Source organism: Streptomyces sp. NPDC007917, assembly GCF_042959105.1.
Taxonomy (GTDB): domain Bacteria; phylum Actinomycetota; class Actinomycetes; order Streptomycetales; family Streptomycetaceae; genus Streptomyces.
The window spans coordinates 112,775-158,852 of record NZ_JBIBKK010000022.1 but is presented as its reverse complement, the minus strand read 5'-3'; the positions used below and the strand labels follow the sequence as shown (position 1 = coordinate 158,852).

Sequence of the window (46,078 nt, the reverse complement as noted above, 5' to 3'; positions counted from 1 at the left end):
CCCGCCCGCGCCGTGGTGTACGCCGCCCCCTAGCGGGGCCTCTGGGGGGGGTGTTGGGGGGGGGGCGCGCGCGGGGCCCCGGCCCGCCCCCCCCCACCACGAACGCGCGCGCGGTCAGGAGGCGCGCCGCACCAGCAGGCCGCCCAGCGCGGTGCGCCGGTGCAGCACCGCGCGCCCGGCGCGGACCGTGGTGATCAGGCCCGCGCCGCGCAGCGCGGCGGTGTGGGCGGAGGCGGTGGCGTTGCTGACGCCCAGCCGCCGGGCGAGCCCGCTGGTGGTGTGTTCCTCGGCGAGCAGCAGCAGGATGTCCAGGCGGGTCCGGCCGAGCACCGCGGCCAGCGCGTCGTCGCCGCCCGTGCCGCCCGCCCCGGCCGGGGGCAGCGGCAGACCCGGGCCTGCCGGGTAGGTGACGTACAGCGGGTGGCCGGGCAGGTCTGCGAGGAGGGGGTGGCCCGTCCAGTGGAAGGTGGGCTGGAGCACCAGGCCACGGCCGCGCAGCGCGATCTCCCGCTCCCCGGGCCCGTTCAGCTCCCAGACCTCCCCGCGCAGCGGGGCGCCGGGGACCAGCTCGGTGAGCGCGGCGGCGGTGCCGTGTTCGGCCACGGCGAGGGCATGGCGGGTGAACTCTCCGTGGTGCAGGTCGCGCACCAGGGGCCAGACGGGGGCCAGGACCGCTTCGAAGGCCGTGTGCTGCGCGCGGCGCAGCAGCCGCCAGGCGTCGGCGCCGCCCCGGTGCAGATCGCGGATCCACAGCGGGGCGGGGGCCGGGTGTCCGGCGTAGACGCGCTCGATTTCGGAGCGGACCAGGGCGGGGCGGGCGGCCCGCACGGTGTCCAGCCCCTCCTTCAGGTCGTCGCTGAACACGTCGATGAAGGCGGGGGCCCGGCCCGCGGGGACCAGGTCGCGCAGCGGCCCGACGGCGGCGGGCAGGGACCGCAGCAGCCGCCGTCGCCAGCGGCCGTAGAGCGGTGCGTCGCCGGGGAGGCACATCCGCGTCAGGGCCACGTTCAGCTCCTGGAGCGGGGCCGGCCGGGGCGCGAACCGGACCCGGGCGAAGTCGGCGGCAGTGAAGCGGATGCGGATCATTACTCCCCCGGGCGGCGGCGCGCCAGCGTTTCGGGCAGGGCCTGAACCATCGCCCGCGCTCCCCGCCGGGAGCCAGCATCCAGGTTATGGCCTCTTCATTCGTTCACGATGCCGCCGGGGTGTCCCGGCGGACCGTCACCACGTCGGCCCTGCCGGCCGCGCTGCTCGCGGGCGGTGGCGGCCTCGCGCGGGCACGGGCCGCGGCTGCGGCCACCGTACGGCTGCCGGCGCCGACCGGCCCGCACCCGGTCGGGGTGACCACGCTGTATCTCGTCGATCGCTCCCGGCGCGACCCGTGGGAGCCGGGGATTCCGGTGCGGGAGGTGATGGCCACGGTCCGCTATCCGGCCCGCACCGTCCGGGGATATCCGCTCGCGCCACAACTGTCCCAGGGTGTTGCGGAGTTGTTCGCGGTGATCGCCCCCGCCACGCACCCCGGACTGCCCCGGGCCGGGGTGGACTGGGCGGCCACCATGACGCACGCGCACCCGGGCGCGCCCGCGCGGCCCGCCCCGCACCCGGTGCTGCTCTACAGCCCGGGCGGCGGCGATCCGCGCGGCCTGGGCACGGTGGTCGCCGAGGAGTTGGCGAGTCACGGCTGTGTGGTGGTGACGGTCGACCACCCGGGCGACGCCTGCGCGGTCGAGTTCCCGTGCGCGATGACGGGACGGGACATGGTCCGCCCGACCGTCTTCCGCGGGGATCCGCGCACGGGCCCGGCGACCTTCCGCACCATGATCGCCACCCGGATCGCAGACCTCCGTTTCGTCCTGGACCAGGTGGAGGCGGTGGCGAGCGGGCGGAATCCGGACGCGGCGCGCCGCCCGCTGCCGGAAGGCATCGGCCGCGCGCTGGATCTGAGCCGGGTGGGGGTGTACGGCCACTCGGCGGGCGGCACGGCCGCGGCCGAGGCGCTGTACGAGGACCGCCGTATCGCCGCCGCGGTCAATCTGGAGGGCTATCTCAACCATCCGGCGGAAGCGCCGGGCCGGGAAGGGGAGTTGTTCCCGGTCGCCCGGTACGGGGTGGACCGGCCGTTGCTCCTGCTGGACACCGATGGTTTCGGCGCCCGGGACGAGGACATGCGGCGCTCCTGGTCGGCCGCGCTCGCCCACCCCGGCGGGCACATCGGGCGCAGGCGGCTGGGCGACGCCGCGCACTGGGTGTTCACCGACTACGCCGCGGTCGCGCCCCAGTTGCAGACGGCCGGGCTGATGACCGCCGAGGCCCGGGGCGCGCTGGTGGGCGCGGTGGACCCGGCGCGCTCCGTGCCCGCCGTGCGGGGCCTCGTACGGGGGTTCTTCGCCCGGCGGCTGCCCGCACGCTGATCCGTTCTACGCCGCCCTGCTGCGCAGCGCCTCGAGGGCCTTGTCCGCGTGGACGCTCATCCGGAACTCGCTCTTGACGATCTCCAGCACCCGCCGGTCGGTGTCGATCACAAAGGTGACCCGCTTGGTCGGGACGGCCGATATGCCGCGCTTGACCCCGAACCGCTCCCGTACGGTCCCCTCCGGATCGGACAGCAGCGGATAGCCGAAGGAGTGGGTCCGGGCGAACTCCGCCTGCTTGTCCACCGAGTCCGCGCTCACCCCGACCGGCTGGGCGCCCAGCGCCTTGAACTCCCCCGCGATGTCCCGGAAGTGACAGGCCTCCTTCGTGCAGCCCGGTGTGAAGGCCGCGGGATAGAAGAACAGCACCACAGGGCCGTTCTCGAGCAGTCCGCTCAGCGTGCGGGCGGTGCCGCTCTCGTCCGGCAGTTCGAAGTCCTCGACGACATCACCGATATCCATGGATGGAGGCTACTCGGCGGCCGGAAGGTTACTCGCCCAGGGCGGCCCGCAGGGCGGCGGTGCGCCGTTGGTCGATGCGGATGCGTTGGAGTGCGAACCCGCGCAGGGGCGGGCGGCGTTCGGCGGTCAGCGATTCGCGCAGCCGGTCGGCGGTGGCCGCGGGGAGGCTGCCGCCGCCGAGGTCGCGCAGCAGGTCGAGCGCCGTCCCGGGGTGATCGACGGAGTCGACGGCCAGGAGCAGCGCATCCGTCAGCTCCTCGCGGTCGACCACCCCCTCGGGCCCCACAGCCCCGGGGATGGCCAGCAGGGCGCGCGCGGCGGGCAGGAGGGTGGCCAGGGACTTCAGCAGCGGCGCGATCCGCTCGGCCAGGGGCGCGGCGGCCGCGCCCAGCCGGCCGGTCAGGCGAGCGGCCGAGGCCCGGGTCTGGGCGTCCCGGCTCGCCAGTCCCCGGGAGATGGCCGGGACCAGCTCGTCGGGCGCCGACGCGCCGGCGATCGCCAGGATGGCCCACGCGGCCGACAGGCAGTCGCGCGGGACCCAGCCGACGCGCTCCCCCTCCTCGGGCGCCAGCAGCTCGCGCAGGCGGGGCAGCAGCGGCTCGCCGGCGGGGCCGAGCCGCCCGGCCCGGCCCACCGCGGCGCGCCGGCTGTAGAGGATGTCGTCGAGTCCGGGGCGGATCGCCTCGAGCAGCTGCTCGGTGTCGCCGGTGAGCCGGTGCAGGGCCTCGGCGGTGGGCATGCGGTCGTAGACGGAGGCCCCTTCGGCGGCCTCGCGCAGCCGGTCCGCCGCCTCGGCGGCGGCCTCGGTGCCGGCCGCGACGGCGGCCACCGCGCCCGGGGCGTGCTGGCGCTCCTTGGTCAGCAGGGAGTACAGCTCCGGGAGGGCGGGGGCCGCCTGCGGTCCCCAGGAGGCCAGCAGGGTGCACAGGTGCCGGGGCGCGCCGTAGTTGCGGCGGTCCGGATTGCGGATCAGGTCGCGGGCGGCGTCCAGGAGCCGGGGGTCGAAGGGCACCGACGGCTCGTCGCGGAGCCTCCAGGGCGAGATGCCGACGGCGGTCTCCAGGGCCTCCTTGCGGCGCGGCAGATCGCGGGCCAGCAGCGGCACGGCCCTGGGGTCGCCGAGGCCGACGAGCGCTGCGAGGGCGTTGTCGGCCACGTCGTCGGCGTCCTCGGCGTCGAACTTGTCCTCCGCCTCGGCGACCCGCTCGCCCGAGGCGTGGGTCAGCAGCGCGTCGGCGGCGGGCCTGCCCTCTTCCCCCAGGCGCCGCAGCTGTCCGATGGCCGTCCCGGCCACGACCAGGTCCTGATGCGCCACCAGGGACGCCATGCGAGGGGCCAGCAGCGCCGGGGCGGTGCGGAACTCGGCGCACAGCGGCTCGATGGCGGCCAGCGCCCGGCGGCCGCGCAGGTCGGCGCCGGGACCCTCGGCGGCCAGGACCGCGTCCAGCAGGCGGAGGGCCACGGGGAGCTCGCCGCGGTCGGCGAGCAGCTGGAGCAGAAGCTCGAAGGACTGGTCGTCGGGGTCGGTGTCCTTCCAGTCGCCGGAGTTCACGTCGAACCACCGCTCGACCGGCTCGATTTCGCTACCCTGCACGGCCCAGGCGATGGCCGCGGCCTCCAGCTCGTCCGTCCAGGAGGCCCCGTCGCGCACCAGGTTGAGGGCGGCGACGAGCCGGATCTCGGGGTCGCGGTCGGGGCCGAGTTCACCCGCGGCGATCTCCGCCGCGACGTCCGGGTCGGCGATACGGCAGGCCGACAGCAGGGCGGAGCGCAGCGTGGGGTCGGGCTCCTCCGCCCAGCGGGCCCGTATCGCCTCGGCGGACTCCCGCGACCGGCCGGACAGCAGGACGATACGGATCAGCCAGCGCCTGATGTCCTCGTCGTCGTGGGCGAGGAGGGGCAGCAGCAGCGGCACCTGCGCGGCGACGGCGGCCGTGAGCTCGCCCTGGTCGTTACGGGGCTGGTCCTCGCCGCCCGCGACGCTGTGCAGGAGCTCGAGCAGCGTCTCCTGGTGGATCCCGGCTGCGCAGGCCCGGGCCAGGTACGGGATGACCTGTACTGTCGCGCGGTACGCGGGGACGCGGGCACGCATCGCGCCCCAGAAGGAACCGAGCGCCTCCTCGCGGACATGTTCGTTGTCCCCCGAGACCAGGGCGCGCAGCGTCCCGGCCGGGTCGGCGGCGGTGCCGCGGGAGAAGCCGATGGTGGGCCAGTCCTCGTCGGCCAGGCCGGCGAGGATCGTTTCCGGGTCGTGCTGTGCCGTCATGCCTGCGATCTTGGCATGTCCCAGAGGCCCGGCCGGACCGGGCCTCCGGGACATCGGCCTCAGCCGCCGGCGACGATGGGCTCCTGGAGCTCGGTGACCCACTGGGTGCGGTCCTCGGGGCAGTGCAGGGAGACTTCGCGCGGGTATCCCGTCGAGCGGTAGCCGTTGGCGTCGATCCAGCGGGCCAGCGCCTGGGAGGTGGTCAGCACCTCGCCCTCCATGGGGCCGCGGTGCACGACGGTGGCGGCGCGCTCGACGCCGGGCAGCTGAACGATCTGGAAGTCCTCACCGGCGACCTGCGCGCCGACCGGCAGCCCGGCGTGGACGGTGATCGCCCCGCCGCCCTCGGGGGCGTCCTCGTAGTAGGCGAGCCCGGGGCCGGTCGGGGTCACGCCCGCGGCGTCCAGCAGCCCGCACAGCCGCTCGAACAGGGGGCCGATGACGGGCCCGATGTCCTGCGGTTCGAAGCTCGCCGCGGTGGCGCTCAGCTCGGCCAGGCGGAGCGGCGGCAGGCTCTTGATCACAATGTCCTCGGTGGGCATGCGTCCCTCGTTCTCGATGGTCCGGAGCCTCGCCTCGACCTGGGCCAGCCTGGCCACCGCCTCCGCGACGGCCGACTCCAGCTCAGCCCGGCGCAACCGCAGCATCCCGCGCAGCTCCTCGGTGCCGATGTCGTCGTCGAGGAGCGACGTGACCTGGTGGAGGCTGAAGCCCAGGTCCTTGAGCGCGATGACGCGGTTGAGCCGGGCGAGCTGACCGGCTTCGTAGTAGCGGTAGCCGCTGGTCGGGTCGGTGTGGGCGGGGCGCAGCAGCCCGATGGCGTCGTAGTGGCGCAGCATGCGGACCGACACCCGTCCGTGCTTGGCGAACTCTCCGATGGTGAACATGACGCCTTCCAGTGCAGGCCCTCACACAGTGAGAGGGTCAAGCGTACGGAGGCGAATGTTCTGTCGGCGCTCCACGGGAGCGGCGCCGGGGCCCGGCCATGGCTGGGCGCCGACGCCGCCGGGTCGCCGTGTCTCTCGTGGTCAGCTGCCTCCGGTGACCTTGACGTAGTCGACCACCAGCTGCTGCGGGAAGGTGGTCGAGCCGTCCGGGTCGCCGGGCCAGTAGCCGCCGACCGCGAGGTTGAGAATGAGGTAGAAGCGGTGGTCGAACACCCAGCGGTTGCCGTTCAGATCGGCGGGGGTGCGGGTCTGGTAGACATGGCCGTCCACGGACCAGGTGATCTTGTTGGGTGACCAGTCGACCGCGAAGGTGTGGAAGCCGTCGGCGAACTTCTGCCCGTTCGGCAGGGTGTAGCCGGCGCCTATGCCACCCGATCCGGAGTAGCCGGGGCCGTGGATGGTGCCGTGCACGGTGCTGGGCTCGTAGCCGACGTTCTCCATGACGTCGATCTCGCCGCAGTTGGGCCATCCGGCGCTGCCGATGTCGTTGCCGAGCATCCAGAAGGCGGGCCACATGCCCTGGCCCCGGGGCACCTTGATCCGGGCCTCCACACGTCCGTACGCGGTGGTGAACGTGCGTGCGGTGGAGAGCCGGGCCGAGGTGTACTCGCACCGGCCGTACCAGCAGTTGTAGTTGGCCGGGTTCTCCTTGCGGGCGGTGATGACGAGGTTGCCCTGGCCGTCGAGCGCGGCGTTCTTGGTGCCGTCCGTGTAGTACTGGCGCTCGTGGTTGTTGACGTTGTCGCCGGTCTCATAGCCCCATTTGGAGCCGTCGACGGCGCTGCCCGCCGGGCCGTCGAAGGTGTCGGTGAAGGTGGCGGCGACGGCCGGCGGGGCGGCGTCAGCGGCCGGGGCCGGCCAGGGGGCGGCGGCGAGGGCGGCCGCCGCGAGCAGGCCGGTCATGGCGATGCGCAGAGTTTTCCTCATGAAGCGATGGCCTTCCTGTGTGGGGGAACCGGGCGCCCGGGGCGTCCCGTGGGGAAGGGTGCGCGAAGGGAGCGCGAAGGGTGCGCGATGGGGACATCATGCCGAGCCTTGTTCAGGGCATGTCAATAGTCTGGACCATTCGCCTCAAAGAAGTTGAGGCATGTCGCCGTACGTGCGGCCGGAGGCGGACAGAAGTCGAACGGGCGACGGCCGCCGGAACGCCGCAAGCCCGGCCGCCCGGGCGCCGTCAGCCCGTCCGGAACGCCGCAAGCCCGGCCGCCCGGACGCCGTCAGATCACTCCGCCGCACCGAACAGCGCGAGCAGATCCCGCCGCCCGAACATGCGCGCCGCCTCGACGGCCGAGGGCGAGCCCGCCCGCGGATCGGCGCCACCGGCGAGCAGCACCCGAAGCACCTCGTCCTCGCCCTTGAAGGTGGCACCGGCGATGGGCGTCTGACCGCTTTCGCTGAGGCGGTTGGGGTCGGCCCCGCGGCGCAGCAGGGAGGAGACGGTCGCGGCGTGCCCGTGGTAGGCCGCGAGCATGAGGAGCGAATCGCCCTTGTCATTGGTGAGGTTGGCCGGGACCCCCGCGTCCACGTAGGCGGCGAGCGTGTCGGTGTCCCCGTGCCGGGCCAGATCGAAGACCTTGGCCGCGAGCTGCAGCACCTCCGGGTCGTGGGCCGGCTCGGTCTCGCGGTTCTGGTCACTCATGGGCGTCTCGCCTCCGGCTTCGCGTCCACACCAGTGAATACACCGATAATCCACCCATTTGCACCTTTTGCCGAGTGGGTACCTGGCGTGACCCTGGAAGGACTCATGGTGACCGTCCCCCACCAGCCAGGAGACCGTGATGATCCTGTCCATTTCCGGCGTCGTACTGCTCGGCGTCATCGTCTTCGTGTTCTTCCGCAAGGACGGCCTCAAGGCGTCACACGCCATCATCTGCGCCCTGTTCGGCTTCTACCTCGCGAGCACCGCGATCGCCCCGAGCATCAGGGCCGGTGGCGTCAGCCTGGCCAACCTCCTGGGCGGGATCAAGTTCTGACGTGCGCCGACGACCGCTCCCCCGTGTCCTCAGCGGCGGCGGCCCGCTGATCCGCGTCCGCGGGTTCGCCCGCGGGTTCGCCCGCGGGTTCGCCCGCCGCGGCAGGCCGGCCCGCGGCGGCAAGCTGGCCGGCGTCCGGGGCTTCGCCCGGGCCACCGGCGACGGCGCCGCCGATGTGCTGCAACCGCTGATCGCGCTGTGCCGCGGACTGCGCGCCATGGCCGCCGGCGGGCGGCGCAAATGGGCGCAGACCCCGAAGGAGCGCCGCGGCCCGGCGCTCTTCCTGATGGCCACCTGCGTGGTGGGCATCGCCCTCCTGCCGTACGGCCCGACGCTGTCGGCCGTGAGCCTGATGGGCGCCGCGTTCTGGGCCGGGCGCAAGGGCCCCGTGAAGGATCCGGGGCCCGGCGAGGCCGGCCGGGAGCGCCTGCGGATCCTGTACGAGGCGCTGGTGCCGTACTTCTCCGCCCCCGAGGACCCGAACCCGCTGTACGCGCACGGCGGGGAGTGGTCGCGCGCCTTCGACTCCTTCGAGTTCGACGACAGCGGGCGGCTGACCCGGCTGAGGCTGCGCTACCCCCCGTACTTCACCGACGGCGACGCGGAGTCCCGCGCCCGCGTCGAGCGGCTGCTGTACGCCAAGTCGGGGCGCGGCCGGGAGTACTCCTTCACGTGGGACGAGGAGGCCAATCACCTGACGCTGACGGTGCTGCCCGCCCTGTCCACCGCGATCGGCGCGCAGCGCTTCGTGACCACGCCCGGCGAGACGGTGCTCGGCTTCACCGACGCCTCCTCGGTGCAGCGCACCCTGCCCGTCACGGAGGCGGCCGACGACCCGGCCGAGGAGGTGCGGCGGGACGCCCCGCCGGTGGTGTGGCGCACCGGGCCGCGGTCGACGGAGCCCCATCTGCTGGCGCTCGGCCCGCCGGGGAGCGGCACCACGACCCTGCTGCGGTCCATCGCGCTGCAGGCACTGTGCCACGGTCAGGTGCTGGTGGTGGACGGCAGCGGCACCGGCGAGTACGCGTTCCTGGGCGGCCGGGCCGGGGTGCTGGGCATCGAGTGCGGGCTCGCCGGGACCCTGGCGACGCTGGAGTGGGCGGCACACGAGACGGAGCGGCGGCTGATCGCCGCGAACCGGGCCCGCCAGACGGGCCACCCGCCGCCGCAGGACATCCTCCGTCCGCTGTGGCTCGTCCTCGACCGGCCGACGGTGCTCGGCCAGCTCGCCGCGGCCGAGGGCCGCCGCGACCCGCAGGAGCTGCTGCAGGTGCCGCTGCGCCACGGGCGGGCGGCCCAGGTGCGGGTGGTGGTGGCCGACCACCTCGACGCCGCGGACGCGCTGGGCGAGGTCGTACGGTCCCACACCCGGGCCCGCGTGGTGCTGGGGCCCGCCTCCGAGGACCAGATCCGGGCCGTGCTCGGCGCCCCGCCGCACACCACGCCGACGCCCGAGATGCCCCCGGGCCGGGGCTATGTACGGCTCGGCACCGGCCCGGTGCACCGGCTGCAGGTGCCGGCCACCCCCGACCCGTACGACGAGGCGACGAGCGAGGCGCAGCGCCAGGCGGTGCTCGGACTGCTGCCGGAGCCCGAGCTGCCGCGGGAGGCGGCGGCCCCGTGCCCGGTCGAGGCCGCGGGCCCGGTCGAGGCGGGCCCGGTCGAGGCGGGCCCGGTCGAGGCCGCGGAGCGGGTCGACATGGTGAAGGCCGGGCCCGCGGCGGGCCCGGCGGACGGCTAACCCACGGCTAGCCCCTGTCCGGACGAGTGAGTCCGAAGGGCCCGGGGCTGCGGAGTGGTGTGCCCGATCAGGTGATGCGGTGTCCTCCGTCGACGTGCAGCACGGTTCCGGTGATGAAGCCGTTGTGCATCACCGACGAGAACGCCTGGGCGATGTCGTCGGGGGTGCCGACACGGCGGGCCGGGAGTCGCTCGGCCAGCTCGGCGAAGGCCGCCCGTTTGTCCATGCCGAGTTGGTCCCAGATGGGGGTGTCCACCCAGCCGGGGGAGATCACGTTCACTCGCACGGGCGCCAGTTCGATCGCCAGCCCATAGGCCAGCGACGCGAGCGCGCCGTTGGCCGCGGCCATGATCGTGTTCGACCCGTTCGGCCGGTACGCGTTGATGCCCGAGGTGTACGTGATCGAGCCGGTGACCCGGCCGCTCGCGTACTTGCCGACCAACCAGGCACCGAGCAGCTTGGTGTCCACGACGGCCCGGGCGGTCGCGGTGACGACGTCGGCGGTCCGGCCGTAGACGCCGGTGGCGTCCGCCGCGGTGACCGCGATGTGATCCACTCGCTCCACCTGGGCGAACAGTGCGGCCACGTCCTCCTCCCGCCCTATGTCGGCCGCGATGGTGCTGATCTTCTTGTGCTCGGAGCGCTCCAGTTGCGCCCGGGCCGTCGCGAGCCGGTCGGCGGATCGGCCGACGATGGTCACATCCATGCCCTCGGCGAGCAGGGTCCGGGTCAGGGCGAGGCCCATGCCGGAGCCGCCACCGATGATGATCGCGTCAGTCATGGTTCGAGGCTGCGCCGTCGGACCGGTTCCGGGGGAGGCCGCGTGGTTCCTGGGTGTGCCGCGGCCACCCAGGAGCGGGCCGGCCGATGGCAGACTCGGGGCCGTGAACGCGATGGCCAGCTTCCTTCGTATCCGGCGCGGGCAGATCGGCCCGGCCGAGGTCGGGCTGCCCACCGGGCCGGGTGCCCGGCGCACCCCCGGGCTGCGCCGCGAGGAGCTGGCGGCGCTGGCCGGCGTGAGCGTGGACTACTACATCCGGATCGAGCAGGGGCGGGAGACCGCGCCCAGCGACGCGGTACTGGGCGCGTTGGCCCGGGCCCTGCGCCTCAGCGCCGACGAGCACGCCCATCTGCTCGGCCTTGCCGACCGCGTCGCCGGGCGGACACCGCGCCGCCGGCCCGCCGACCCCCGACCGGCCGGCCGTGGCCTGCGGCTGCTGCTGGAGTCCGTCCGGCCGAGCCCGGCGTACGTACTCGACGAGGTCAACGACGTGCTGGCCGCCAATCCCGAGGGCCTTGCGTTGATGCCCGGGCTCAGCGACTGGCCGCCCGCACAGCGCAACACGATCCGGTACACCTTTCTTCACGCGGCCGCGCGAACCCTGTTCGCCGACTGGGGCCGGGTGGCCCGCAACAGCGTCGCGCACCTGCACACCGCCGAACTGGACGCGCCGGAGCGCACCGCCGCGCTGGTCGACGAACTGTCCTCGGCCAGCGGCGAGTTCGCCGCGCTGTGGCGCCGGCACGAGGTATGGGTCAAGCGCGCGGGCGAGACCGCGTTCCGGCACCCGGCGATCGGCGCGGTCACCCTCGCCAACGAGGTGCTCACCCCCGCCGGCGACGGCCAGCGCATGCTGATCTACCAGGCCCCGCCCGGGACCGCCGAGCACGATGCCCTGGTCCTGCTGGCATTCACCGCCGAGGACCTGCGAACCCCGTGAACTCAGGCCACGTAGCTGCGCGGGACCTGGGCCTCGGCCGCGGCGCCGGTCGCGACCAGCTCCGCCGCGGCGGCGAGGCAGGCGGCGGCCTTCTCCGCGACCGCGCCGCCGACGGTGAACGGAAGCCGTACGTACCCCTCGAAGGCGCCGTCGACCCCGAAGCGGGGGCCCGAGGGAACCCGTACGCCCAGCCGCTCGCCCGTCTCCGCGATCCGTGACCCGGACAGGCCGCCGGTGCGGGCCCAGAGGGTGAGCCCGCCGTGCGGCACCGCGAACTCCCAGTCGGGGAGGTGGCGGCGGACGGCGGCGACGAGCGCGTCGCGGTTCTCCCTCGCCTGCGCACGGCGCAGCTCGACCGCCTCGTCCCAGCCTCCGGTGGCCAGCAGCCAGCCCACGGCGAGCTGTTCGACGACCGGGGTGCCCATGTCCGCGTAGGCGCGGGCCGCGACGAGACTGCGGATGACGTCGGGGGCGGCGCGCACCCAGCCGATGCGCAGCCCGGCCCAGAAGGACTTGCTCGCCGAGCCGACGGTGATGACGGTACTGCCCCCGGGGTCGAGCGCGGAGACCGGGCGGGGCAGCTCCACGTCCTCGTCCAGGCGCAGTTCCGCCATGGTCTCGTCCACGACGAGCACGGTCCCGGCCGAGCGCGCCGCGTCGACGAGCTGTCTGCGCTGTTCGTCGGTGGCCAGCGAGCCCAGGGGGTTGTGGAAGTCGGCGACGACATAGGCCATGCGCGGCGCGGCGTCGCGCAGCGTCTGCCGCCAGGCCGGCAGGTCCCAGCCCGCGAGCCCGGGGGCCATGGCCACGGGGACCAGCCGGGTGCCGGCCTCCCGCAGGAGCTGGAGGATGTTCGCGTACGAGGGCGATTCGACGGCGACCCGCTCGCCATGGCGGACGAACAGCCGGCAGATGGCGGCCACCGCGCCCATGGCCCCGGTGGTCACCATGATCTGCTCGGGCATGGTCGGTATGCCGCGGGCGGTGTAGCGGTCGGCGAGGGCCTGGCGCAGCGCGGGCAGCCCGGCGGGGTAGTCGCCGTGGGTGTGGGCGTACGGCGGGAGCTCTTCCAGGGCCCCGTGCATGGCGCGGGTCAGCCAGGGCTCGGGCGCGGGCAGGGCCGCACAGCCCAGGTCGATCACCGAACGCGCGACCTCGGGCGGCAGCGGGTCGAGGCCACGGGTGGGCAGCGGGCTCCCGGCGGGCATCGCGGTCCAGCTGCCGGAACCGCGCCGCGACTCCAGGAAACCCTCCTGGCGCAGCGCCTCGTAGGCGGCGGCCACCGTGGTCCGGCTGACCCCCAGGGCCGCCGCGAGCTCGCGCTCGGCGGGCAGCCGGGCCGCGACCGGGACCCGGCCCTCGAGGACGAGCAGCCGTACGCGATCGGCGAGGGAGCGGTACGCGGGCACGCGCCGGCCGCCCGTCACCGACACGATCGCCGCGGCCTCGGCCTCCCGCGTGTGCTCCGGCCCGAGCAGGCGAGCCAACTGGGGTGCTCCCACCGCGGATGTCCACGGACTCATCGTCTGCGGTCCACCTTTCCGGAATTGGCCATGGAACTGGACTGGTCTGGGGCTACAGAGTGACATGCCACAGTCCACTGCCACCACTGGCCAGGCCACTTCAGCCTCTGGGAGCCTTTTTTGTCCGCGCCACCCGTACCGCCCGCGTCGTCCGAGCCACCCGTACCGCCCGCGCCGTCCGAGCCGCCCGCACCGTCCGCACCGTCCGCGTCATCCGAGCCGTCCGCATCATCCGCGCCGCCCGGCCCCCGGCTCACGCGTCGCCTGGTCCACCTCTACGCGGGGCTGGTGCTGTACGGCGCGAGCATGGCGCTCCAGCTGCGCGCCGGACTCGGGCTCGACCCGTGGGACGTCTTCCACCAGGGCATCGCCGGGCACACCTCGCTGTCCTTCGGCACGGTGACCATCGTGGTCGGCGCCGCCGTACTGCTGCTGTGGATCCCGCTGCGGCAGCGCCCCGGTCTGGGGACGGTGTCCAATGTGGCGGTGATCGGTGTGGTGGTGGACATCACACTATGGCTGATTCCGGAGCTTCACGCGCTGGCCCTCAGGATCCCCCTGCTGGTGTTCTCGGTGATCCTCAACGGCGCGGCGACCGGCCTCTACATCTCGGCGCACTTCGGGCCGGGGCCGCGGGACGGGCTGATGACCGGGCTGCACCGGCGCACCGGCCGCTCGGTGCGGCTGATGCGGACAACGATCGAGGTGACGGTGTTGGCGGCGGGGTTCGCGATGGGCGGGTCCGTGGGGGTCGGCACGGTGCTGTACGCGCTGACCATCGGGCCGCTCGCGCAGTACTTCCTGCGTTTCTTCGCGCTTCCCTCGCCCGCGGGCGAACGCTCGCCGGTCGTCGCGCAGGGCGAGCCGCAGACAACATCCGCAACACAGTCAACACGGACAATGCAGACAACACGAACACCGATACATGACCGGATTTAGCCCTCGCGGGTAGGGAGCGGTAGTGTACGCCCTCGGCCCACCAGGCGGACCGTTACTGCGCGCTAAAGTACCAGAAACGCTGGGTGACATCTGCTGCCAGATGTGACAAACCGGGCGCCTGTGGGTAGAACAACGGGGCGGCACGACGGGCGACGCATGTCCCAGTACGGGAATCTTCACCGCCGACCGGACGTTGACCGGATGACGACGACAGCGACACCTGTCCTGTGGGCGACAAGCCCGGGAGGCACGATTCATGAGTGAGCGAGCTCTCCGCGGCACGCGACTCGTGGTGACCAGCTACGAGACCGACCGCGGCATCGATCTGGCCCCGCGCCAGGCGGTGGAGTACGCATGCCAGAACGGACATCGATTTGAGATGCCGTTCTCGGTAGAGGCGGAGATTCCGCCGGAGTGGGAGTGCAAGGCCTGTGGCGCCGTGGCACTCCTGGTGGACGGCGACGGTCCCGAGGAGAAGAAGGCCAAGCCGGCGCGCACGCACTGGGACATGCTCATGGAGCGGCGCACCCGTGAGGAGCTTGAGGAGGTGCTGGCCGAGCGGCTGGCCGTACTGCGCTCCGGCGCCATGAACATCGCTGTGCATCCGCGCGACACCCGTAAGTCTGCCTGATCGCACAACAACCAGCGACCGACAGCGACAACATCAAGGGCCGGGGCCACTGCCGAGCAGTGGCCCCGGCCCTTGTCGACCCATCTGGCCTGACCTGGCCGGATCCGACCTGACCAGATCTGACCGGGCCGGAGCGGGAACGCGTCAGTCCCGGGGCGCCGAGTGCGGGTCCTCGTCGTCCCGTATCACCTCGCCCTGGATGACCTTGCCGTCCGGGTGGCGCATCCGGTCCTGGCCGGAGTCCGGCCCCGGCCCGAAGCCGCCGCCCATCGGCCCGGGGACATAGCCGACCCGGCGCGTGAGCATTGCCTCCGCGCGGTCCCGCAGCAGCGCGCGCGTCGGCGGGAACAGACACACCAGCGCGGCCACATCCGAGATCAGGCCGGGAATCATCAGCAGCAGCCCGCCGAGCATCGTGAAGCTGCTGCCCGTCCCCGCCGCCGGGTCCTGCGGCGCGGCGCCCGGCTGCATGGACCGGGAGAGGTTCTGCCAGGCCCGGCGGCCGGCGCGCTTGATCACGGCCGCACCGACCACCACCCCGGCGAGCAGCAGCAACAAGACCGTGAACCCGCCGGCGGCCTCCGCCACCACGGTCAGCAGCCAGATCTCCAGCACCAGCCAGGCCGCGATGCCCAGCGGCAGGAAGGTGCGGGTGCGGGAGCGCTTCGGACGGGTCGGGTCGGTCTGCTGCGACGGGCCGGTCATCATGCTCCAAGTGTGCCCGGAGCGACGGCGGGGCCGGGCCCCGGGGGCCAAAGATCTACGGCTACGAGGGGTCGCGCCCCAGCAGCTTGTTCGCCCGGGAGCTCACGCCCCAGGTCGCGACCCGCCAGAACGCCTCGGTGACGATGTCGCGGCTCATCTTGCTGTCGCCCCGCTCACGTTCGACGAACGTCACGGGGACCTCGATGACGTGGAAGCCCGCCTTGACCGCGCGCCAGGCCATGTCGATCTGGAAGCAATAGCCCTGGGAGGCGACGGCGTCCATCCCCAGGCCCTCCAGCGTCTCCTTGCGGAAGGCGCGGAAGCCGGCGGTCACATCGCGGATCGGCACGTCCAGCAGGATCCGGGAATAGGTGCTGGCGCCGCGCGACAGGTACTCCCGCCGCTTGGGCCAGTTGACGATGCGCCCGCCGGGCACCCAGCGCGAGCCGATCACCAGGTCGGCGCCCTTGAGCGCGGTCAGCAGCCGGGGCAGTTCCTCCGGCTGGTGCGAGCCGTCGGCGTCCATCTCGACCAGCACGCCGTAGCCGTGCTCGATGCCCCAGCGGAACCCGGCGAGATAGGCGGCGCCCAGGCCCTCCTTGCCCTTGCGGTGCAGCACCCGCACATGGTCGTCCTCGACCGCGATCTCGTCCGCGACCTTGCCGGTGCCGTCCGGGCTGTTGTCGTCGGCGACCAGCACATGCGCCTCGGGCACGGATTCCCGCACCCGGGCGACGATCGGCCCGATGTTCTCCGCCTCGTTGTAGGTCGGGATGATCACCAGGACCTTGCCGAGCGGGCCGTACTTCCGCCGCCCGCCCTCCCTCTCGGCCACGGCCCCGTCGCGAGGCGAATCTGCGGCGTCCGAGGTCTGGCGCGGCTCGTCGGCCTCGCGTGCGTCGCTCACCGCACCCTCTGGTTCGCTTCTCCGCCCGCGAGGCGAATCTGCGGCGTCCGAGGTGTGGCGCGGCTCGTCGGCCTCGCGTGCGTCGCTCACGGTCTACTGCCCTTTCTCGTCCATACGTCCCCGACGGCCAATCATGATCGCGGCCGCACAGGAGAGAACGCCCACCATAGCGAGCACCCACTCGGGGGTCGCACCGACGCGGTCGGCGACAGTCGTGCCATCGCGCAGCGGGACGCGCGCGGTGAGCACATCCTGCGTGAATTCTTTCGTCCGCTGCTCGATCGTGCCATCCGGTGCGACGACCGCGCTGATCCCGCTGGTGGCCGCGGTGACCACCGCGCGGCCGTGCTCGATGGCCCGCAGCCGGCTCATGGCCAGCTGCTGTTCGGGCTGGCCGGTACGGCCGTACGTGGCGTTGTTGGTCTGGACGACGATCATGCGGGCGCCCGCGTTGACCGTGTCACGGACGATTCCGTCGTACGCGACCTCGAAGCAGATCACATCGCCGAGCCGGGCCGGGCCGACCTTCAGCACCCCGGTGTGGTGGCCGGGGTAGAAGTCGCGCGGGACCCGCTTGAACCGGGTGATGACCTTGGACAGCTGCTCGCGGAAGGGGACGTACTCGCCGAAGGGCACCGGGTGCTGCTTGGTGTAGGAGGCGCCGGGGCCGGTCTTGGGGTCCCAGACGATGCCCTGGTTCAGCACATAGCCCTGCTTGGTGGGGTGGTCGACCAGGGCGCCGACGAGGACGGGCACATTGATCGCCTTCACGGCCTCGTCGATCCGCGCGTACGCCTCCCGGTACTGGAAGGGGTCGAGATCGGAGGCGTTTTCCGGCCAGATCACCAGATCGGGCTTTTTGATCCGGCCTGCCTTGACGTCCTTGGCCAGCTCGATCGTGGCGTTGACGTGGTTGTTGAGGATCTTCATGGGGCGGCCCAGGAAGTCCATACCGGGCTTCTGGACGTTGCCCTGGACGATCGCGATGTCCACGGCGTCGTCGGCGGCCGTGGGGATCGGCACGGCGAACCCGGCCGCTGTCACGGCCGCGGCCACGGCGACCGACCCGCCGGCCACCAGCGCCGCGCGCGGCCTCGGGGCGCCGCCGCGCATCCCGTACAGGGCCAGGGCCGCGGCGGCCAGCAGCGTGCCCGTCAGGGCGACGGCGAAGCCGACCAGCGGCGCCCCGCCGAGCGCGGCGAGCGGCGTGTAGGGCGACCCTGTGTTGGCGAAGGCCAGCCGGCCCCAGGTGAAGCCGCCGAACGGCACCCGGCCGCGGAGCCATTCCTCGGCGATCCACAGGCAGGCCGCCCACAGGGGCCGCAGCCAGGGCACCGGAAGCCGGGAGGTCAGGGCGAGGGCCGCGCCCAGCGGGAGGAAGTAGAGCGCCTGCAGGATCGCGAGGCCCACCGTCGCGTCCCAGCCGACGACGTGCAGCCACTTCAGCAGGAGCACGAAGAACGGCAGCGCCATCGCGAAGCCGGTCCAGGCGCCCTGGCGGGCCGTGCGTCCGTGGGTGAGCAGGCTCAGGGCCGCCACGGAGACCAGGGACAGCGGCCACAGCCCGTACGGCGGGAAGGCGAGGCCGAGGGCGATACCGAACACGGCCGCGACGGCGCTGCGGCGCGCCTCGCGCCGGGCGAGCCGGGCCAGGCGGCGCATCCGGCCGGGGCGGCCCTCTTCGGGGCGGCCCGGCTGCGCGCGCTCCCGCGCGGGGCGTGCCTCGGCCGGGGACGCGGCGGCACGCGCCGGGGCGTCGGCGTCGGCCTCGGCGGGCGCGGCGGCGGACTCCGGCTGCTCCCCCGGTCGGTCTTCGGCCGCGCCCCGGGGGCCGGCCTCGGCGTTGGTTTCGGTACCCGATTGCACGTGCTGCCTTCCTGCAAGTCGTGCTGTGGTGAGGTGACCGTATAACGCGGGGCTCGAATATGTGTCCCGAGGTCCGGAACGCTCAGGCGGACAGCGTGGTTCCCAAGCCGTCACGCGGGCTCCACGAGAGCGTCATGAACGCGCCACAAGGGCGCGTGCGTGCGTTGATGACCGTGCGTGCGTTGATGAGTCCGCCATGCGTGCGGATCGGGGCCCGGCGCCCTTCGGGCCGGCCTGGGACCCGCTGGCTGCGGGTCGACCGAGAGCCGTTGTCTACTGAGCGTCCGGGCCCCTTCCGGGTCGCACCTGCCGACCCGGCGATCCCTCCCTCGCCCCCGTGCGCTGGACCTGGCTCCCAGCGGTGGCGCACCGGCCGGCGCGCCACCCCATGGCCCAGCGGCGTTCGACGACTGCGTGGAGATTCCCCGGTCGGACGTCCTGTGGTGGACTCGGCCGAACCTACCGGCCGCCGACCGCACCCTGTCAACACCGGCACGACCTGCGCCGTTTCCTCAAATGAGCAGGTCAGTACGGACTGCGTTCAGCTTCCGCGACAAGCCGCGGGAGCATCGTTCGGCGGTACGGCACGGCCGTGCGTCACTCGTCCGGCCGGAGGTACACGGTCCGTCCGGCGACCACCGTGCGCACGCAGACGGGGAGTTGGGCGCCGGGCGTGAGGTCGGGCAGCCCCGGCGTCCCCGAGCGCGGATCGGTCGACCAGTCGGCGACACGGGTGTCGGGCACCTGTACGACGAGCTCACCGGTGCGCCAGACCGCGTAGTCGGCGGGCGCGCCGGGCACCAGAACCCCCGCGTCGTCGCGCCCGATCGCCCGCCAGCCGCCGCGGGTGTGCGCGGTGAAGGCCGCGCGGGCGGAGACGCGGTGCTCGGGGGTGCGGTGGAAGGCGGCGGCGCGGACGGTGCCCCAGGGGTCGAGCGGGGTGACCGGGCTGTCGGAGCCGAGCGCCAGGGGCACGCCGGCGCGCAGCAGCGCGGCGAAGGGGTTGAGGGTACGGGCCCGCTCCGGCCCGAGCCGCTGCGCGTACATGCCCGTCCCACCGCCCCAGGCGGCGTCGAACGCGGGCTGGACGGAGGCGGTGAGGCCGAGTTCGGCGAAGGCCGCGATGGCCGCGGGGGTGAGCATTTCGGCGTGCTCGACGCGGTGGCGGGCGGCGCGGACGCGGGCGAGGCCCACCTTGTCGGCGGCCGCCCGTACGCCCTCCACGACGGTGGTCACGGCGGCGTCGCCGATGGCGTGGAAGCCGGCCTGCAGCCCGGCCTCGGTGCAGGCGATGACATGGGCGGCGACGGCGGCCGCCTCCAGGTGGGCGGTGCCGGTGTGCGGGGCGTCGGCGTACGGCTCGTGCAGATGCGCGGTGTGCGAGCCGAGCGAGCCGTCGACGAAGAGGTCGCCCGCCGCGCCGAAGGCGCCGAGGTCACGCACCTTGTCCAGGTCGGCGGCGCTCTCGGCGGCCTCGGCCCAGTAGCCGAAGACGCGCGGGCCCGGCTCCTCGGCGGCCAGCCGCAGCAGCCCGGCGAGGTCGTCCTCGGCGGAGATGTCGGGGCCCGCGCACTCATGGACCGAGCCGATGCCGAGGGAGGCGGCGCGGGCGCGGGCGGCGCGCTGTGCGTCGGCGCGCTGCCGGGCGGTCACGGCGCCGCGGGCCGCGGCGCGCACGGCGTGGTGGGCGGCGCCGGTCAGCGGCCCGTCGGGGTGGTATCCGGCCAGCCCGGCGATGCCCGGAACCACATCGAGCAGGGCGGTGGTGACGACGGCGGAGTGCACATCGACGCGGGTGAGGTAGAGCGGACGGCCGCCGGCGGCCTCGTCGAGTTCGGCGCGCGTGGGGGGCCGCCCCTCCGGCCAGCCGCTGGCGTCCCAGCCGTGGCCGAGGAGGATCCGGTCCTCGGGGTGGGCCAGCGCGTACGCGCGTACGCGGCCGAGCGCGTCCGCGAGCGTACGGGCGCCCGCGAGGTCGAGGCCGGTGAGGGCGAGTCCGGTGGCGGTGGTGTGCACATGCGCGTCGGTGAACGCGGGGGTGACCAGCGCTCCGTCGAGGTGGACGACCTCGTCCACGCCGTCGGCGAAGCTGTCAGCGGCGCCCTCCGAGCCGACCCAGGCGACGGTGCCCCGTTCGACCACCATGGCGGTGGCGAACGGATCGGCGGGGCTGTGGACCTCGCCGCCGCGCAGCAGAACGGTGCGGCCTTCGGCCTGGGCGGGTGTGGGGTCGTTCACGACGGGCTGCCTCGCGGGGTCGGGTCGGGCGTGCGGTACGCCGTTAAGTCTCGCCCCTCGACGGAGCCGGCCGACACCAGGGGCGTTGCGTTCGCGGCGCGGGATTCACACGCGGGGCGGGCGCGCCTCGTAGGGCGTGGACAGCACGACGGTGGTCCGGGTGGAGACCCCGGCCAGCGAGCGGATCCGGCTGAGCAGGTTCTCCAGCTCCAGCGGCGTGGCGACGCGCACCTTGAGGATGTAGTTCTCGTCCCCCGCCACGCTGTGGCACGCCTCGATCTCGGGCACGTCGGCCAGCCGCTCGGCGATGTCGTCGGGCGCGCTGGGGTCGAAGGGTTTGACGGAGATGAACGCGGTGAGCGGCAGGCCGACGGCCTCCGGGTCCACCACGGCCGCGTAGCCGCGGATGACCCCCCGCTGTTCGAGCCGGCGCACGCGCTGGTGCACCGCCGATGTCGACAGGCCGGTGGCCTTGCCCAGGTCGGTGTAGCTCATCCGCCCGTCCTTGACGAGCAGTTCCACGATCTGTCTGTCCAGCTCCTCCACAGCCCGTCACCCTATGCGGTCGGAGGCGGTCCGGCCCAGTCGGTGTTTCCCCTGTGGACACCGGTGGGACATACGCCCATGTTCGCAGCATCTGCTGCGGGCATGTGACGAACGCCACATACATTCGCCGGGGTCCCAGGGGATGCCGCGATTACCCGCGTAGTGCCGCGGGAAATGCTTGCTGTGGTCGAGGCCGACGAGCCTGGCCAGGCCGAGGCCGACGAGCCCGGCCAGCCCACCCGAGGGGGAAATTCATGCCCTATTTGGAGCGCCTGGAAGAAGGCGACAACGATACGGACGAGACCTACGAGATCTTCCGGGTCGTCTGCCCGGATTGCGCTCGTCCAATCGCCCTGCTGGCCGACGAGGACGTGCTGCCCGAGCATGCGCTGTGCCCGTCCCCGTGGAACCCGTTCGGGCTCACGGTCTGCCCCGGCACGGGGCGGGGGGTGGCGGACGCCTCCGCCGCCGACGCGTCGATGGAGGCGTCGGAGCAGGACGCCGCCATGCTGCTGACGCTGCCGGAGACGCTGGACTGGCGGATGCAGCCGTTCTCGCACATCGGCGGCCCCGGGTCGCAGCCCATCCGGATGCCGGGTCTGCGCCGCCGCCCGCGGACGTCCCGGGCCTGACACCGACCGCTCACCGAGGGGGCCCGGCGCGCCGCGCCCCCACCGGCGTGAGCTTCAGTACGTCCTCCGCGCCGTCACCGGCACCACCTCAGCGACTCTCCGGACCCGCGAGATGGCGGGCGATCACGACGCGCTGGATCTGGTTGGTGCCCTCCACGATCTGCAGCACCTTGGCCTCCCGCATATAGCGTTCGACCGGGAAGTCCGCGGTGTAGCCGTAGCCGCCCAGCATCTGGACGGCGTCCGTGGTGACCTTCATGGCGGTGTCGGTGCAGAACAGCTTGGCCATCGCCGCCTGCCTGGAGAACGGCCTGCCCGCGTCGCGCAGCCGTGCGGCCGCGAGGTAGAGGGCACGTCCGGCCTCGATCTGAGTGGCCATGTCGGCCAGCATGAAGCGCAGCCCCTGGAAGTCGGCCACGGGGTGGCCGAACTGCCGCCGCTGCGTGGTGTAGGCAAGCGCCTCGTCCAGCGCCGCCTGGGCGAGACCGATCGCGCACGCGGCGATGCCGAGGCGGCCCGCGTCGAGGGCCGAGAGGGCTATGGCGAAGCCCTGGCCCTCCTCGCCCACGCGGCGGGCGTCGGGCACCCGGACGCCGTCGAGGTGGATCTGCGCGGTGGGCGAGCCCTTCATGCCCATCTTGCGCTCGGGCGCGGCGGCACTGAGCCCGGGGGTGTCGTCGGGGACCAGGAACGCGGTGATGCCGCGGGTCCGGTCGGGCCCGGTGCGCGCCATCACGGTGTAGAAGTCGGCGATACCGCCGTGGGTGATCCAGGCCTTGGTGCCGGCCAGGGTCCAGCCGTCGCCCTCGCGGTCGGCGCGGGTGGTGAGCCCGGCCGCGTCGGAGCCGGAGGAGGGCTCGGACAGGCAGTACGCGCCCAGCAGCCCGCCGCCCAGCATCGCGGGAAGGTGCTCGGCGATCTGCTCCTTGCTGCCGTAGTGGGCGAGGGCGTGGCAGGCGAGGGTGTGCACGCTGACGCCGAGGCCGACGGTGAGCCGGGCCGCGGCCAGCTCCTCCAGGACCTGCAGATAGACCTCGTACGGCTGCTCACCGCCGCCGAACTCCTCGGGGTACACAAGACCCAGCAGCCCGGACTGCGACAACAGGGCGAACAGATCGCGCGGGAAGTGCCCGGCGGCCTCCTCTTCGGCGGCGCGCGGCCTGATCTCCCGCTCGATCAGCTCCCGGACGAGTGCGATCAGGTCGTGGGCCTCCTCGGTGGGCAGCTCACGCTCCACCGGCTGCGGTCGGTGGTCGGTCATGACGGCGCTCTCCTCTCCCTGTCGGGCGCGGCGGCGGCACGGCGCCGGGGGTGCGGCGGCGGCCGCCGGGTGTGCTGCCGGGCGGTCGCAGACGCTCCCATCGGGTCTCGAATGGGGGCGTGACCTGCACCGTGGCGGTTGGAGTATGCCCGATCCGGGGCCCTGCGTCACCGGTCGGTGGATCTTCAACCAAGTTCCTCGACGGTGAGCACATTGGTCCAAACCATTGACCTCACTGGTCTAGTCCTTCTACGGTGCTCCCACCGTGCCCTACGCGTTCATGTCAAGTCATGGGCAGGTCGTCAGTGAGCACCACTTCCCCTCACCCCCACGGAGGAGAACCCATGCGCAGACCTCGCGGACCTCGCGGACTGCTCGGCGCCCTCGCGGCGCTGTGTACGGCGGTCCTGGCCGCCACGACGCTCGCCGGCCCGGCCGCCGCCGGCGAACCCCACACAAAGGCCGCGCAGGCCGCCAAGACCGCGGCAAAGGCCACCGCGGGCGCGAAGGAGGCCGCCGCGGGCAGCAAGGTGGTCGGTTACTTCACCGAATGGGGCATCTACCAGCGCAACTACCACGTCAAGAACATCGAGACCTCCGGGTCCGCCGCCAAGCTCACCCACATCAACTACGCCTTCGGCAATGTCACCGGCGGCAAATGCGCCATCGGCGACGCGTACGCCGACTACGACAAGGCGTACGACGCGGCGAGCAGCGTCGACGGCGTCGCCGACACCTGGGACGCGGGCGCGCTCCGCGGCAACTTCAACCAGCTGCGCAAGCTCAAGAAGCTGCACCCGAACCTGAAGGTGATCTGGTCCTTCGGCGGCTGGACCTGGTCCTCCGGGTTCGGCGAGGCCGCCAAGAACCCCGCCGCGTTCGCCCAGTCCTGCTACAACCTGGTCGAGGACCCGCGCTGGGCCGATGTCTTCGACGGGATCGACATCGACTGGGAGTACCCCAACGCCTGCGGCAACACCTGTGACTCCAGTGGCAGGGACGCCTTCAAGAACGTGATGGCCGCCCTGCGCGCCAAGTTCGGCAGCGGCAACCTGGTGACGGCCGCCATCACCGCGGACGCCTCCTCCGGCGGCAAGATAGACGCCGCCAACTACGCCGGCGCCGCGCAGTACGTGGACTGGTACAACCCGATGACCTACGACTTCTTCGGGGCCTGGGCGGCCCAGGGCCCGACCGCCCCGCACTCCCCCCTCACCTCCTACAACGGCATCCCGCAGCAGGGCTTCAACACCGACGCCGCCATCACCAAGCTCAAGGGCCTCGGCGTCCCGGCCTCGAAGCTGCTGCTGGGCATCGGCTTCTACGGACGCGGCTGGACCGGCGTCAGCCAGGCCGCACCCGGCGGGACGGCCACCGGCCCGGCCCCCGGCACGTACGAGGCGGGCATCGAGGACTACAAGGTGCTCAAGAACTCCTGCCCGGCCACCGGCACCGTCGCGGGGACCGCGTACGCGAAGTGCGGCAGCCAGTGGTGGAGCTACGACACGCCGTCCACCATCGCCGGGAAGATGAGCTACAAGCAGCAGCAGGGCCTGGGCGGCACCTTCTTCTGGGAGCTCAGCGGCGACACCTCGAACGGCGAGCTGATCAAGTCCATCAACTGACCCCCATCAGCTGACCCCCATCAGCTGACCGCTCCCGATCAGGAGCGCGGGGTGGGGGGCCGGGTATCCGGCCCCCCACCCCCCCTTTTTCGGCTCGGTTCTCCCCCAGCTACCGCTGGGAGGTGCCCCCGCCGGGGCGCTACAGCCCCTTCGGCTCACTCGCCGCTGGCTACAGTGCGGGACGCCGTGCGAGCCTTGAGTCCGTCCCGATCTGGAGGCGGAGGTTCCGGTGCCCTGGAGGGAGCGCACGCGCGCGTACACCAAGCGTGTCTTCGCCGTGCTGCTCGTCTATCTGGCGCTGATCGTCGTCGTCGACTCCATCACCCCCCGCTCGTTCCGCCTGGACGTCTTCGCCGCGCTGGCCCCGCTCGTCGCCGCGGCCGTCTGCACCTACCGCCAGACGCTGGTGCTCGGCCTGCTCGACCTCGTCGTCATGGCCGTCACCCACGGCGTCATCCCCGACAGCCTGGTCCCCCTCAACCGCGTCGCCTCCGTCCTCGGCAACACCCTCATGGTCGGGGCCAGCATCGCCGTCGCCCGGCTGCTGCGGGACCGCGAGGAGCTGCTGACCCAGGTCCGCGCCACCGGGGAGGCGGCCCAGCGCGCCCTGCTGCGCGAGCTGCCGCTGCGCAGCGGTGACGTGGTCGTGGACGGCTTCTATGTCTCCTCGCAGCAGGGCGCGCTGGTGGGCGGCGACATCTACGAGGTCGTCGACACTCCGTACGGGCCCCGGGTGCTGATCGGCGATGTGCAGGGCAAGGGGCTGCGCACCCTCGGGGCGGGGGCGGCGGTGCTGACCGCGTTCCGGGAGGCCGCGTACCACCTGCGGAGCCTGAGCGGCGGGGTGGACGCCATGGAGGTGGGGCTGCGCCGCTACAACGCCTCGCACGCGCGGGAGCGGAACGGGAGCGAGGAGGAGCGGTTTGTGACGGCCCTGGTGTTCGGGGTGGAGTGGGACGGTCCCGCCCCCGCGGCCGAATCCCCCGTCGAATCCCCCGCCGAATCCCCGGCGGCGCCCCCGGCTCGGCCCCCGGCGGACGCCCGGCCCGGCACCCCTGCCGACGCTGCCGATCCCATGGGCACGGCGCACCTCGTGCTGATCGACTGCGGCCACGTCCAGCCGTATCTGCTCCACGCCGACGGCACGGTCAGCGAGCTGGACTCGGCCGAGCCCGGTCTGCCGCTCGGCCTCGGCGATCTGACGGGCGCCCCGCGCCCCGTCCAGCGGGTCCCCGTGCAGCCGGGCACCCGGGTGCTCGCCTGCACGGACGGGGTGACCGAGGCGCGCTGTCCCACCGGGGAGTTCTACCCGCTGGCCGACCGCCTGAGCGGCTGGGCCCCGCTGCCGACCCCCGAGCTGCTGCGGCGGCTGAGAAAGGATCTGGACACCCATACGAAGGGGCGGCTCCAGGACGACGCGGCGGTGATCGTCCTGGAGCACGTCCCCGACCGGCCCGGCTAGCGGGAGCCCACCGGCTCGGGTACGGCGGGGCGGGCGGGCCGGCCGGACCGGGCCTCGCGGGCCGCGCGGGCCTCGCGGTCCGAACAGGCCGCGCGGGGCGGCCGGGCCGGCTCAGCCGCACCACCCGGCTCAGCCGCACCGGAAGCGGCCCGCTCCGCCGTCGCCAGCTGCTCGATCAGCGCCTCGCGGGCGCGGGCGACCCGGGAGCGGACCGTGCCCACCGGACAGCCGACGACGAGCGCGGCCTCGGCGTAGGGCAGCCCGAGCAGCTGGGTGAGGACGAAGACCTCGCGCCGGTCGTGCGGCAACAGGGCGAGCAGCTGGGTCAGGGCCACCGCCTCGTCGAAGCCGGTCTCCGGCGCCGTCCGGCGCTGGGCCCGCTCGGCCGCCGCCTGCCAGTCGTCGGTGTCGGCGGCCCGCGGCCTTGCCGCGTTGCGGCGCAGCCGGTCCACGACCGCCCGGCGGGCGATCGACAGCAGCCAGGTGCGTGCCGAGGATCTGCCCTCGAAGCGGGGCAGTCCGCGCAGCGCCCGCAGATAGGTCTCCTGGACGAGGTCGTCGGCCGAGTGCGGGTCGTCGCTGAGCCGGTGGACGTACCGCCACACATCGCGCCGGGTGGCGCGTACGAAGCGGTCCACGGCCTCGGGGTCGCCGCCGCGGGCGGCCAGCGCCCAGGAGGTCAGGGTCTCGTCGTCGCGGTCAGGCATCGCGGCCCTCCGCGGCATCGGGGACCATGAGGGGGTGTGCTGTGCTCAGTTCCGGGTCGCCGTGTCGGCCCGTGTCGACGGTGAGGCGCCGCCGCCGGAGGTCCCGGACGCGGCGCTCGACGCCCATCTGCTGGAGTGCGCGGAGTGCCGCCGCTGGGGCGAGCGGGCGCGGCGGCTGCGGGAGCTCGCGGCCGCTCTCGACGGGCCGTGACCGTGAGAGCCGGGGTACCGGCACGGGGGCCGGGGTACGGGCAGGGGTCATCGCCTGCGGTCCTTCCTGGAGTCCGGGCGGCCCGGCGGGCCGCCCGGTGACGTGGTGGGCCTGGAGGGCCGCCGTCCGTCACCGGACGGCGGCCCCGGGCGGCGGACCACGGGTGGCGATGACATGGGCGAGCAGCAGCAGCCGAAGCCGCTGAGGGCCGCCGGGGCGCCCGGCCTGGACGCGGGGCCGCGCGGGCACGCGCGGGGCGCCGTACAGCAGGGACAGCAGGGGCGCGAAGAGGCCGACGGCCAGGGTCCGCACCAGCCGGAACGCGGCCTGTTCGCCGCCGGAGAGCCACATCCCGCACAGCAGGGCGGCCAGCAGGTGCGCGGACCACATGCCGAGCGCGCCGTAACCCTGGCCCCCGGGCAGTGGCGCCGAGGCCATGGCGTCGTGGGCGTGGGCCATGTGGTGGGCGTGCCCGGACGGCATGGGCATGCGCATCGGCGCGGCTGCCCCCGCACCGGCACCGGCCATGGCGCCCTGCGCGAGCATGAACGCGACGTGGAGCGCGGTCTGCGCGCCCACGGTCGCGGCGACCACCGCCAGCGGCCCGCGCTCGCGCCCCGTCAGGCACCAGGCCGCGCCGCCGGTGACCGGCACGGCGGCGCCGATCACCCACCACGGGACGGCGGCCCCCGACATCAGGACGTGGCCGAGCGCCGCGAGCAGCACACAGACCGCTGCGAACACCGCGGCTCGCAGCGCCCGTAGCACGTGGCCCGCTCCCATCAGTCCCCTAGCATGCGGAAATCGCTTCTGACCGTGATAGACTCGCCACGCCCCGTAAGGGGACGGTTCGGGCTGGACCGCAACCTTCGAGTTGGAAGCCCCCTCCTTCGGGTGGGGAGCGGAGTCACGACGTGCACATCGTCGCATCCAGGTCGCCCCTGGCGCCGCCAGGGGCGCGGAAGTTGAGCATCTTGGGCGCGGACCGGCGCCGTCCCGGCTCTTGCGGGGCGGCCCGCGCGCGGGAGAGTGTGAGGAATCGGGGCGGCCGGTGCGGCTCGGCTCGCCCGCGCCGCCCATCGGCGATCTGACCGTCCGTGACCTCGAGTGAGGACCTGTGGGCAACCCCTGGCTGGCGATGGCGTCGGGCGCTGATCCGGCGGAGCGCGTCCGCGCGGTGCGCCGCGCCCATGAGGCGTTTGTGACCGAGGGGGCGGTCTCGGCGGCCGTCCGCCCGGTGGTGGCGGACTCCTGGCGGCGTTCGGCCAGAGCGCGGGTGGGCCAGGAGGGGCTGGCGCCGATCGACCTGGCGGACGCCGAGTTGGAGGCGTACCGCGCGGACCACCCGCTGGCCCGGGTGATGCCGCTGTTCCGCGAGTTGCTGGGGACCATCGCCCACGACGGCGCGCATCTGCTGGCGGTCTGCGACGAGCAGGGCCGGATGCTGTGGGTGGAGGGGCACGCGGGCGTACGGCACCGGGCCGAGCGGATGAACTTCGTGGCGGGCGCGCGCTGGGACGAGCGGCACGCGGGCACCAACGCGCCGGGCACGGCGCTCACCGTGGACCACGCGGTGCAGATCTTCGCCGCCGAGCACTACCACCGGGCGGTACAGCCCTGGACGTGCGCGGCCGCCCCGGTCCACGATCCGCACACCGGCCGGCTGCTGGGCGCGGTGGACATCACCGGCGGCGACCATCTGGCGGCCCCGCACAGCCTGGCCCTGGTCCAGGCGACCGCGCGGGCCGCCGAGGGCCGGCTGGCGGCCGAGGCGCCGCGCGCGGCGGGCCCGCGGACACGCCTGGTGGCGCTGGGGCGGGACGAGGCGCTGCTGCTGACGGACGGACGGCGGCTGCGGCTCGGGCCGCGGCACAGCGAGATCATGGTGCTGCTGGCCGCCCATCCGGAGGGCCTGAGCGGCGACCGGCTGGCCCTGGAGCTGTACGGGGAGCAGGCGGACCGGCTCTCCCCCGTGACCCTGCGCGCGGAGCTGTCGCGGCTGCGCCGCCTGGTGGGGCCGCTGCTGGGCTCGCGCCCCTACCGGCTGTGCACGCCGGTGCGGGCCGATGCGGCGGCCGTGACGGAGGAGTTGGCGGCCGGGAACGCGCATGCGGCGGCGCGCGCGTACGCAGGGCCGCTGCTGCCGTTGTCGGAGGCGCCGGGGGTGTGCCGGATGCGCCGGATGCTGGAGGAGGACGTCCGTCGCTCCGTGCTGGCCTGCGGCGATCTGGAGCTGCTGCGGTGGTGGGCCCGGACGCCGTGGGGCGAGGAGGACCTGGAGGCCTGCGAGGCCCTGCTGGCGGCCCTTCCGCGGCACGCCCCGGGCCGGGCGTCGCTGCTGCCCCGGGTGCGGCGGCTGCGCGCGGCGTACGGCCTGGCCGCCGACGGCCGCCCGTACAGCGCCGGCGCCGACGGGCCGGCGAGGCGCGCAACGTCCGTGCAACGTACCGGCCTCTAGCCTCGCCGGCGACGTACCACCGACCAAGACGGTGGCATACGACGAACACTGGGAGGGCCGCCCATGCCGCGCTACGCAGACCCGGGGTCCGAGGGCTCGGTCGTCAGCTATCAGCCGCGCTACGACCACTGGATCGGCGGTGAGTACGTACCGCCCAAGCAGGGCGGGTACTTCGAGAACCCGACCCCGGTCAACGGGCAGCCGTTCACCGAGATCGCCCGGGGCACCGCCGAGGACGTCGAGCGGGCCCTGGACGCCGCCCACGCGGCGGCCCCCGCCTGGGGCCGCACCTCGCCCGCCGAGCGCGCCTCGGTGCTGCTGAAGATCGCCGACCGCATGGAGGAAAACCTCGAAGCGCTCGCGGTCGCCGAGAGCTGGGAGAACGGCAAGCCGGTGCGCGAGACGCTGGCCGCCGACATCCCGCTGGCCATCGACCACTTCCGCTACTTCGCGGGGGCGATCCGGGCGCAGGAGGGCAGCCTCTCGCAGCTCGACGAGGACACCGTCGCCTACCACTTCCACGAGCCGCTGGGCGTGGTGGCCCAGATCATCCCGTGGAACTTCCCGATCCTGATGGCCACCTGGAAGCTCGCCCCGGCGCTGGCCGCGGGCAACGCGGTGGTGCTGAAGCCCGCCGAGCAGACACCGGCCTCCATCCACCTGTGGCTGAGCCTGGTCGCCGATCTGCTGCCGCCGGGCGTGCTCAACGTCGTCAACGGCTTCGGCGTGGAGGCCGGGAAGCCACTGGCCTCCAGCGCGCGCGTGGCCAAGGTCGCCTTCACCGGCGAGACCACCACCGGGCGGCTGATCATGCAGTACGCGAGCGAGCATCTGAAGCCGGTGACGCTGGAGCTCGGCGGCAAGAGCCCGAACCTCTTCTTCGACGACGTCTCGGCCGCCGACGACGACTTCCTGGACAAGGCCCTGGAAGGGTTCACCATGTTCGCCCTCAACCAGGGCGAGGTGTGCACCTGTCCCTCGCGCGCCCTGGTGCAGCAGGGCCACTACCGGGACTTCATGGCCGCGGCCGTGGCCCGTACGGAGAAGATCACCCAGGGCCATCCGCTGGACACCGACACCATGCTGGGCGCCCAGGCCTCCAACGACCAGCTGGAGAAGATCCTGTCCTATCTGGACATCGGCCGGCAGGAGGGCGCCCGGGTGCTGACCGGGGGAGCCCGCGCGGAGCTGGGCGGCGAGCTGTCGGGCGGCTACTACGTGGAGCCCACGGTGTTCGAGGGCGCCAACCACATGCGCGTCTTCCAGGAGGAGATCTTCGGTCCGGTGGTGGCGGTGGCCCCGTTCGCCGACTTCGACGACGCGATCAAGATCGCCAACGACACGCTGTACGGGCTGGGCGCCGGCGTGTGGACCCGTGACGGCACGACCGCGTACCGCGCCGGGCGCGCCATCCAGGCGGGCCGGGTGTGGACCAACTGCTACCACGCCTACCCGGCGCACGCCGCGTTCGGCGGCTACAAGCAGTCCGGCATCGGCCGCGAGACGCACAAGATGATGCTGGACCACTATCAGCAGACGAAGAACCTGCTGGTCAGCTACTCCCCCAAGAAGCTCGGGCTGTTCTGATGGCCGAGCCCGAGGGTGTCGCGGATTCCCGGGTCGCGAGGGTCGCGCTGACCCCGGCCGCGGCGGAGCTGATCCGGCGGCTGAGCGAGGCGCACGGCCCGCTGATGTTCCATCAGTCGGGCGGCTGCTGCGACGGCAGCGCGCCGATGTGCTATCCGCTGGGCGAGTTCCGCACCGGGGCGGCGGATGTGCTGCTCGGGTCGCTGACGGTGGAGGGCGTCGCCGAGCCGGTCGGGTTCTGGATGTCGGCCGAGCAGTTCGAGCGGTGGCGGCATACGCATCTGACGGTCGATGTGGTGCCGGGCCGGGGCAGCGGCTTCTCCCTGGAGGCCCCGGAGGGCGTCCGCTTCCTGATCCGCTCGCGGCTGCTCGACCCGCCGGGCTGACGCGGGGCGCGGCCCGCGGCGGGGGCCCGGGTCGGCCCCCGCCTCGGGCGCGGGCCCCGCGTCAGCTCGCGTCGGCCAGGGCGAGGGTGTGCAGGCGCTCGGGCGGGCCGGGGCGGGCGTAGTACCAGCCCTGGGCGGTGTCGCAGCCCAGGCCGCGCAGGCACTCGGCCTGGACCGCGGTCTCCACGCCCTCCACCGTCACCGTCAGGTCGAGGGTGTGGGCGAGCGAGACGATCCCCTCCACGATCTTGACGTCGACCGGGTCGATGGGGGCCCGCTGCATGCCCCGGGTGAAGGAGCGGTCGAGCTTGAGCGTGGAGACCGGCAGCCGGCGCAGGTACGAGAGGTTGGAGTAGCCGGTGCCGAAGTCGTCCAGGGCGATGTCCACGCCCAGGTCGGCGAGTTGGCGCAGCGGGCGCAGCGCGTCCTCGTCCACGCCGATCAGGTCGTTCTCCGTCACCTCCAGGCACAGCGCGCTCGGGCAAAGACCCGCGTCCTCCAGGACGGCCACGGTGTCGGAGACCAGGCTGGGGTGGCTCAGCTGGCAGGGCGAGAGGTTGACGTTGACCCGCAGCTGTCCGCCGGCACCGGCGCCGGCATCGGCGTCCCGCCAGTCGCGGGCCTGCCGGGCGGCCTGCTCCAGCACCCAGCGGCCGAGGGGCACGATGAGCCCGGTGTCCTCGGCGAGCGGGATGAACTGGTCGGGGCCGAGGACGCCGTGCTTGGGGTGGAGCCAGCGTACGAGCGCCTCGGCGCCGCGCACGGTGCCGTCGGCCAGCCGCACCAGGGGCTGGTACTCGATGAAGAACTCGCCCCGCTCCAGGGCGGCGGGCAGGCCGTTGGTCAGGCTGTGGCGCGCGATGACCCGGGCGTTGGAGTCGGCGTCGGCGAGCTCGTAGCGGTTTCCTCCGGCCGCCTTGGCCCGGTACATCGTGATGTCCGCGCTGCGCAGCACCTCGGCCCGGCCGAGCTCACCGGCCAGGCCGTCCACGACGCCGATGCTGGCGCGCACCAGCAGCTCGCGGCCGTCGACGCGGACGGGCTCCGCCAGGGCGTCGAGCATCCGGCGGGCGAGCGCGGTGGAGTCCTGCTGGGCCGTGGGTCCGGTGACCAGGGCCAGGAACTCGTCGCCGCCCACGCGCGCCAGCAGTTCGCCGGGGGCGGCCGCGCAGTCCCGCAGCCGCTCGGCGACGGCCTTGAGCAGCCGGTCGCCCGCGATGTGCCCGAGGCTGTCGTTGACCGATTTGAAGCCGTCCAGATCCAGGTAGCACACGCCGAAGCGCTCGGCGTCGGCCTCGCCGGCCAGCACCTTGTCCAGGCGCTCCAGGAACAGGGTGCGGTTGGGCAGCCCGGTCAGCTCGTCGTGGGTGGCCTCGTAGCGCAGCCGCTCGCGCAGCAGCCGGTGTTCGGTGACGTCCTCGGCGAGGGTGAGCTGGTACTGCGGGGCGCCGGAGGAGTCGCGGAGCAGGGTGACGGTGAGATTGGTCCACAGCACGCTGCCGTCGTCGCGGTAGTGGGGCTTCTCGACGCGGAAGTGGTCGCGCCGGCCGGTCACCAGCTCGCGGTAGATCTCGTGGACTCCGGGCGCGTCGTCGGGGTGGACGAACTCGTTGACGTTGCGGCCGGGGCGGAAGAAGTCCATGCCGCCGAACATCCGGGCCATGGCGTCGTTGACGACCAGGATCTCGCCGTCGAGGCCGCAGATCCCGACGCCGATGACCGCGCCCTCGAACACCGCCTGGAACTTGGCCTCGCTGGCGTGCAGCGCCTTCTCGGCCGCGGTGCGGGCGGCCTCGGCGGCGCGCGAGACGGCCTCGTGCTGGGCGCGCTCGCGCTTCCTCAGCTCGCGGACGAAACCGGCGGCGAGGGCGTGCTGCAGCCGGGTGCAGCGGGCCCGCGCCTCGTCCTCCGCCATGGGTCCGGCCGTCCGGCCGCCGGGCGGGCAGTGCTCCACCAGATGGCTGTCGATCGCGCCCAGGACCGCCGGCAGCACCTCGGGTTCGGTGCACTGCGCGTCCACCAGCGCGGCCCCGACCTCGTACGCCGGGGCGGTGTCGAACGGCTGGGAGCCGAGGGCGTCGCTCAGCCGGCGGGCCAGCGGTGCCAGGAGCGCCTCGAACTCGGCACGGGTCAGCGTCGTCGCCGCCACCGGGTGGACCGCGCGGCTCCAGATCTCGGCGAACCGTCTGATCCGGGCGTCCGCGGCCGCCGCGCTCTCCGCCGTGCTGTTTCTCGGTCTCCGCCCGCCGCCCGGCCCGGAGGTCATGTCGCGGGCCCCGCCGCGGCGAGGCCGTGATGAGCCGCCGCGTCCTCGCCCGTGCCGTCGTCGCCCTTCGGCCGCCAGTACACGTCCTGCACTTCCTCGCCCTCTTCCGGCTTCCGGGGCCGCCCTCAGGGTCGTCCGCGTCCTCGGGGAAGTGGAGCATGACGAATAGCGGCAGGGCAACCCGCTGCTGAGCCGAGATTACTGATCGGCCGTCCGTTGTGGAGCGTGAAGTGGAAATCACTAGTCCACTTCTTGGCCGTTTTCGGCGTCAGGAACGGAAAAGCCGGGAGAAGCCGGGCAATGATCCGGACGCGCTAAGGCATGACGGAGGCCAGCGACGACGGCAACCGCGCCTTCAGATCATTCCACTCGCCTTCGCTGACATGGTGCTCGAGGGCTTGCAGAACGGTGCGTACCAATTGCTCGGTGTCACCCTCGATCGCGTACGGGAAGTCCGCGCGGACCCGTCTGAAGAATTCCTCGCTGTTCATCTTCACCGGTGTGTGCGCGGGCCGCCACCCGTCGTAGTAGACGCCCCGCAACAAGGTCGGGAGCTGGGCGCCGAACTGCACGGCCTCGTCGACCGGGAGCCGGTCCCGCAGATGGTGCAGCACCGCGCGCAGGGCCGCGTACGACTGCTTACGGCGCTCCTTGGGCCAGCCGTAGGCCTCTTCGATCTCTTTCAGAAGCCGGTTGGCCTTGTCGACCATGGTGTCGAACGAGGCAAAGCCTGTCGCGACCATCACGGGCCCCCGCTCTCGCCCGCCTCGGTGATTTCGATGTGGCGGAGCTTGGTGGTCTCCGCCTTGGGGACGTCGATCGACAACACGCCGTCGGACATGCTCGCCTTGACGCCTTCGGTGTTCACTTCGCTCGGCAGCCGCATCCGGTACTCGAAGCGGCCGGTGCGGCGCGTGCTGCGGCGCAGGACGCCCTTGCGCTCCCGTTCCCCGATCTCCCCGGAAACGGCCAGTTCCGGCCCGCTCACCTCGACATCGACATCGTGTCGGTCGACGCCGGGGAGCTCGATCTGTACGTGGTAGGCCTCATCGGTCTCGGACACATCGGCGAACGGGGTCCAGGCCGCCAGGCCGGCGCCCGGCACCGCGCCGCCGACCGCGGATTCGAGCAGACCGCCCATCTGGTTGAGCAGATCGTCGAATTCGGCCATCGGGCTGCGTGCCCAGCCGCGCTGACGTTCCATCGCGCCTTCGTTTCGCGTTCGTCGGACGGGCATGCTCATCGCCCATCACCTCCGTCCTCTCGTTGATCCGCGGATGTGTTGTGTCCACCGTCCGGCTCGGGGGGCGGGCCGGGCGGAGCATAGGTGGCGAGGTGGTTGAGGTGTTCATGGGCGTGGTGGACCGCCATCGCCCCTTCGCCGACGGCGGAGACCACCCGCTTGACCGAGCCGCTGCGCACGTCGCCCGCCGCGAAGACCCCCGGCAGGCTGGTCTCCAGGGGCATACAGCCGCGGCCGTGGCCCTCCCAGACGCCGGGCCCCGCACGGGCCCGCGCCGGGGCGCCGGTCACCACGAAGCCCCGGTCGTCCAGGGCGAGGGAACCGGCCAGCCATGCGGTGCGGGGCACCGCCCCGATGAAGCAGAACAGCGCGCGGACGTCGAGCTTGCGCCGCTCGCCGGACAGGTTGTTCTCCACCACGACGGCCCGCAGCACGTCCTCGCCGATCACCTCGCGCGCCTCGGTGTTGCACAGCACCTTCACCCGGGGGTGGCGCTCGATCCGGTCGATGAGGTACCGGGACATCCTGGCCCTGAGGTCGGCGCCCCGGACCAGCAGATACGCGCGCGGCACATGGTCCGCGAGGAAGAGCGCCGCCTGGCCGGAGGAGTTGCCGCCGCCGACCACCGCGACCGGGTCGGCGCGGCACTGCCGTGCCTCGTGCACGGTGGCCGCGTAGTGGACGCTCGTCGACTCCAGGCGCTCGATCCCCGGCACGTCAAGGCGGCGGTACCGGGCGCCCGTGGCCAGGACGACGCCGCGGCCGGTCACCTCGCCGCCGTCGGCCAGGGCGACGCGGTACTGGCCGTCCTCCGGCACGAGCGCGGTGGCCTCCGCCGGGACGCGGACCGCCGCACCGAACTTGTGCGCCTGGAACACGCCCAGCTCGGCGAGTTCGGCGCCGGAGATCCCGGACGGGAAGCCGAAGTAGTTCTCGACCCGGGACGAGGTGCCGGCCTGGCCGCCGGTGGCGATCGCGTCCAGCACGGCGGTGGACAGCCCCTCGGAGGCCCCGTAGACGGCGGCCGCGAGCCCGGCCGGGCCGGAGCCGATGACCAGCAGATCGCAGCGGTCCCGCTCGACGGCCGGCGAGGCCAGCCCGATGTGCCGGGCCAGCTCGGCGTCGCTGGGGTTGCGCAGCAGCTCCCGCGCCCGCCAGATGACGATCGGCGTCTCCTCGGGCCTGACGGAGAAGCGCCGCAGCGCCGCCTCGGTCTCCTGGTCCGCCTCCAGGTCGATCCAGCGGTGCGGCAGCCGGTTGCGCGCCGCGAACTCGCGGAGCCTGCCGGTGTCCGGCGAGTAGCGGGAGCCGATGATGCAAAAGCCCGCGCCGGCGCCGACGAGCAGGGCGCGGCGGGCCAGGTGGGCGCGCAGGACGAGATCGCCGAGAAGGGGGTCGCGGGCGACCAGGACGCGCATCCGGTCGACCGGGGCGGACAGGATCTCCCCGGCCTCGCGGGCCCGGGTGGTGGCGAAGGCCGCCTGACCGCTGAGCAGCCCCACCTCGCCGAGGAAGCGCCCGGGGCCGTGGACCCGCAGGACCCGCTCCCCGGGGCCGCCGAAGTCCTCGACCACGGCCACCGAGCCGCTGAGGACCACGATGAACTCCGTGGCCCGCTCGCCCTCGTTGATCAGCACCTGCCCGGGCTCGACGGGGATGCGGCGCCCGTGGGCGGAGAGGAGCCCGATCTGCTCCTCGTTCAGCCGCGGGAACGCCCCGTACAGGTCAGGGGTTTCGAACGGGACCGCCTCGCCGGGGGTCTCGTCCCCGGCCGGCCTGCCGTCGGGTGCCCGGTCCTCGCCGGTCATCGGGCGGGCGCCCCGTGGGGAGGCCGGAACAAGGGCGGCTCGGGCTGGGTGGCCATGGACATTCACCCTTCCTCGCACTGCGGGCGACGACCTCCCCCTGTCCAGGATGGGCAGCCGGGAGGCCGCCCGCACCTCGGATCATGGCCGGGGCGGTGGCAGGGCAGGTCGGGAAGGGGCGGAGGGCGGGAGTGGAGGGCGGCGCCCGGGGCCCGGAGGGCCGGGGCCGGGCGCCGCCGGCGGGCTCAGCGGATGCCCAGCTCCAGCAGGGTCCGGCGCTGGCTCGCGGTCGGCTTGGCCGGGAAGTACAGGTAGCACACGCCACCGGTGCCGGAGGCCACCTTGCCCTGGGCGTTGTAGCGCTTGGTGCGCAGCCAGATGTTCTCGAACTCGCGCCGCTTGTAGACGTGGCGGACCGCCGCGTTGTCGGCGGACGCCGGGTCGCCTGCGATGACGTCGCCGTCGGCGGTGAAGCCGATCACGGTCATCAGATGGCCCGCGGTGCCGTAACCGGCCCCGGTCAGCTCCTCCTTGAGGAAGGACTGGGAGGTGATCACCGGGATGCCGGCGGCGATCAGCTTCTCGGCGTCGTTGAGCGAGCCGAGCCGGGTGACCACGCCCTGCATATCGCGGTACGTGGCGGCGTAGGCGGCGTTGAACGGCCAGTTGCCGCAGCCCTCGTACTGGTAGTCGAAGGTGTACCGGGCGGCGTGGCAGACCTGCGGGTCGGCGTAGTCGGGGTTGACCCAGGCCAGGTCCTCGGCGGTGGGCTTGCGGCCCCAGTACTCCACGATCATCTGGGACGAGGTGGGGCTGCACCACGCCTCGCCGCCGTTGTCGTACTCCGGGTACTGGCCCTTGTGGATCTCCTGCGAGTAGCGCGGCACGGGCAGCTCCCGGCCGCCGGCCAGGCCCGGGGTGGAGGCGGGCACCTCGAAGCGGTCGGGGACGTCGGAGCCCATCGCGCCCACGCGCCAGACCTTGGGCGTCAGACCGCTGCCGGGCTTGCGGTAGAGGGTGAGCCGCACCCGGTACGAGGCGAGCCGCAGCCCGCTCGCCGGGTCGTCGACGGCGAAGGTGTCGGTCCACACCGAGCTCTTGCCGTCGCTCTGGTCGTCGACCGAGGTCCGCCGGATGGAGTCGGTGCCGTCCCCGGACGTCCAGCGGCCCATCACGTACCAGGGGGTGTCGGTGCCGTCGGTGTAGGTGCCCTTCAGCTCGACCTGGATCCAGGTGGAGGCCGGGGTGCGGGCGTTCCAGGAGACGATCGCCTCGGTGGCCGGGTGGGGCAGGGTCTGCCTGGGGGAGGTCCAGGTGCCGTACTCCCAGGCGGCGGTGGTGCCGGTGTGCGGATCGGTGTAGTCGGCGGTGCCCGCGGGGCGGGAGATGACCACGCCGGGGCGGGCTCCGTCCTCGACGCGGACACCGTCGCCCGCTCCGGCCCGCCAGTCGGCTCGGCTGGTCCAGCCGTGGTAGCCGATGGCGGGGGCGGCGGCTCTGCGGGCGGGCCGGGCCGCCGGGCGCGCCGCCTCGGCGGCCGCGGCGGCGGGTGCCGCGGCTGACGAGGCCAGCGCGGTCGCCCCGGTGACGGTGAGGGCGGCGGCGAGCACGGTGCGGCGAGGTGTGAATCCGTCTCCGGATCTGGTCATACGGGGTTCCCCCAGTCGTCGTCCGGGTGGGCCGCGGGTGCGCGACAGTCGCACAACTATGGCCGCTGCGAATGGCTTCAGGCCAGTGATTCCCGGCGCGGCACCGTATCAATATTGGTGTGGACCATTGGAGTGAAGCAGGGCGGGCGCGGGGTGCGGACGGAGCCGGAAAACGGCGGCGAGGCCGGCTTGGGGCGGCGGCCGTAAGGTGGTCGGCGATGGACCTCTCTCGTACCGCCACCGCCCCGTCCGCCCCGCTCGGCCCGCCGGCCGGCCCCGACGCGCTCGACGCGCTGGCCGGCCGGCTGCGCGCCCTGCCGCCCTCGTGCGGGCCGGTGCGGCTGGTCGCGGTGGACGGGCACGCGGGGTCGGGCAAGACCACCTTCGCCGGGCGGCTGGCGGCGGCGCTGGGCGGCGCCCCCGTCCTGCACACCGACGACCTCGCCACCCACGAGGAGCTGTTCGCCTGGACCGGGCGGCTGCGCGAGCAGGTCCTCGCCCCCTTCGCCCGCTGCGCCGCCGCCCGGTACGCGCCGTACGACTGGGTGGAGCGCCGCTTCGCGGCCGGCCGGCGGCTCGCCCCGGCGCCGGTGGTACTCGTCGAGGGCGTGGGCAGCGGCCGCCGCTCCCTGCGGCCGTATCTCGCGCGTCTGCTGTGGATGGAACTGCCCGACGCGGAGTCCTGGCGGCGCGGACAGCTGCGGGACGGACCGGAGATGTCCACATTCTGGGACGGCTGGCTTCTCGCCGAGCGCGCGCATTTCGCTGCGGACCCCTCGCGCCCATATGCCGAAACCCTGGTAGTACAGCGACCAGAGGGGTACGAGTTGCTGACGGGACCCGCCGTGGCGACCCGAACCTCCCCTCGGCCTCACTCAGCGTAACCGCGAGCGTCCGGGTCGCGTCCGATCGGCGTTCCGGACCCGCGACGCGCGCCCCAACTCGGCTTGACCCGGGGCCCATACAGGTCTTACGTTCTCAATGTGCGACTCGTACGAGTCGTCCCACATCGCGAAGCCCCCGGTTGTTCCCCCGTGATCGGGGGCTTCGTCTTGTCCGGGAGCCCCTTCGGAGGTCTCCCGGAGGTCCCTTTCGGCCGCTTTTGCTCCGCACCCCCCTCACCCTCGGTGACCAGCGTCTTCCGGCCTTTCGCGCCCCGTCCGCGCCCCCGCGCACGCCGCCCTGCCAGGCAAGTTGGACACGAACAGCCGTGCGGCACCCTCGGCCCGTGCGGCCTGCGCAGGTACGATGCGAAAACGGGGCAGCCGCCCCTGCGGCAACCACGGGGGCAGGGTTTGTGGGGGACGTGATGGATTTCGGCACGCAGAGTTCGCACGCCCCAGCCGATCTCGCCTGGCTGCGCGCCGTCGACGCCTACACCATGGGCGCCTACGCGCAGGCCGAGGACGAGTTCCGGGCCGCGGTGCGGCACGACCCCGCAATGGCCGACGCCTGGCTCGGACTGCACGCGCTGCGCGCCGACACCACCACCGCGCTGCTGCGGATGTACCGGCACCGCGACCGCTTCGGCGAGCAGCGCGCCCGCCACCACCGCACCCTGAACTCCTGGTACTGGCTGGGCTGGTGGGTCCAGCCGGTGCTGGAGACCAGCCGGGACCTGCTGCTCGCGCACGCCTCCCACTGGCTCGACGGCCGCCACGTCCCCGAGCTCGACCGGGCCCTGGCCGGCTGCCCGCCCGTAGAGGCCGATCCGCAGGCGCGCTTTCTGCACGCCTGCCGGGCCTATCTGGTCAAGGACTGGGAGCAGCTGGTGCGGCACACCGAGCCGCTGCTGGACGACCCGTTACTGGGCATCGAGGCGGGGCTGTTCGGCGGAATGGCCCGGGTGCGCCTCGAGATGTTCGGCCAGGCCGAACCGCTGCTCGCCGCCGCCCTGATGCGCTGCCGCAGCGAGCAGCCGCAGCGCAAGGAGCTGCGCTACTGGCTGGCCCGGGCCCACGAGGGCACCGGCCGCAGCGCCGCGGCGCTCCCCCTCTACCGCGCGGTGCACCGCATCGACCCGACCTTCATGGACACCTCGGCCCGGCTGGCGGCCATAGCCGAGGGCGACGGCCTGGACGAGACCGCGGACCTGGCCGCCGTGTCGCTCGCCGGACTCGGCAGCCAGGACGCGGCCGAGGGCCGCGACGCCCCCGCCGCCGACCCCGACCCGCTGGTCGCGGCCGACCCGCCGGACGGCCGCGAGCTGCGCACCACCGGCCCTGACCCGGAGGGCTCGCCGCTGGTGGGCTCCCCCGTGGTGGCCGCCGACGGCCCGCGCGAGCGGGCCGGTGTGCCCCCGCAGCCCGGCCCCTCCGACCCGGTCCTGCTGGAGAACGCGCTGCAGGAACTGGAGCGCATGGTCGGCCTGGAGCCCGTCAAGCGGCAGGTGCGGGCGCTGTCGGCACAGCTCCACATGGCCCGGCTGCGCGCCGGGCAGGGCCTTCCGGTCCAGCCGCCCAAGCGGCACTTCGTCTTCTCCGGCCCCTCCGGCACCGGCAAGACCACGGTCGCCCGGATCCTCGGCCGCGTCTTCTACGCGCTCGGACTGCTGGGCGGCGACCATCTGGTGGAGGCCGGGCGCGCCGACCTGGTCGGCGAGTACCTGGGCCAGACCGCCGTGAAGGCCAATGAGCTGATCGACTCGGCGCTCGGCGGGGTGCTGTTCGTGGACGAGGCGTACTCCCTGTCCAACTCCGGCTACAGCAAGGGCGACGCCTACGGCGACGAGGCGCTGCAGGTGCTGCTCAAGCGCGCCGAGGACAACCGCGACCGGCTCGTGGTGATCCTGGCCGGCTATCCCGAGGGCATGGACCGGCTGCTGGCCGCGAACCCCGGCCTCGGCTCGCGCTTCACCACGCGCGTCGACTTCCCCAGCTACCGCCCGCTGGAGCTCACCCGGATCGGCGAGGTCCTGGCCGCCGAGAACGGCGACATGTGGGACGAGGAGGCGGTGGAGGAGCTGCGCTCCATCAGCGGACACGTCGTGGACCAGGGGTGGATCGACGAGTTGGGCAACGGGCGGTTCCTGCGGACGCTGTACGAGAAGAGCTGCGCGTACCGGGATCTGCGGCTGTCCGGGTGGACGGGGACGCCCACCCGGGAGGACCTGGCCACGCTGCGGCTGCCGGATCTGATGCAGGCGTACGGCGAGGTCCTTTCGGGCCGCGGCCCCATGTACCGCGACCCGCAGGACCCACCGCTGGAGTAGCCCCCCGGCGGGGCCCGGGCGGGTGTCCCCGCTCAGCCGACCATCGCGCGCTCCTCCGTCGAAGCCGACGGCGCCGCCTCGGCCCGGGGCTCGCTCACCCGGTCGCGGGTGCCGCCCCGGTGGGAGGGGTCGCGCACCTCGCCGACCAGCATCTCCAGGACGTCTTCCAGGGCGACGAGCCCCAGCACCTTGCCCGAGGCGTCGGCGACGGCCGCCAGATGCGCGGCCGCCCGCCGCATCACGGTGAGCGCGTCGTCCAGCGGCAGCTCCGCCCGCAGCGTCCCGATCGGGCGCCACACGTGCTGGGGTACGGCCCGCTCCCGGGCCTCCAGGTCAAGGACGTCCTTGACGTGCAGATAGCCCATGAAGGCCCCGCCGGCCCCGCGCACCGGGAAGCGGGAGTAGCCGGTCCGCACGGTCAGCTCCTCGATCTGCCGGGGCGTGACCGAGGGGTCGACGGTGACCAGGCCCGCCGGGTCGAGCAGCACATCCGTGACCGGGCGGCTGCCCAGCTCCAGGGCGTCGGCCAGCCGCTCGTGCTCTCCGGGGTCGAGCAGCCCGGCCTGCCGGGAGTCCTCGACGAGATGGGTCAGCTGCTCGCTGGTGAACACGGCCTCGACCTCGTCCTTGGGCTCCACCCGGAACAGCCGCAGCACCAGCCGGGCGCAGGCGCCGAGCAGCGCGGTGACCGGCCGGCACAGCCGGGCGAAGGTGACGAGGCCGGGCCCGAGCCACAGCGCGGTCTTCTCGGGGGCGGCCATGGCCAGGTTCTTCGGCACCATCTCGCCGATGACCAGGTGCAGACAGACCACCACAGCCAGCGCGATGGCGTAGCCGAGGGGGTGGACAAGCCCGCCGGGCAGATGGAGGGCGTGGAAGACCGGCTCCAGCAGGTGTGCGATGGTCGGCTCGGCGACCGCGCCGAGCGTCAGGGAGCAGACGGTGATGCCGAACTGCGCGGCCGCCATCATCTGCGGCAGGTTCTCCAGGCCGGTGAGCACCGTACGGGCGCGGGCCGAGCCCTCGGCCGCGCGCGGCTCGATCTGGCTGCGGCGGACGGAGACGAGGGCGAACTCGGCGCCGACGAAGAAGCCGTTGGCGAGGACCAGGAGAGCGGCGAAGAGAAGTTGGACCAGGCTCATCGTTCCGCCCCCCGGGCGTCGCCACCGGCGGCGGCGCCGCTCGCCGTGAGTGTGCCGGTGGCGGCGGCCGCCCCGGCTCCGGTGCCGGTGCGTATGATCCGCACCCGCTCGGCCCGGTGGTGTCCGACCTGCCGGACCGACAGCTTCCAGCCGGGCAGCTCGGTGGCGTCACCGACGGCCGGGATCCGCCCGAGGAGGTCGGCGACCAGCCCGGCCACCGTCTCGTACGGCCCGTCCGGCGCCTCCAGGCCGATCCGGCGCAAGGTGTCGACGCGGCAGCCGCCGTCGGCCTCCCAGGCGGGGCGGCCGTCCTCGGCCGCGGCCGGCGTCAGGTCCGGGGTCTGCGCGGCCTCGTCGTCGTGCTCGTCGCGCACCTCGCCGACCAGCTCCTCGACGATGTCCTCCAGGGTGACCACGCCCGCCGTGCCGCCGTACTCGTCGACGACGACGGCTATCGGCTGCTCGCTGCGCAGCCGCTCCAGGAGCGGCTGGACGGGCAGCGTCTCGGGGACGAGCAGCGGGGGCTGGGCGATCCGCGCGACCGAGGTGCGCAACCGCTCCTCCGAGCGCACCCCGAGGGCGTCCTTGAGGTGCACCATGCCGACCACCTCGTCGAGGCGGTCGCGGTAGACGGGGAAGCGGGAAAGACCGGTCGCGCGGGTGAGGTTGAGCACGTCCTCCGCGGTCGCGGAGGACTGCAGGGCGCTGACCCGCACGCGGGGGGTCATCACATGCTGGGCGGTCAGCTCGCCCAGGGAGAGGGTGCGTACGAACAGGTCGGCGGTGTCCTGCTCGATCGCGCCGGCCCGCGCGGAGTGGCGGGCCAGGGAGACCAGTTCGTCGGGGGTACGGGCGGAGGCCAGCTCCTCGGTGGGCTCGACGCCCAGCGCCCGCACCAGCCGGTTGGCGACCGTGTTGAGCAGGGCGATGACCGGGCGGAAGAAGCGGGCGAAGGCGTACTGCGGCCCGGCGACGAACCGCGCGACCTGCAGCGGCCGGGAGACGGCCCAGTTCTTGGGCACGAGCTCGCCGACGACCATCTGGACGGCGGAGGCGACCAGCATGCCCACGACGACCGCGACACCGGAGACGGCGCCGTGCGGCAGCCCGGTGGCGGTCAGCGGCGGGGTCAGCAGTTCACCGAGCGCCGGCTCGGCGAGCATGCCCACCACCAGCGAGGTGATGGTGATGCCGAGCTGGGTGCCGGAGAGCTGGAAGGACAGCTCGCGCAGGGCCTCGACGACGGTGCCGGCCCGGCGGTCGCCCTCGGCGGCGGCCCGCTCGGCGTCCGGCCGCTCGACGGTGACCAGGCCGAATTCGGCCGCCACGAAGAAGCCGTTGGCGAGGATCAGGACGAGTGCTGCGGCGAGCAGCAGGAGGGACAGGGTGGTGCTCATGCCGCCGCCATCGGTCGATGAGGGGCGGCGCAGGTACTACAGGACGATCCGTCCATCTCTGGAGGGAGTCACTCCTCGGGTCGCAGGGGCCTGCCGGGGTGCGCACAACGGCGCGCGGACAGGTGGTACGGGCCGGGGCACGGGCAGCGCCCCGGCAACAGGGTAATCAAGGATCGGGCTTTCCGGGCAGGCCCCGGGACCCGGACAGGGCCGATCGGGCGGCCTTCAGCTGTCGGACGCTTCTTCGGCGCTCCGCCTCCGGGGCGCCCGCGGCCCCTTCGGCTCACTCGCCCGAGGCGCCCGTGCCGTGCTTCTCGGCCAGGGCCCGCAGTGCGCGTGCGTCACTGATGGCGCGGGCCTTGGCGATACCGGGCTGGATGCCCATCGCGGGCAGGCTGGTGCCGTCGGAGAGGTCCAGGTAGACCCACGGGTCCCCGGGCCGCAGATTGACCCGGAGGACCTCCGCCCACGCCAGCCGCCGCTTGGTCGTCAGGTTGACGACGGTCACCCCGCCCGCGTCGGCGACCACTTTGGGCCGGCTGAGCAGCGCCAGCACGCCGAAGAACAGCAGACCGGTGAAGACGAAGCTGAGCTTCTCCCCCGGGTTCAGCCGCTCCAGCAGCAGTGCGACCGCCGTGAGGACGACGACCACGGCGACCCCCGTGGTCAGCAGAACGGCCCGGGTGCGGGTCGGCCGGAAGGTGACGGGGAGGGCGGGGAGCCCGGCAGAGGGCTGCGCGGGCGCCGGCTCGGGGGCGGACACGTGGTGTGGGTCTCTCCGTGAGAGGAACGGTGGGTCTGGTGGCTCAGAGGCGGCAGGCGTGGATGCCGGTGGTCAGGATGGCCCGCGCCCCCAGGTCGTACAGCTCGTCCATGATCCGCTGGGCGTCCTTGGTGGGGACCATCGAGCGGACCGCGACCCAGCCCTCGTGGTGCAGCGGGGAGACGGTGGGCGACTCGAGGCCTGGGGTGAGGGCCACGGCCCGCTCCACCTGCTCGACGCGGATGTCGTAGTCCATCATCACGTAGCGCCTGGCCACCAGGACACCCTGCATCCGGCGGAGGAACTGCTGGACCTTGGGGTCGTCGGCGGGGGCGCCGGTGCGGCGGATGACGACGGCCTCGGACTCCAGGATCGGCTCGCCGATGATCTCCAGACCGGCGTTGCGCAGGGTGGTACCGGTCTCGACGACATCCGCGATGATCTCGGCCACACCGAGCTGGATGGCGGTCTCGACGGCTCCGTCGAGGTGCACGACGGCGGCGTCGACGCCGTTGTCCGCGAGGTGCTTGGTGACCAGGCCGGAGAAGGAGGTGGCGACCGTCATGCCGCCGAACTCGCTGACGTCCTTCGCCGTGCCGGGGCGGGTGGCGTAGCGGAAGGTGGATCCGGCGAAGCCGAGCTGCATGATCTCCTCGGCCTGGGAGCCGGAGTCGAGCAGCAGATCACGGCCGGTGATGCCGATGTCCAGGCGGCCGGAGCCGACGTACACGGCGATGTCGCGGGGGCGCAGGAAGAAGAACTCGACGTCGTTCTCGGAGTCGACGAGCACCAGTTCCCTGCGGTCCTTGCGCTGCCGGTAGCCCGCCTCATGGAGCATCGCCGACGCAGGCTCGGACAGTGAACCCTTGTTGGGGACGGCGATGCGCAGCATGAGACCTTTTTCCTTACGTGGGCGAGGGTTGGGGCGAAAGCGTGCTCAGAGGTGAGCGTAGACGTCGTCGAGGGTCAGGCCCCGGGCGATCATCATCACCTGGAGGTGGTAGAGGAGCTGCGAGATCTCCTCGGCGGCCGCGGCGTCGCTCTCGTACTCCGCGGCCATCCACACCTCGGCGGCCTCCTCCACGACCTTCTTGCCGATGGCGTGCACGCCCGACTGGAGCAGGTCGGCGGTGCGGGAGGTGGCGGGATCGGCCGTGAGGGCCTTCTGCTGAAGCTCGGCGAAGAGCTCCTCGAACGTCTTCTTGGGCATGATGTCCGTCATCCTACTGGGGCCGCGGTGGGCGGCCGGGCGCCAGGGCTAGGTGAGCGACCGCAGCGTGACGGCGGTGGCGACGGCCGCGGTGACGGCCTCGTGGCCCTTGTCCTCGCTGGAGCCTTCCAGCCCGGCCCGGTCCAGGGCCTGCTCCTCGGTGTCACAGGTCAGCAGGCCGAAG

The 46,078-nt window shown here is 73.4% G+C and carries 40 protein-coding genes and 2 pseudogenes (1 of these 42 only partly in view); 15 read left to right on the top strand and 27 right to left on the bottom strand.

The genetic code is table 11. The annotated features are described in order from the left end of the window. Positions 1-114 precede the first annotated feature (114 nt). Entirely contained in the window at positions 115-1,086 is a 972-nt protein-coding gene (locus tag ACFZDL_RS34155; protein ID WP_353591421.1) for a winged helix-turn-helix domain-containing protein, read from the bottom strand. 86 nt (positions 1,087-1,172) lie between these two features. On the opposite strand from ACFZDL_RS34155, the gene ACFZDL_RS34150 reads away from it, so the two are divergent. After that, positions 1,173-2,414, top strand: coding sequence for an alpha/beta hydrolase (locus tag ACFZDL_RS34150; protein ID WP_353591422.1), 1,242 nt, complete (start codon positions 1,173-1,175; stop codon positions 2,412-2,414). Between the two features lie 6 nt (positions 2,415-2,420). On the opposite strand, the gene ACFZDL_RS34145 is transcribed toward ACFZDL_RS34150, so the two are convergent. From ACFZDL_RS34145 to ACFZDL_RS34125, 5 genes and pseudogenes are all read right to left on the bottom strand, one after another. Further along, positions 2,421-2,876 (bottom strand): peroxiredoxin, encoded by a 456-nt coding sequence (locus ACFZDL_RS34145; protein WP_089510287.1) that lies wholly within the window; start codon positions 2,874-2,876, stop codon positions 2,421-2,423. 28 nt (positions 2,877-2,904) lie between these two features. Beyond that, on the bottom strand, positions 2,905-5,142 hold the full coding sequence (locus ACFZDL_RS34140) for a hypothetical protein (protein WP_353591423.1): 2,238 nt from the start codon (positions 5,140-5,142) through the stop codon (positions 2,905-2,907). Positions 5,143-5,201: 59 nt separating this feature from the next. Continuing rightward, positions 5,202-6,029 (bottom strand): MerR family transcriptional regulator, encoded by an 828-nt coding sequence (locus ACFZDL_RS34135; protein WP_353591424.1) that lies wholly within the window; start codon positions 6,027-6,029, stop codon positions 5,202-5,204. 153 nt (positions 6,030-6,182) lie between these two features. Continuing rightward, positions 6,183-6,992: pseudogene (locus ACFZDL_RS34130) on the bottom strand (family 16 glycosylhydrolase); the annotation flags it as partial. Between the two features lie 319 nt (positions 6,993-7,311). Further along, positions 7,312-7,728, bottom strand: a complete 417-nt coding sequence (locus tag ACFZDL_RS34125; protein ID WP_353591425.1) for an ankyrin repeat domain-containing protein — start codon at positions 7,726-7,728, stop codon at positions 7,312-7,314. A 139-nt stretch (positions 7,729-7,867) separates the two neighbouring features. Here ACFZDL_RS34125 and ACFZDL_RS34120 point away from each other — a divergent pair, with 139 nt between their 5' ends. After that, positions 7,868-8,062, top strand: a complete 195-nt coding sequence (locus ACFZDL_RS34120) for a hypothetical protein (protein WP_353591426.1) — start codon at positions 7,868-7,870, stop codon at positions 8,060-8,062. Between the two features lies 1 nt (position 8,063). Next, a complete protein-coding gene (locus tag ACFZDL_RS34115) occupies positions 8,064-9,803 on the top strand; it encodes a hypothetical protein (RefSeq protein WP_391193256.1) in 1,740 nt (579 codons plus the stop codon). Positions 9,804-9,870: 67 nt separating this feature from the next. Here ACFZDL_RS34115 and ACFZDL_RS34110 read toward each other — a convergent pair whose 3' ends face one another. Then, entirely contained in the window at positions 9,871-10,584 is a 714-nt protein-coding gene (locus tag ACFZDL_RS34110) for an SDR family oxidoreductase (protein ID WP_353591427.1), read from the bottom strand. A 112-nt stretch (positions 10,585-10,696) separates the two neighbouring features. Between ACFZDL_RS34110 and ACFZDL_RS34105 the strand changes: the two genes are divergently transcribed. Then, entirely contained in the window at positions 10,697-11,524 is an 828-nt protein-coding gene (locus ACFZDL_RS34105; RefSeq protein WP_353591660.1) for a helix-turn-helix domain-containing protein, read from the top strand. 2 nt (positions 11,525-11,526) lie between these two features. On the opposite strand, the gene ACFZDL_RS34100 is transcribed toward ACFZDL_RS34105, so the two are convergent. Continuing rightward, positions 11,527-13,047: a PLP-dependent aminotransferase family protein gene (locus ACFZDL_RS34100; RefSeq protein ID WP_353591428.1), complete on the bottom strand. Its 1,521-nt coding sequence runs from the start codon at positions 13,045-13,047 to the stop codon at positions 11,527-11,529. Between the two features lie 306 nt (positions 13,048-13,353). Between ACFZDL_RS34100 and ACFZDL_RS34095 the strand changes: the two genes are divergently transcribed. Then, positions 13,354-13,986 carry a hypothetical protein gene (locus ACFZDL_RS34095; protein WP_353591661.1) on the top strand — a complete coding sequence of 211 codons (633 nt, stop codon included), beginning with the start codon at positions 13,354-13,356 and terminating at the stop codon, positions 13,984-13,986. Positions 13,987-14,242: 256 nt separating this feature from the next. After that, positions 14,243-14,617 (top strand): RNA polymerase-binding protein RbpA, encoded by a 375-nt coding sequence (locus ACFZDL_RS34090; protein WP_043486392.1) that lies wholly within the window; start codon positions 14,243-14,245, stop codon positions 14,615-14,617. Between the two features lie 144 nt (positions 14,618-14,761). Here ACFZDL_RS34090 and fxsA read toward each other — a convergent pair whose 3' ends face one another. The 5 genes from fxsA to ACFZDL_RS34065 form a co-directional block, all read right to left on the bottom strand. Further along, positions 14,762-15,322, bottom strand: coding sequence for an FxsA family membrane protein (gene fxsA, locus ACFZDL_RS34085; protein WP_353591662.1), 561 nt, complete (start codon positions 15,320-15,322; stop codon positions 14,762-14,764). Positions 15,323-15,383: 61 nt separating this feature from the next. After that, positions 15,384-16,157: a polyprenol monophosphomannose synthase gene (locus ACFZDL_RS34080; protein WP_353591663.1), complete on the bottom strand. Its 774-nt coding sequence runs from the start codon at positions 16,155-16,157 to the stop codon at positions 15,384-15,386. 165 nt (positions 16,158-16,322) lie between these two features. Continuing rightward, complete coding sequence (lnt, locus tag ACFZDL_RS34075; RefSeq protein ID WP_391193261.1) at positions 16,323-17,891, bottom strand: apolipoprotein N-acyltransferase; 1,569 nt, start codon at positions 17,889-17,891, stop codon at positions 16,323-16,325. A gap of 801 nt (positions 17,892-18,692) precedes the next feature. Then, positions 18,693-20,333, bottom strand: coding sequence for an amidohydrolase (locus tag ACFZDL_RS34070; protein WP_353591430.1), 1,641 nt, complete (start codon positions 20,331-20,333; stop codon positions 18,693-18,695). A 105-nt stretch (positions 20,334-20,438) separates the two neighbouring features. Beyond that, positions 20,439-20,879: an Lrp/AsnC family transcriptional regulator gene (locus ACFZDL_RS34065; RefSeq protein ID WP_065966312.1), complete on the bottom strand. Its 441-nt coding sequence runs from the start codon at positions 20,877-20,879 to the stop codon at positions 20,439-20,441. A gap of 254 nt (positions 20,880-21,133) precedes the next feature. On the opposite strand from ACFZDL_RS34065, the gene ACFZDL_RS34060 reads away from it, so the two are divergent. Then, on the top strand, positions 21,134-21,511 hold the full coding sequence (locus ACFZDL_RS34060) for a hypothetical protein (RefSeq protein WP_353591431.1): 378 nt from the start codon (positions 21,134-21,136) through the stop codon (positions 21,509-21,511). An 88-nt stretch (positions 21,512-21,599) separates the two neighbouring features. On the opposite strand, the gene ACFZDL_RS34055 is transcribed toward ACFZDL_RS34060, so the two are convergent. Further along, on the bottom strand, positions 21,600-22,772 hold the full coding sequence (locus tag ACFZDL_RS34055) for an acyl-CoA dehydrogenase family protein (RefSeq protein ID WP_353591432.1): 1,173 nt from the start codon (positions 22,770-22,772) through the stop codon (positions 21,600-21,602). A 344-nt stretch (positions 22,773-23,116) separates the two neighbouring features. Here ACFZDL_RS34055 and ACFZDL_RS34050 point away from each other — a divergent pair, with 344 nt between their 5' ends. Together ACFZDL_RS34050 and ACFZDL_RS34045 are read left to right on the top strand one after the other, a co-directional pair. Continuing rightward, positions 23,117-24,397, top strand: coding sequence for a glycoside hydrolase family 18 protein (locus tag ACFZDL_RS34050; RefSeq protein WP_353591433.1), 1,281 nt, complete (start codon positions 23,117-23,119; stop codon positions 24,395-24,397). 229 nt (positions 24,398-24,626) lie between these two features. After that, complete coding sequence (locus tag ACFZDL_RS34045) at positions 24,627-25,859, top strand: PP2C family protein-serine/threonine phosphatase (RefSeq protein WP_353591434.1); 1,233 nt, start codon at positions 24,627-24,629, stop codon at positions 25,857-25,859. 134 nt (positions 25,860-25,993) lie between these two features. Here the strand turns inward: ACFZDL_RS34045 and ACFZDL_RS34040 are convergent. Continuing rightward, a pseudogene (locus ACFZDL_RS34040) lies at positions 25,994-26,584 on the bottom strand (sigma-70 family RNA polymerase sigma factor); the annotation flags it as partial. Between the two features lie 16 nt (positions 26,585-26,600). Here ACFZDL_RS34040 and ACFZDL_RS34035 point away from each other — a divergent pair. Next, complete coding sequence (locus ACFZDL_RS34035) at positions 26,601-26,777, top strand: zf-HC2 domain-containing protein (RefSeq protein ID WP_353591436.1); 177 nt, start codon at positions 26,601-26,603, stop codon at positions 26,775-26,777. A gap of 129 nt (positions 26,778-26,906) precedes the next feature. On the opposite strand, the gene ACFZDL_RS34030 is transcribed toward ACFZDL_RS34035, so the two are convergent. Next, on the bottom strand, positions 26,907-27,560 hold the full coding sequence (locus tag ACFZDL_RS34030; protein WP_353591437.1) for a hypothetical protein: 654 nt from the start codon (positions 27,558-27,560) through the stop codon (positions 26,907-26,909). A 334-nt stretch (positions 27,561-27,894) separates the two neighbouring features. On the opposite strand from ACFZDL_RS34030, the gene ACFZDL_RS34025 reads away from it, so the two are divergent. The 3 genes from ACFZDL_RS34025 to ACFZDL_RS34015 all read left to right on the top strand — a co-directional run bounded on the left by ACFZDL_RS34025 (position 27,895) and on the right by ACFZDL_RS34015 (position 31,208). Next, positions 27,895-29,235, top strand: coding sequence for a GAF domain-containing protein (locus tag ACFZDL_RS34025; protein ID WP_353591438.1), 1,341 nt, complete (start codon positions 27,895-27,897; stop codon positions 29,233-29,235). Positions 29,236-29,298: 63 nt separating this feature from the next. Next, positions 29,299-30,822 (top strand): aldehyde dehydrogenase family protein, encoded by a 1,524-nt coding sequence (locus tag ACFZDL_RS34020; RefSeq protein WP_353591439.1) that lies wholly within the window; start codon positions 29,299-29,301, stop codon positions 30,820-30,822. Further along, complete coding sequence (locus ACFZDL_RS34015) at positions 30,822-31,208, top strand: DUF779 domain-containing protein (RefSeq protein ID WP_353591440.1); 387 nt, start codon at positions 30,822-30,824, stop codon at positions 31,206-31,208. The genes ACFZDL_RS34020 and ACFZDL_RS34015 overlap by 1 nt, the downstream gene beginning before the upstream one ends. 61 nt (positions 31,209-31,269) lie before the next feature. Here the strand turns inward: ACFZDL_RS34015 and ACFZDL_RS34010 are convergent, their stop codons facing one another. From ACFZDL_RS34010 to ACFZDL_RS33990, 5 genes are all read right to left on the bottom strand, one after another. Continuing rightward, complete coding sequence (locus tag ACFZDL_RS34010; protein WP_353591441.1) at positions 31,270-33,474, bottom strand: EAL domain-containing protein; 2,205 nt, start codon at positions 33,472-33,474, stop codon at positions 31,270-31,272. 314 nt (positions 33,475-33,788) lie between these two features. Beyond that, positions 33,789-34,217: a DUF2267 domain-containing protein gene (locus ACFZDL_RS34005; RefSeq protein ID WP_353591442.1), complete on the bottom strand. Its 429-nt coding sequence runs from the start codon at positions 34,215-34,217 to the stop codon at positions 33,789-33,791. Further along, positions 34,217-34,678, bottom strand: coding sequence for an Hsp20/alpha crystallin family protein (locus ACFZDL_RS34000; protein ID WP_353591443.1), 462 nt, complete (start codon positions 34,676-34,678; stop codon positions 34,217-34,219). Before ACFZDL_RS34000 ends, ACFZDL_RS34005 begins: the two co-directional genes overlap by 1 nt. A 35-nt stretch (positions 34,679-34,713) precedes the next feature. Next, positions 34,714-36,525 carry an FAD-dependent oxidoreductase gene (locus ACFZDL_RS33995; RefSeq protein WP_353591444.1) on the bottom strand — a complete coding sequence of 604 codons (1,812 nt, stop codon included), beginning with the start codon at positions 36,523-36,525 and terminating at the stop codon, positions 34,714-34,716. Positions 36,526-36,767: 242 nt separating this feature from the next. Continuing rightward, entirely contained in the window at positions 36,768-38,171 is a 1,404-nt protein-coding gene (locus ACFZDL_RS33990; RefSeq protein ID WP_353591445.1) for a peptidase C39 family protein, read from the bottom strand. A gap of 218 nt (positions 38,172-38,389) precedes the next feature. On the opposite strand from ACFZDL_RS33990, the gene ACFZDL_RS33985 reads away from it, so the two are divergent. Next, positions 38,390-39,055, top strand: a complete 666-nt coding sequence (locus ACFZDL_RS33985) for a hypothetical protein (RefSeq protein ID WP_353591446.1) — start codon at positions 38,390-38,392, stop codon at positions 39,053-39,055. Positions 39,056-39,480: 425 nt separating this feature from the next. Next, positions 39,481-41,382, top strand: coding sequence for an AAA family ATPase (locus tag ACFZDL_RS33980; protein ID WP_353591447.1), 1,902 nt, complete (start codon positions 39,481-39,483; stop codon positions 41,380-41,382). Between the two features lie 32 nt (positions 41,383-41,414). On the opposite strand, the gene ACFZDL_RS33975 is transcribed toward ACFZDL_RS33980, so the two are convergent. From ACFZDL_RS33975 to ribH, 6 genes are all read right to left on the bottom strand, one after another. Next, positions 41,415-42,524, bottom strand: coding sequence for a hemolysin family protein (locus ACFZDL_RS33975; protein ID WP_353591448.1), 1,110 nt, complete (start codon positions 42,522-42,524; stop codon positions 41,415-41,417). Beyond that, on the bottom strand, positions 42,521-43,921 hold the full coding sequence (locus ACFZDL_RS33970) for a hemolysin family protein (protein ID WP_353591449.1): 1,401 nt from the start codon (positions 43,919-43,921) through the stop codon (positions 42,521-42,523). The genes ACFZDL_RS33975 and ACFZDL_RS33970 overlap by 4 nt, the downstream gene beginning before the upstream one ends. A gap of 283 nt (positions 43,922-44,204) precedes the next feature. Beyond that, a complete protein-coding gene (locus tag ACFZDL_RS33965; protein ID WP_353591450.1) occupies positions 44,205-44,684 on the bottom strand; it encodes a PH domain-containing protein in 480 nt (159 codons plus the stop codon). Positions 44,685-44,727: 43 nt separating this feature from the next. After that, positions 44,728-45,576, bottom strand: a complete 849-nt coding sequence (gene hisG / locus ACFZDL_RS33960; protein ID WP_353591451.1) for an ATP phosphoribosyltransferase — start codon at positions 45,574-45,576, stop codon at positions 44,728-44,730. A 45-nt stretch (positions 45,577-45,621) separates the two neighbouring features. Beyond that, positions 45,622-45,906 (bottom strand): phosphoribosyl-ATP diphosphatase, encoded by a 285-nt coding sequence (locus ACFZDL_RS33955; RefSeq protein WP_353591452.1) that lies wholly within the window; start codon positions 45,904-45,906, stop codon positions 45,622-45,624. Positions 45,907-45,942: 36 nt separating this feature from the next. Beyond that, positions 45,943-46,078 carry the end of a 6,7-dimethyl-8-ribityllumazine synthase gene (ribH, locus tag ACFZDL_RS33950; protein ID WP_353591453.1) on the bottom strand. Its footprint extends 338 nt past the window's final position, so 136 of the gene's 474 nt are visible here — the last part of the coding sequence; the start codon falls outside the window, past its right edge; it ends in the stop codon at positions 45,943-45,945.

Coding starts and splice junctions, on each gene's coding strand:
- ACFZDL_RS34145 (WP_089510287.1), bottom strand. CDS start 2,876: ATGGATATCGGTGATGTCGTCGAGGACTTCGAACTGCCGGACGAGAGC.
- ACFZDL_RS34095 (WP_353591661.1), top strand. CDS start 13,354: ATGGCGCTCCAGCTGCGCGCCGGACTCGGGCTCGACCCGTGGGACGTC.
- ACFZDL_RS34050 (WP_353591433.1), top strand. CDS start 23,117: ATGCGCAGACCTCGCGGACCTCGCGGACTGCTCGGCGCCCTCGCGGCG.
- ACFZDL_RS34005 (WP_353591442.1), bottom strand. CDS start 34,217: ATGGTCGCGACAGGCTTTGCCTCGTTCGACACCATGGTCGACAAGGCC.
- ACFZDL_RS33975 (WP_353591448.1), bottom strand. CDS start 42,524: ATGAGCCTGGTCCAACTTCTCTTCGCCGCTCTCCTGGTCCTCGCCAAC.
- ACFZDL_RS34155 (WP_353591421.1), bottom strand. CDS start 1,086: ATGATCCGCATCCGCTTCACTGCCGCCGACTTCGCCCGGGTCCGGTTC.
- ACFZDL_RS34000 (WP_353591443.1), bottom strand. CDS start 34,678: ATGGAACGTCAGCGCGGCTGGGCACGCAGCCCGATGGCCGAATTCGAC.
- ACFZDL_RS34140 (WP_353591423.1), bottom strand. CDS start 5,142: ATGACGGCACAGCACGACCCGGAAACGATCCTCGCCGGCCTGGCCGAC.
- ACFZDL_RS33955 (WP_353591452.1), bottom strand. CDS start 45,906: ATGACGGACATCATGCCCAAGAAGACGTTCGAGGAGCTCTTCGCCGAG.
- ACFZDL_RS34090 (WP_043486392.1), top strand. CDS start 14,243: ATGAGTGAGCGAGCTCTCCGCGGCACGCGACTCGTGGTGACCAGCTAC.
- hisG (WP_353591451.1), bottom strand. CDS start 45,576: ATGCTGCGCATCGCCGTCCCCAACAAGGGTTCACTGTCCGAGCCTGCG.
- ACFZDL_RS33990 (WP_353591445.1), bottom strand. CDS start 38,171: ATGACCAGATCCGGAGACGGATTCACACCTCGCCGCACCGTGCTCGCC.
- ACFZDL_RS34060 (WP_353591431.1), top strand. CDS start 21,134: ATGCCCTATTTGGAGCGCCTGGAAGAAGGCGACAACGATACGGACGAG.
- ACFZDL_RS34110 (WP_353591427.1), bottom strand. CDS start 10,584: ATGACTGACGCGATCATCATCGGTGGCGGCTCCGGCATGGGCCTCGCC.
- ACFZDL_RS33980 (WP_353591447.1), top strand. CDS start 39,481: ATGGATTTCGGCACGCAGAGTTCGCACGCCCCAGCCGATCTCGCCTGG.
- ACFZDL_RS34105 (WP_353591660.1), top strand. CDS start 10,697: ATGGCCAGCTTCCTTCGTATCCGGCGCGGGCAGATCGGCCCGGCCGAG.
- ACFZDL_RS34135 (WP_353591424.1), bottom strand. CDS start 6,029: ATGTTCACCATCGGAGAGTTCGCCAAGCACGGACGGGTGTCGGTCCGC.
- ACFZDL_RS34100 (WP_353591428.1), bottom strand. CDS start 13,047: ATGAGTCCGTGGACATCCGCGGTGGGAGCACCCCAGTTGGCTCGCCTG.
- ACFZDL_RS33985 (WP_353591446.1), top strand. CDS start 38,390: ATGGACCTCTCTCGTACCGCCACCGCCCCGTCCGCCCCGCTCGGCCCG.
- ACFZDL_RS34120 (WP_353591426.1), top strand. CDS start 7,868: ATGATCCTGTCCATTTCCGGCGTCGTACTGCTCGGCGTCATCGTCTTC.
- ACFZDL_RS34150 (WP_353591422.1), top strand. CDS start 1,173: ATGGCCTCTTCATTCGTTCACGATGCCGCCGGGGTGTCCCGGCGGACC.
- ACFZDL_RS34020 (WP_353591439.1), top strand. CDS start 29,299: ATGCCGCGCTACGCAGACCCGGGGTCCGAGGGCTCGGTCGTCAGCTAT.
- lnt (WP_391193261.1), bottom strand. CDS start 17,891: ATGCGCCGCCTGGCCCGGCTCGCCCGGCGCGAGGCGCGCCGCAGCGCC.
- ACFZDL_RS34015 (WP_353591440.1), top strand. CDS start 30,822: ATGGCCGAGCCCGAGGGTGTCGCGGATTCCCGGGTCGCGAGGGTCGCG.
- fxsA (WP_353591662.1), bottom strand. CDS start 15,322: ATGACCGGCCCGTCGCAGCAGACCGACCCGACCCGTCCGAAGCGCTCC.
- ACFZDL_RS34030 (WP_353591437.1), bottom strand. CDS start 27,560: ATGGGAGCGGGCCACGTGCTACGGGCGCTGCGAGCCGCGGTGTTCGCA.
- ACFZDL_RS34055 (WP_353591432.1), bottom strand. CDS start 22,772: ATGACCGACCACCGACCGCAGCCGGTGGAGCGTGAGCTGCCCACCGAG.
- ACFZDL_RS33995 (WP_353591444.1), bottom strand. CDS start 36,525: ATGACCGGCGAGGACCGGGCACCCGACGGCAGGCCGGCCGGGGACGAG.
- ACFZDL_RS34010 (WP_353591441.1), bottom strand. CDS start 33,474: ATGACCTCCGGGCCGGGCGGCGGGCGGAGACCGAGAAACAGCACGGCG.
- ACFZDL_RS33970 (WP_353591449.1), bottom strand. CDS start 43,921: ATGAGCACCACCCTGTCCCTCCTGCTGCTCGCCGCAGCACTCGTCCTG.
- ACFZDL_RS34125 (WP_353591425.1), bottom strand. CDS start 7,728: ATGAGTGACCAGAACCGCGAGACCGAGCCGGCCCACGACCCGGAGGTG.